Below are 44,713 nucleotides of genomic sequence, written 5' to 3' on the forward strand. Positions count from 1 at the left end.
TGCCGCACATGCCTTCCGGTGGCCGCATCGTGTTCGTCACCAGCCATCAGGCGCACTTCCACGGCCGCAAGCCGGTCCCGGACGCCTATCGGCCGATCGCGGCGAGCAAGCGCGCCGGCGAGGACGCGCTACGGGCGATGATTCCCGAATTCACCGCGCGCGGTATCGGTTTCACCGTGGTGTCGGGTGACATGATCGACGGCACCATCATCGTGCGGCTGCTGCAGCGCCGCGATCCGGCGGCCGTCGCCGCCCGCACCGAGCACGGCGAGTTGCCGACGGTGACGGAGTTCGCGACCGCGGTCGCCGATGCCGCCGACACCGCGGCCGAACCGGGCCACACCGTATACGTCGGCGGCGCGGACTATCTGTCACACCACTGACCAGGTTCAGTCCGGCCACACCGGGTCGCGCTTCTCCAGGAACGCGGCCATTCCCTCACGGGCGCCGGGCAATTGGGACGCGGCCGCCATGACTTCCAGGGCGATGGCGTAACCGTCGGCCTCGGGACGATCCAGCTGGGCGTAGAGGGTGCGCTTGCCTAGGGCCTTGCTCGCGCGGCTGCCGCGGGTGGCGCGGGCCATCAGCTCGGCGACCGCGGTGTCCAGGTCGGCGTCGGGGACCACGCGGTTGATCAATCCCCACTCCTCGGCCGTGTGCGCATCGATCGGGTCGCCGGTCAGGGCCAGCTCCATCAGCCGCTTGCGCCCGATCGCGCGGGCCACCGGCACGGCCGGCGTGTGACAGAACCAGCCGCCCTTGCCGCCGGGGAGCGCGAACCCGGCCGAGCGGCCCGCGACGGCCAGGTCGCAGGAGGCCACCAGCTGACATCCGGCGGCGGTCGCCAGCCCGTGCACGCGGGCGATCACCACCTGCGGCACCGATTCGATGGTGGACATCAATTCGGTGCACAGCGTGAGGAGTTCGCGCACCTCGAGCAGGTACCGCGCGGCCACGTCGGCGAAATCGTGCCCCGCGGAGAAGACCGGGCCGTTGGCGGCCAGCACGATACCGGTGGCGCTGCTGTCGCCCGCGGCGCGGAAGGCGGCCAGCAGCTCGGTGAGGTGTTCGGCGGACAGGGCATTGCGCCGCTCCGGCCGGTTCATGGTGATCCGGACGGTGCCGCCCTCCCGTGCGACGAGCAGGTGCTGATAGTCCTCTGCGGTCATGGCCTCCACCGTAATGCCGGGACCACCGATGCCCGATCGTCACCGGTAGCTGCGGCCAATCCGCGCCGACGCGGTCATGGCTCACGCTATGGTCCCGGATGTGGCGGATTGGGTGCGGATGCGGTTGCGGGTCGACGAGTTCGACGACACCGAGTTCGTACCGTACCTCGAACGCGCGGCCGCCGCCGGGATCTCCTTCACGACACTGGCCGAACTCGGCGAGACCGAGCGCAATCGCCACGCGGTGTTCGAACTCAACCGGACCTGCGCGGCCGATATCCCCCAGCGCGGCGAGTTCTTCACCTATCCGGAGTACGTCGCACAACGATTCGAGGCGCCGGGATACGACCCCCGCGGAGTGCTCCTGGCGATACGCGCGGGCGAGCCGGTCGGGCTGAGCATGGTGTCGCTGCACCCCGACCGCGGCGTCGCCTTCAGTGAGATGACCGGCGTGCTGAGACCCTTTCGCGGGCACGGACTTTCACTGGCCCTGAAACTGCTGGCGATCGGCTTCGCACGGTCCGCCGGTGCGCGCTGGATGACGACCTTCCACCACCCGGACAACGCCGCCGCCATCGCGATGAACCAGCGCCTCGGCTTTCACACGTATATCGAAGAGCAGCAGGCAGATTCGCCCTGATCGGCGCGGCAATACCCGCCGGGGAATTGTCCGGCGCACGCCCGCGGCGGATGCTCGGCAGCGTGAACGACATTCGATACGGACTGCTGTTGCCCGCCGGACAGGCTCAACTGTCCGCCGGGGGTTCGGCGCGGGGACTGCTGGATCTGGTGGTGCGGGCGGAACGCCTGGGCTTCGACTCGGCATGGGTGGGCGATTCGCTGTTGCGCGCCCGGGTCGAACCGCTGACCCTGCTCGCCGCCGCGGCCTCGGCGACCGAACACATCACCCTGGGGACGGCCGCGCTGATACCCGCGTATCGCCATCCCGTGCAGGCGGCATTGACCCTGGCGTCACTGGATCTGCTGTCGGAGGGACGGCTGATCCTCGGTGTCGGAGGCGGGTTCCCGGGTCTCAGCGAGCCGGAATTCGAACTGTCCGGGGTGCGGTTCAAGACGCGGTTCTCGCATCTGGACGACACGGTGCGGCTGTGGCGGCAGCTGTGGGCGGGTAACTCGGAACCGTTCCACGGCAAGGTGCTTCGATACGACTGGCTGCCCGAGGTGCCGCGCCCGCACCGGCCCGGCGGGCCGCCGATCTGGCTGGCCGGGATCACCCCGGCCGCGCTCGCCCGGACCGGGCGGCTCTACGACGGCTGGCTCCCCTACCCGCCCGACGTCGCCGACTACGCATCGGGCCGGGAGGCGATCGCCGCGGCGAGTGCGGCCGCGGCGCGGCCCGAGAACACGGTCACCCCAGCGCTTTTCGCCACCGTTCACATAGACGACGACGCGGAACGCGGCCGGGCCGCGCTGGAGGAGTATTGCCAGGCGACCTACCGCATGTCCCTCGACGCCGTCGGCGCCATTCAGGTGATGATCACCGGTTCGGCGGATCAGGTGGCCGCCGAACTGGATCGCTACGTCCGAGCCGGTGCGCGACACCTGCTGCTCCGCATCGCGGCCGTGTCGCACGAGTCCTTCGAGTCCCAGCTGGCTCGTGTGGTGGCCCTGCTGCCGCACGCCGCGCTCGCGTAGCCCGATCGTGTGGGAGTGGAGGTAGCTACCGGCTCGCGCCTATCGGCGGCGGTCCCACCGCCTCCGGCGCGACGACGTGGTGGATGGGGCCGTCGGTCGCGGCCAGGGCGCGGCCGGAGCCGCCGCGGCGCACCGCGACGATCTCGGCGGCCACCGCCACGGCGGTCTCCTCCGGCGTGTGCCCACCGAGATCCAAGCCGATGGGCGAATGCAGCTGTGCCAGTGCCGCTTCGGTGAGCCCCGCGGCGCGCAGCCGGGCCAGGCGGGCGCGGTGGGTGCGCCGCGAGCCCATGGCGCCCACATAGGCGGCGGGGCCGCGCAGCGCCACCTCCAGCACCGGCACATCGAATTTCGCGTCGTGGGTGAGCACGCAGATCACCGTGCGCGCGTCGGCCCCGGTGCGGGCCAGGTAGCGGTGCGGCCAGTCCACTACCACCTCGTCGGCCTCGGGAAACCGTGCACGGGTGGCGAATACGGGCCGCGCGTCGCAGACGGTCACGTGATAGCCGAGAAACTTCCCGATCCGCGCGACCGCTCCCGCGAAGTCGATGGCGCCGAACACGAGCATGCGGGGCGGCGGTACGAACGATTCCACGAAGACGGTGGTCGGGTTCGCCGAACCCCCTGAACCGCAACCGATCACGCGTATGCCCGTACCGCCCAGATCGAGCATCGCCCGGCCCTCGGCAATTACTCGAGGGTCGAATCGAGCGCCATATGCCCAGTCCGGGCCGAGCGCCAGCGCAGCGCCGTTCTCCATATCCCGGACCAGGGCCACCGGCCCCGCCCCGGACAGCGCCGTCTCGATTACCTCTTGTTCGCGTGCACCGACCGGATGCACGAACACCTCGAGCGCACCGCCGCAGGTCAATCCGACCGCGAACGCGTCGGAGTCGCTGTAGCCGAACGTTTCCCGTCGGGGCTGCCCGGTACGCAGCACCTCCCGGCACAGCTCGTAGACCGCACCTTCCACACACCCGCCGGAGAGGCTGCCGACCACCGTGCCCGCCTCGTCCACGGCCAGCGCCGCGCCCACCGGCCGCGGCGCGCTGCCGGTGACGCCGACGATGCTGGCCACGGCGTACCGGGTACCGGCCGCATGCCATTGCCGCAGTCGCTCGGTCAGTTCACGCACGATCATCACCCGCCCAGCAGGACTTCGATACCGGAGATGGCGAAGTAACCCGCGAACACGACGCTGACCACCCATACCAGCCAGTGGATTTCGCGGAACTTGCCGCGCGCCGCCTTGATCACCGTGTACGCGATCAGGCCCGCGCCGACACCGTTGGTGATCGAGTAGGTGAACGGCATCGCGACGATGGTCAGGAAGGCGGGCACCGCGACCTCCAGATCGCCCCAGTCGATCTTGCGGGCCTGCGTCATCATCAGCGCACCCACCAGCACCAGCGCCGGTGCGGCCGCCTGGATCGGCACCACGCCCGCGATCGGCGTGAAAAAGATTGCCAGGCAGAACAATCCGCCGGTCACCACGCTCGCCAAGCCGGTACGGGCGCCCTCACCGACACCCGTCGCCGACTCCACGTAGACCGTGCTGCCCGCGCCACCCGCGGCGCCGCCGATGACCTGCGCGACGCCGTCGGTGGTGAGCACCCGGCCCAGGCCCGGCATGGTGCCGCGCTCGTCCAGCAGTCCGGCCTCGTCACACACCCCGAAGATCGTGCCCATCGCGTCGAAGAAGCCGGTCAGTACCAGCGTGAACAGCACCACGCCCGCGGTCACGGCCCCGGCCCGGGCGAAGCCGCCGAGCGGATCGATATGCAGCGCGAGACCGAAATCCGGTGCGGCGAAGAGTTTGTCGGGCAATTCCGGGACGACCGTGCCCCACGCGCCCGCGTCGATGTCCGCCACCGCGTTGACGAGGATCGCCAGGGCCGTGGCGATCGCGATGCTGATCAGGATGGCGCCCGGCACCTTTCGGATGTAGAGCGCGAGCATCACCAGCAGGCCGACCCCGAACACCAGCACGGGCCAGCCCTGCAGGTGTCCGTCCGGGCCCAGCCCCACCGGCGGCCCGGTCGGCGAACCGTGCCCGACCACCCCCGCCGACACCAGCCCGATCATGGCGATGAACATGCCGATTCCGACCCCGATCGCGTTCTTCAACGCCAGCGGGATGGCGTTGATGATCATCGTCCGCAGGCCGGTCGCCGCCATGATCACGATGATGACGCCCATGAGCGCCACCAGGCCCATGGTCTGCGGCCAGGTCATGTGCGGCGCGGCCTGGAAGGCCACCACCGGCACCACGCCCAGTCCCGCCGCCAGCGCCAGCGGCACATTGCCGACCAGCCCCATCAATACGGTGGACAGTCCGGCCGAAAACGCAGTGGCGGTGGTGAGCTGGGCGATGTCGAGATGGCGGCCGTCGATGTCGGTGGCGCCGCCGAGAATCAGCGGAACCAGCAGGATCACGTAGGCCATCGCGACGAAAGTTGTGATGCCGCCGCGGATTTCACGAGAGACGGTGGTGCGCCGCTCGCGGAGACGGAACATCCGGTCGAATGCGGACCGGGCGGCCGCGGGACTGGTACGGATCTGTACTTGGGTCATTGGCGGGTGCCCTCCTAAGGGCAGACCTGCGGTCCGTGCCGTCTTACGAACCGGGCGGGCGGTGGATCAGCAGCTTCGGATGATGTCCTCCGGGCGGACCGGCACCCGGGTCAGATGGCCGGTGCCGCCGGCGACCCGGCAGGCCTGGCGAATCGCCGAGACGATGGCCGGGGTGGAGGAGAGCGTCGGGGGCTCGCCGGCGCCGCGCAGCCCGTACGGGGCGTGCGGGTCGGCGTTCTCGAGGATCTCCAGCCGCTGCGACGGAGTGTCGAGAATGGTCGGGATGAGATAGTCCGTGAACGAGGGGTTGCGCACCTTTCCGTCGGTTACCTGAATTTCCTCCATGACCGCCAGGCCGAGCCCCTGCACGGACCCGCCGTGGATCTGGCCCTCCAGCGACAGCCGGTTCATGATCTTGCCGACGTCCTGGACCGCGTCGAGGGCGACGACCTTGACCAGCCCCAGCTCCGTGTCGACGTCCACCACGGCGCGGTGCACGCAGACGGCGAGCTGGGTATGGCTGTCACCCTGGCCGGTGACCGGGTCCATGCCGGTGGTCGGCCGATGCTGGTACACGCGGGTCTCTTCGACGACCCCCTCATCGAGCACGTCGACGAGCGCCGCGAGCACCGCACCGTTGCGGGCGATCACCTTGCCGCCCACCAGATTCGCCGCGTCGGCGTGACCCTGCGCGACGGCCAGTTCCAGCACCCGGGCCCGGACCGCCTCGCAGGCGGTCTTGACCGCGCCACCGGTCATGTAGGTCTGCCGGGAGGCCGAGGAGGAACCGGCGTCCCCGACGCCGTTGTCGGCCGGATGGATCGTCACCCGGTCGACGCCGAGTTCGGTCCGGGCGATCTGCGCCTCGACCGTCACCAGCCCCTGACCGACCTCGGCCGCCGCGGTGTGTACCAGCGCGACCGGTTCGCCCGCAACGACTTCCAGCCGTACCCGGGCCGTGGAGTAGTCGTCGAAGCCCTCGGAGAAGCAGATGTTCTTGATGCCGACGCCGTACCCGATCCCGCGGACCACGCCCTCGCCGTGCGTGGTCTGCGAGGCCCCGCCGGGCAGGTTGCGAATATCATTGGTGTCCAACGGTTCCGGCAGCGGCATCGTCTCCAACTGCCCGAGCATCTCGCGCAGCGGGGTCGGCGCGTGCACCACCTGTCCCGTCGCCAGCTTGGAACCCTGTGCAACGACATTGATCTGGCGTATGTGCACGGGGTCGAGGCCGAGCGCGGCGGCCAGCTTGTCCATCATCGACTCGTGCGCGAAGCAGGCCTGCACCGCACCGAAGCCGCGCATCGCACCGCACGGCGGGTTGTTGGTGTAGACGCCGTAGGCGTCGACCTCGAGGTGCGGGAACTCGTAGGGGCCCAGGGCAAGTGACGACGCGTTGCCGGTGACGTTGAGCGTCGCCGAGGTGTAGGCGCCGCCGTCGAGGACGATCTTCACCTTCGCGAAGGTGAGCTTGCCGTCGCGGGTGGCACCGTACTCGTACCACATCTGCGCGGGATGCCGGTGCACGTGACCGAAGAAGGACTCCTCCCGGTTGTACATCATCTTGATCGGCCGGCCGGTGTACATCGCCAGCATGCCCGCGTGGATCTGCATCGACAGGTCCTCGCGGCCTCCGAAGGCGCCGCCGACGCCGGCCAGCGTCATGCGGATCTTCTCGTACGGCAGCCGCAGGCACGGACCGATCTGCGACAGATCGTTGTGCATCCACTGGGTGGCGACGAAGAATTCCAGACCGCCGTCCTCGGTCGGTACGACCAGCCCCGATTCCGGTCCGAGGAACGCCTGGTCCTGGATGCCGACCTCGAACTTCTCCGACACCACGACCTCGGCGAGCGCGCGGCCGACCTCGACGTCGCCGACCCGGACCGGCTGGTGGCGGGCGATCCCGCCGCGCTCCTGCACCCGATGGGTCACCGGATCGTCCACCACCGCAACGGGATCGGTGACGGGCTCCAGTACCTCCCACTCGATCTCGATGGCCTGCATGGCGCGCCGGGCGATCTCGGGATGGTCGGCGGCGACGAGCGCGATCGGCTCGCCCTGGTGGCGCACCTCGCCGATGGCCAGCACCGGCTGATCCCAGGTGTGGTCGAGACCGTAGTGCTTGCGGCCGGGCACGTCGTCGCAGGTGAGCACCGCGTGCACGCCGGGCAGCGCCAGCGCCGGAGCGATATCGATCGCGAGGATGCGAGCGCGCGGGTGCGGGCTGCGCAGCGTCGTCCCCCATAGCATGCCGTCCATCCAGAGATCGGAGGAATAGGCGAACTCGCCCTTCACCTTCAGCGTGCCGTCCGGCCGCAGCGGGCTGGCGCCGATCCCGCCCTTGCCGGGCGCGGCGACTCGCTCCGGGAATCGGGTCGAACGTGTCGATGTCATGACTATCGCTCCTCGCGCAGTAAGCGGTGACGAGCCGCGGCTCCCGCGCGGGCGACGGCATCCTGGGAGACGGTGCGCAGTTCGTCGTCCTCCACCACGGTGCGGCCGCCGACGAGCAGTCGCGCCAGGGGCGGGGTGGGACCGAAGACCAGTGCGCAGACCGGATCGCCGAGCGCCGCGCGGAAGCCGTCGACGCGCCAGACCGCGAGATCGGCGAGCTTGCCCGGCTCGAGACTGCCGATTTCCCGGTGCCGGCCCAGATTCCGGGCACCGCCCAGGGTGGCCATCCACAGCGCCTGGCGTGCGGTGAGCGCCTGCGGACCATGCATCGCCCGCTGGAACAGCAGGGCCTGGCGCATTTCCCCGGCCATCGAGGTCAGCTCGCTGGAGGCGGCGCCGTCCACCCCGAGCCCGACAGGGGCGCCCGCGGCCAGCAGGTCCGAGACCCGGGCGATCCCCGCGCCGAGACGGGCGTTGGAACTGGGGCAGTGCGCGGAGCCGCTGCCGGTGTCGGCGAAACGCTGAATGTCCTTGTCGTGCAGGTGCACCGCGTGGGCGAACCACACGTCGTCGCCGAGCCAGCCGATCTTCTCCATGTATTCCACCGGCGTGCAACCCATGTGCTCGCGGCAGTACTGTTCCTCGTCCAGGGTCTCGGCGAGGTGGGTGTGCAGGCGCACGCCCTTGTCCCGGGCCAGGGCGGCCGATTCGCGCAGCAGGGTCTCGCTCACCGAGAACGGCGAGCACGGCGCGACCGCGACGCGCAGCATCGAGTCGAACGACGGATCGTGGTACCGGTCGATGGTTTCCACTGTGGCGGTGAGGATTTCGTCGGTCTGCTCGACCACCTCGTCCGGCGGCAGGCCACCGTCGGATTGCCCGCGGTCCATCGATCCGCGGCACGGATGGAAGCGCAATCCCACCTCGGCGGCGGCGCGCACCTCGGCCTCGAACAGGTCGCCGCGCCCCTTCGGGAAGATGTAGTGATGATCCGAGGAGGTGGTGGCGCCGCTCAACGCCAGCCACGACAGGCCCGCCGCGGCGGCGCCGTAGGTGACCTCGGCGTCGATGCGCGACCAGGTGCGATACAGCCCGGTCAGCCATTCGAACAGGGTCGAATCCTGGTAGCAGCCCTGGGTAGCCCACTGGTACAGATGATGGTGGGTGTTGACCAGACCCGGGGTGACCAGGCAGCCGGTGCCGTCGAGACGTTCGGCGCCCTCGAGGCGCGGTGCCGGGCCCGCGCCGATCCCGGTGATCCGGCCGTTCTCCACGGTGAGGTACCCGCCGGGGATCTCCTCACCGACAACCGGTGCGAGATACGCGTTTTCGATGATCAGCGAATGCGTCATCCGGACACCGCCTTTCGTTCGGCCGCCGCGCGCACCGCGTCCAGGATCTTCTCGTAACCCGTACAGCGACAGAGGTTTCCGGCGAGCGCCTCGCGAATCTCGACGTCCGAGGGCCGCGGGTTGCGCTCGATCAGGTCGTGCGCCTGCACGATCAGGCCGGGGGTGCAGAAGCCGCACTGCACGGCTCCGGCCTCCAGGAACGCCTGCTGCACCGGATCCAACTCGTCGGCCGCCGCCAGGCCCTCCACCGTGCGCACCGAGCGACCGTGCGCCTGTCCGGCGGACACCAGGCACGAGCAGACCGGAGTGCCGTCCAAATACACTGTGCAGGAGCCACATTCGCCTTGCTCGCAGGCATTCTTGGAGCCCGGCAGGCCCATTCGCTCGCGCAGCAGGTAGAGCAGGCTCTCGCCCTCCCACACGTCGTCGACGTCCTCGGTCGAACCGTTGACCTCGCAGCTCACCCGCATCACGCCGCCCTCCGTCGCGCCGTCAGATCGTTCCAGGCCCAGGTCAGCGTGCGGCGCGCCAGCACCGACAGGGCATGCTTGCGGTAGTCGGCGGTGCCGCGCACGTCGTCGATCGGGCGGGCCGCGTCCGCGACCAATGCGCCGAAATCGCGCGCCACCGCGTCGGTCAACGGTGTCGGGTCGTCCCACGGCAGCGCCTCGGCCAGATACGTCTCGGCCGCGCGCGGACGCAGCGGTACGGGACCGGCCGAACCGATACCGGCGCCGACCGCCCGGCGATCCGGATGCAGCGCGACAGCGAACGAGCAGACGGCGATCACCATGGCATTCCGGGTGCCGACCTTGGCGAAATACTGCGGCCCGGTCGCCGGCTCCACCCAGATCGCCCGGATCAATTCGTCGGGCTCCAGCGCATTCTTCTTGACCCACACATAGAAATCGTCGATCGGGATCATGCGGGTGCCGCGCGCCGTCGATTCCACCTCGATCACGGCATCGGTCGCCAGCAATGCCGGATGGGTGTCTCCGGCGGGCGACGCGGCGCCGAGATTTCCGCCCACCGAGCCGCGGTTGCGGATCTGCGGCGACCCCACGGTCCGGGCCGCCTGTGCCAGCGCGGGCAGCTCGCGTCCCAGGTCACGAATGATGTCGACATAAGGCACCCCGGCGCCGATCCGCAGCCGCCCGCCGATCCGCTCGGTGCGCCGCAATTCGCGGCACGGATTCAGGTCCAGCAGCGCGTCGGGGCGGCCCTTGTCGAAATTCAGTTCGACCATGACGTCCGTGCCGCCCTGAATCGGGGTGGCTCGCGGGTGCTCGGCCTTCATTTCCAGCGCTTCCGCCCAATTTCCGGGTCGCAGGAATTCCATCGTCACTCCTTCCCGCCTGCCCCGGGCGGATACCCCGGCACCTGCTGCGCCATCTGGCCTCCATCGGATTCGATCGGTGTTCCCCGAGTACACCCGCGCGCGGGCCGGTGCGGCCACGACCGGACCGACGAACTGTGCGCCAGTTCACACGGCGGTATTTGTATGTATCTCCAACACTGATGACGGCAATGTTTCCGGTGGCTCGTTCCCGGCCTGCGGGCTGTTAGCGTCGAGATTCATGCGCCTTCGTTCGCTGCTCACCATGGACCTGGGGCTGGAACTCGTCACCGGGGAAGAGGAGCTGGATCGGTTCGTGCGCTGGGTCGTCACCCAGGACCTGCTCGACCCGGGCCGGTACCTGTCCGGCGGCGAACTGGTGCTCACCGGCATGCAGTGGCGCGGCGAACCGGCGGACAGCGAGACGTTCGTCGCGGCGCTCGCGCGGGCGAAGGTGGCGGCGCTGGCGACCGGCGACGCCCGCTACGGCGCCCCGCCCGACGATGTCGTGGCGGCCTGCCGACGCCACCGGATCCCGCTGTTCCGGGTGCACGAGACGGTGGCGTTCGCGACGGTCACCGAACGCATCACCCGCGACCTGTCGACGGGCCGGGCGGCGGACCTGTCGGCGATTCTGGACCGGCATCGGCAGCTGGTGTCCGGCGCCGGACTGGGTTCGGTGCTGGAGCTGATCGAACGCGATCTGGGCATGCGCTGCTGGGTCATGTCGTCGACGGGGCGTGTCGTGGCCGGACCGCGTCAGCGCCCGCCCGCACAGATCGTCACCGATTTCCTGAGCGCCCGTCGCCTTCCGTGCGTGACCACCGTCGGCGGCCGCCCGTACTCGCTGTTCGCCGTCGACGAGCACGGCACCTCCCGCGCCGCCGACTGGCTGCTGGTGTTCGACGGCGACTGGTCGGACTGGACCGAGGAGCGCCGCGCCCTGACCGGCGAGCTGGCCGCGGTCGTCTCGCTGGAACGCGCCCGCCAGGACGACCGGCAGAGCGCCGAGGGACGGCTCGCCGAGGAACTGGTCCAGTTGATTGTCTCCGATGCCAAACCGGCGGAGATCATTTCGCGGCTGGAGCTGACCGGGCTCGGGGCCGCCGACAGTTACGTCGCGGTGGCCGCGGCCGCCGAGGACGGCTTGCGCCCCAGGGAATTACGCGCGCTGCTGCGCGAAATCCTCTACGGCCGAACGCCGGCCGCCGGTGTCGTCGACGGCGAGGCGATCGCCCTGGTCCCGACCGACCAATCCGTCCTCGACCTCATCCACGCCGCACTGGACACCCTGGAGCCGGGACTGGGCGGCAGCCGATTGTCGATCGGGGTGAGCGGCATCGTCGACGGCGAATCGCTGCGCGGTGCGGTCGACGAGGCCCGGCACGCCCGGCGCGTGGCCGCCGACCGCCACCGCCCCGCCTGTGTCGTCGGCCACGATGAACTCGCCACCCACATGATGCTGCTGGCCAGCGTGCCCGACGAGGTGCGGCGCATGTTCCGCCTGCGCCTGCTGGACCCGCTGACCAGCTACGACCAGAACAACAGCGCCGATCTCGTGCACACGCTGGAGATCTTCCTGGAGACGTCCGGCTCCTGGGCGCGCAGCGCCGAATCGCTGCATGTGCACGTCAATACGCTGCGCTACCGGATCGCCCGCATCGAGGAACTGACCGGGCGCGACCTGTCCCGGCTGGCCGACCGCGTCGACTTCTTCCTGGCCCTGGCGTTGCGCTGAGCCGCGAACACCATGACACAGCAACAACTTTCACCGCAGTGCCATCCTCACACCGCGCGTGACAGCCAGGAGATGAGAGTGAACCGGTAGTGAACACCGAAAGGCGTGTCGGAGACGAAACACCAACGGGTTCCGGCATTTTCGGAGTTCTCTGTTCACCGTCCCGAGGGCGCTCGTTCATGCCGCCGCGTTAACGTTCGAGGGGTTGTTTCCGGGGACTGTCGAGCGGCCCCGAGGTTTGCCTGAACCCATGCTCTCCTTTGTGTGCCGAACTTCGGTCCGACGTGCGCAGAAACGAAACAGGTTGTGGCGGTCTATAACTGGAAATCCGATCGGTGGCAGTCGGCCGTATGGCAGCTGCCCGAGGTGATCCGGCGTTGCCGGGGGTGGATAGTCGCGACGCGGCGACGGCGCTGGACGGCGGGGATCCTGCTCACTATCTTCGTCCTGTTCGTCTGTCCCGGTCTGCTGGGTACGGCGGCCACGGCCGACACGGCCTCCGGCCGCAGCGCGGGATCGTCGGTGGGCAGCGCGCTCGCCTGGACCCACGTCGCCGACTCGTCGGGGGTGGAGGCGTCCAACTATCTGTTCGCCACCGACCACGGCGGTCTGCTGACCCCGGGCAACACCGCCCTGTCCATCGTTCTCGGGATGGAATTCGCGGGTTGGAAGATCATCGTCGTCACCGCGATCTGGCTCATCGGCTACGCCCTCAGCTTCGAGTGGCTGAACCTGCTCGCCAAGCCGCTGCTCGGGGTCGCCCACAGCCTGTCCGGACAGCTCGCGACGCCGATCATGCTGATCACGGCCGCGACGATCGGCGCCTTCTGCGTCGCGTGGTTCGTCGCCCGCGGCTTCTACTCCAAGGCGACCATGCAGGTCGTGACCATGCTGCTGATCGCGGTGCTCGGGCCGATGTTCCTCGCCGAACCGCTGGCCGATGTGCTGTCGCCGCACGGATGGCTCTCGCAGGGCCGGGATCTCGGCATCACGGTGGCGGCGGGCCTGCACGGGGACACCGCCGTCAACCCGGACCACATGGTCTCGACCATGCAGGCCACCCTGACGGACAACACCGCGCGGCGCCCGTTGCAGGTCTGGAATTACGGGCATGTGATCGACACCCGGCCGAGCTGCCGCGCCGCCTGGTCGGCCGCGATCTCCTCCGGCAACGAGGAACGCGTGAAGAAGGCGATCCAGTCCTGCGGCGACAGCGCCGCGAAGGAATCGATCGACAATCCGAACTTCGAACAGATCGCGACCGGTCTGCTGCTGCTCATCTCCGGGGCGATTCTGCTGTTGTTCGGTGCCGTGCTGGCGCTCAAGATAATCAAGTCCGCCCTGGACACCATCTACCACGGGATAATGTCGATATTCGGTTTCGCCGCAGGCGGTTTCGTCTACGGTCCCACCCAGACGTTCCTCATCCGCAATATCGTGGACAGCTTCGTGGCCGCTCTGCGCATGACCGTTTACACCGTCTTTCTCGGGGTGTACATGCTGATCCTGGGCGAGTTGTTCGCGCTGGCCGGGGAACAGGTCATGGTGGTCTTCATGATCGGGGCGATCGTGGAGATCGTCGCGATATTCCAGCTGCGGCGGCTCAGCAAGAGTCTGGAAAACGGCAACGAATGGATCGCCAACCGGTTCGCGCTGGCCGCCCAGGGCAATCGCGCGGCCGGCAGCGGCGGCGGTGGCGGTGGCGCCAAGGCGCTGGGCATGGGGACCGCGAGCGTGGGTCATTCGATGAGCGCGGGCCTGCTGCCCGCCCTCGCCGCGGTGAGTACGGTGAGCAATTCGCCGGTGACCGAATGGCTGTTCGGGGCGACCCGCTCACCGCTGCGGCCGAACGCTCGCATGGAGCGGGCCGCGCAGAAGGGGCAGTGGGGTTTCTGGGGTTCGCCGGGTGTCGGCGGTCCCGACGGGACGTACGCGCGGTCGTATATGAAATGGGAGCAATTCGAGGCGGGTGCGCGCAAGGCGGCCGCGCAGAACGGTGGAATCAACACTTTTCGCGGTGCGGCCGCGGCACTCCAGGGTCTGGAGGACCTCGGCGGGAGCGGCAGCGACGCATGGGCCCTCCTCAGGTCCATCGGTTTCAACGACCAGAACGTCATGCACCACTCCATCCGGTCGTGGCAGATCGTCGACTCGAACGCCGACGACGAAACGCTCGCCGACAAACATCTCGGGCACGTCGTCGCCGCGGCCAAACGAGCGCAGGAGTCCGCGAACAACCTCGTGCACGGTCGCGGCAGCGCCGAGGAGGCCGCCGCCGACATGGCGACCTTGCAGGCCGCCGCGTTCCGCTTCCATCGCGCGAATCCCCTGGGCGTGACGCTCGACGGCGGCGCCTACACCGGAGCACAACAGGATTTCATCAACGACTACATGGCCGACCCGACCCAGGCGAAGATCAAGCAGTTGCAGAAACTGGCCGACGGTGACACCGCGCAGGCCACAGGGATGCTCGCGAACGTCGGCGGCAAGGACGGCGCGGGCCGCATGCTGGCGGCCATCGGTAACCGCCACGCCACCCAGGTGCTGGAATCGGTCGACGACGTCATGCGCGATCCCGGCAACTACCAGTTGCTGCGGGACGCCAGGCGCCACATCGCCGCCGCGAGCACCACCGACCAGTGGGCCTCGGGCCGGTCGCGAACTCCGTGGAACTCGCTGGCGACACCGGGCGCCACGCCCGCGACGGCCGCGTGGCAGTCGGCGTGGCGGGGAGCCATGAGCGGGGAGCTCGCACGCATGCTTCGTTGAGGCGGATCCGGCGCGGGCGGTAGCGTGAACCGCCATGGCCGCGCCGCATCCACCCCTGTCGACTCCGGGGACCCGGACGCTGGCGGACGCCTGCCAGGCCGATATTCCGCGACTGACCAGCCGGTTGATCTCGGCGATCTTCACCGACAACCCGGAATGGACCGACTACACCTCGGTGCCGCGGGCGGAACTGCGCGACGGCTGCCGCCGCTACCTGACGCGCATCCTGCAGTTGCTGGGCGGCGAGCCCGGTGATCCCGAGCGCGACGGCGTGGCGGCGTCGATCGGGCGGCACCGCGCCGAACAGGGCGTCCCGCTGGAGGCGATGCTGCGCACGTTCCGGCTCGGCGGCGGCATCGTGTGGGAGGCGCTGCTGGACAAGGCCGAGAACGCGGGGCCGCAGGAGATCCGGGAGGCCGGGACGGCGATGTGGACGGTCATCGATGGGCTGTCCTCCGCGCTGGTCACCTCCTACCGCAACACCGAACTCGAGCAGGTGCGCCGCGACGAGCGCCGCCGCCACGCACTGATCGAGGATCTGCTCGCGGGACGGGCGCACGACGCCGGGTTCGCCGCCCGAGCCGCGCGCGAGTTGAACCTGCCGAGCCACGGGGCATACCTGGTGGTGGCCGCCCGCGGAGACGACCGTCCACTGCGCGCGGGCGCCGAAACCACGCTGTCCGCCTTGGGTATTCGCTCGGTGTGGCACGACCACATGGACACCACCATCGGCCTGGTGGCGCTGGAGCACCGCGACAGCGACGACGTGCTGCGGCATCTGCGGCCCCTGGTGCGCGGGCGCGCGGGCGCCTCCCCCGCCGTTCCCGGTCTCGCGCAAGTGGATTCGGCGCACGCGTCGGCGCTCACCGCGCTGGAGACGCTGCCCACCGACGCCACGGGATTGGTGGCACTGGACGAGCGCTACCCGGAGGCGCTGCTGACGCGCTCCCCCGACTTGGCCGACCAGTTGGTGGCGCACGTCCTGGGACCGGTGCTGGAGCTACCCGCGAAGGAGCGCGACATTCTGTTGCAGACCCTCGCGACCTGGCTGGCGGAGAACTGCTCGGCCGCCAATGCCGCCCCGCGCCTGCACTGCCACCGCAACACGGTGATCAATCGGCTGCAACGGATTTCGACGTTGCTCGGACGGCCGTTGGAGGGCCAGCGCTCCTACGTGGAGCTGTCGCTGGCCCTCGCCGCACTGCAGTTGCCCTGAGAACGCCGCCCCCTCACGCGCCCAGCGCGGCGGCCAGGTGCGGCCAGGAGTCGTGCAGATCGGCCTCGAATTGACCCCAGGTGTGTGAGCCCTCCGGCCGGTTCACATGGATCGCGGGGATGCCGAGCTGAGCGAGCCGTCCCGCGAAGGCCCCGGTGCAGGCGCTGGCGATCGCCTCGACCGGAGGGAACGGGAGACCGCCCTGATCGATGGCGCCCGGCGTGCCGGTGGCCGCCGAGAGGTAGACGGTCTTACCCGCCAGCGCGCCGGCGCGAGCGAACGCGTCGTGCGCGGGCCAAGCCCCCGTGCCCGGCAAGCCCCACATGTTCCCAGGGTTGGCGCCGCCCCGGACGACTTGCGCCGAGACCAAGCCGATTCCGGCGGGGTCCGAGGACCACGGGCAACCGCTGTAGGCGGCGACCGCGTTGTAGCGTTCCGGCGCCTGAATCGCCAGGTCGATGGCCGAGGCGGCGCTCATCGACACTCCGGCGACGGCATTGCGGCCGGTGCTGCCCAGATGCGAATCGAGCGCCGCGGGCAGCTCCTGGGTCAGGAAGGTCTGCCAGCGGCCGCGGCCGACCACGGGATCGTCGGTGACCCAGTCGGTGTACATGCTGTACGCGCCGCCGATCGGCATCACCACGTTGACGTGCTTGTCGGCGAAGAAATCCCGCACATCCGTATCGTCCCACCAGGAGATGCCGTCCAAGCCGCCGCCGATGCCCGTCAGCAGGTAGAGCGTGGGCGCGGAGCCCCCTGCGGCACGGATCACCCGGTTGCTCACCACGCGGTCCATCGCCGGGGAGTAGACGTCCACCTGCGAGACGGAGCCGCCCAAGGGGTGCTCGCCGACCACCCGCGCCTCCCCGGCGGCCGACGCCGTACCACTGGACACGAACCCTATAGCGACGGCGCCCATCAGCACACTCATGAGCGCGGCCGACCACCTCAAAGCCCTCACCATTCCGTTGTACGCGGAAGATCACCCGGGCGCAGCAATCCCGAGAAGATCAGCGCGTCGCGGCCCGCATGTCATCGATCGGCTTGTGGGACAGGCGGATCGCAGCAACCAGCCGCGGCGGCCCGCACCCGGCGTCGAAACACAGGTCCGGCCGTGCGCCGCGCTGGACGCGGCCCGCCTGGCAATCTTCCGGCACCGAACCACGAAGGATCGGCCGTTCGGTGTGTCTCGCAGTGTCGTGTCACGAGTGAACCATTCGGTCGATTGGGCTCGGAGCCCATTTTCGAAGCGCGATTCCTGGGCTTTCGAGTCATTGTTTGTGCACTGCGTGGCGACGAGACTCGTGGGCGATGACCCGTGCCACAACCTGGGCAGGGTCGGAATCGTCGAGACTAGGAGCACCACGAGTGCCGGAATTCGATCTTTTGGTCGTGGGCGGGGGCCCCGGCGGGTACGTGGCCGCCATCCGCGCGGCGCAGCGTGGTCTGTCGGTCGGCCTGGTGGAGAAGGAGCGGCCCGGCGGCGTCTGCCTGAACTGGGGCTGCATCCCGACCAAGGCCATGCTGCGCTCCGCCGAGGTCTTCCAAACTGTCAGCGCCGCAGCCGATTTCGGTGTGCTATCCGACAACGTCCGGTTCGATTTCGGCGCCGTGCGCCAGCGCAAGGACGGCGTCGTCAAGGAACTCACCGACGGCGTCGCGGGCCTGCTGCGGGCCAACGGCGTGACCGTGCTCGAGGGCCACGCCCGGTTCACCGGGCCCACCACCGTCGAGGTGCACGAGGTGGGCCCGTCGCCGATCTTCCCCGGCGGCCCGCGCTACGCCGCCGCCCCGACCACCCCGATCCGCCGCGTCGACGCCCGGGACGTGATCATCGCGACCGGCTCGGTCCCCGCGCGGCTGCCGATCCCGGGGGCCGAACTGCCCGGCGTGGTCACCTCCGACGGCGCGTTCGGACTGACCGAGGTGCCCCGGCGACTGGTGGTGGTCGGCGGCAGCGCGGTCGGCGCCGAATGGGCCAGTCTGTTCGCCACCTTCGGCGCCGAGGTCACGATCGTCGAACTCCAGGATCGCCTGGTTCCCTTGGAGGACAAGGACATCGGGACCACACTGGGCCGCTCGTTCACCCAGCGCGGCATCACCGTGCTGACGGGCTCGACGGTCGAATCGATCACGGCGGCCGCACCGTTGCGCGTGACCGTCGGCGGGCCGCACGCCCGTGAACTCGACGCCGATGTGGTGCTCGTGGGCGTGGGCCGCCGCCCCAACACCGCGGACCTGGGCCTGGCAGACGCCGGAATCGGCACGGACGCACGAGGTTTCATCGAGGTCGACGACCAATTGCGGACCGGCGTCGAACACGTCTACGCCATCGGCGACGTCACCGGCCGGGCGCTGCTCGCGCACGTCGCCTCGCACCAGGGGCTCACCGCCGCCGACGTGATCGCCGGACACCCCGCGCACATCGACTACACCGTGATCCCCGCGGCGACCTTCACCCACCCCGAGATCGCCTCCGTGGGCCTGACCGAGGAGCAGGCGCGGGCGGCCGGTCACCAGGTGCTGACCGCGAAGTTCCCGTTCGCGGCGCTGGGCCGGCCGCGGACCTTCGGCGACACCGAGGGCTTCATGAAGATCGTTGCCGGGCAACAGCATCAGGAAGTGCTCGGCGTGCATATCATCGGCCCGTCGGCCAGCGACCTGATCACCGAGGGCGCCCTCGCCATCACGCTGGAGGCGACCCTCGACGAACTCGCCGACACCATCCACGCCCACCCCACCCTCGGCGAGATCGGCATGGAGGCGGCCCTGACCGGGCTCGGCCTGCCGGTACACATCGCGCCGCGCAAGCGTTGAGGAGTCCCACCCGTGACCACGACCACCGCCCCGCGCAAGAGCGCACGCAAGGCCGCCCCCAAGCCGGAAGCCAAGGCGGACAACAGGTTCGCCGACGAGGACCCGAAGACACTGCGCGGGCTCTACCGCGACATGCTGTTCGTGCGCCGGTTCGAGGAGCGCACCGCGCAGAGCTACCAGCAGGCCAAGATCGGCGGCTACTGCCACCTCAATCTCGGTGAGGAGGCCACCGTCGTCGGCCTGGCGGCGGCCATGCGGCCCACCGACTATCTGTTCACGAACTACCGCGAACACGGCTACGCCCTGGCCAAGGGCATCGAGCCCGGCCGCGTGATGGCCGAGCTGTACGGCCGCACCACCGGCACCTCCAAGGGCTGGGGCGGGTCGATGCACATGTACGACACCGCGACCCGGCTGCTGGGCGGCTACGCCATCGTGGGCGGTCAGGTCCCGCTGGCCGTCGGCGCAGCGCTGGCCATCGACTACCGCGGCGGCGACGATGTCGTGGTGTGCCAGATGGGCGACGGCACCACGAATATCGGCGCCTTCCACGAGTCGCTGAACATCGCGGCGCTGTGGCGGCTGCCGGTGCTGTTCCTGGTGATCAACAACCGGACCGGCATGGGCACCACGGTCGAGCGGTCGTCGGCCGAACCCGACCTGTACAAGCGGGCCGAATCCTACCGGATGCGCGGCGAGCGGGTGGACGGCACCGACGTGCTGGCGGTCCGCGATGTCGCCGCCGAACTGCTGGAAGGCGCTCGGCGCGAAGGCAAACCGGCGCTGCTGGAGGCGGTCAGTCACCGCCTCAAGGGGCATTCGGTGGTCGACCCGGCGAAATACCGTTCCGCCGAGGACGTCTCGGCCGCCCGCGAGCACGATCCGATCGTCCGGTTCGCGGCCGAACTGGTCGCGGCCGGGGTGCTGTCGGAACAGGACACCGCCGACCTCGAGGCCGAGGTGCGCGAGGGTGTCGAGGCGGCGGTGGCATTCGCCGACGCCAGCCCGCACCCGGAGCCGGACAGCCTGTTCGACTACAACTACGCCACCCCGGTGCCCGGCGATTCCCGCCGCCTGCCCGCCGACCCGCTCTTCACAGCCTGAGGACTGCCACCGTGCCTGTCATGACCTATCGCGAGGCCCTGCGCGACACCCTGCGCCAGGAGATGCGCCGCGACGACGACATCCTGCTCATCGGCGAGGAGATCGGCGTCTTCGAGGGTTCCTACAAGATCACCGCCGGTCTGCTCGCCGAGTTCGGCGAGAAGCGGGTGCGCGACACACCGATCGCCGAGGAGGGTTTCGTCGGCGCCGCCATCGGCGCGGCCATGCTCGGGCTGCGCCCCGTCGTGGAGATCATGACGATCAACTTCTCGCTGCTCGCGCTGGACCAGATCGTCAACCACGCCGCCAAGATCTACGGCATGTTCGGCGGCCAGACCAGTGTGCCGATGGTGATCCGCACTCCCGGCGGCGGCGGTCAGCAACTCGGCGCGACGCATTCGCAGAACATCGAGCTGTACTACGCCTTCGTGCCCGGCCTGAAGGTGGTCGCGCCGAGTACGCCCGCCGATGCCCGCGCGCTGCTGCAGGCGGCGATCACCGACGACGATCCGGTGCTGTTCCTGGAGAATCTGTCGCTCTACAACACCAAAGGCGAAGTGCCCGACAACCTTCCGCCGGTACAGATCGGCAAGGCCGCGGTCACGCGGCCGGGCACGGACATCACGCTGATCGGCTACTCGCGGATGGCCACGGTCGCCACGCAGGTGGCCGAACGGCTGGCCGCGGAGGGGATCTCGGCCGAGGTGATCGATCTGCGCAGCCTGCGGCCGCTGGACCGGGACACCCTGGTGGCATCGGTGCGCAAGACGGGCTGCGCGGTGATCGGCGAGGACGACTGGCTCACCTACGGTATCGGCGCCGAGGTCGCCGCCTCGATCTCCGACGGCGCCTTCGACTATCTGGACGCGCCCGTGCGCCGGGTGGCGATGGCCGAGGTGCCGCTACCCTACGCCAAGCCGCTGGAGCGGCTCGCGCTCCCCTCCGCCGATTCGCTGTACACCGCCGCGGTGGAAACCCTTGCGGCCGTGGGCCGCCGCCGGTGAGCGCCGCCCGCACGCCCACTCCGAAGGACACCCACATTGCCTGAAATCACCATGCCCCGCCTGTCCGACACCATGGAGGACGGGGTCATCGCGTCCTGGCTCAAGCAGGTCGGCGACCAGGTCACCCGCGGCGAGGTGCTCGCCGAGATCGAAACCGACAAGGCCCTCATGGAATTGGAGGCCTACGACGACGGCGTACTCGAGCAGATCCTCGCCGACGCGGGCGCCCGGGTCCCGATCGGCGAGCCGATCGCCATTGTCGGGGACGGGACCGCGCCCTCGCCTTCCGCAGGCGCACAAGGCGCTTCGGCCGCTTCGAGTCCGGCGACCGGCGGCACCCCGGGCGAGGTCCCTGGTGCGCGTGGTTCTGTTCATGACGGAGTAGCTGCGGACACCGGCGCACAGTCGGTCCGGGCTGCCGATTCGCAGGGCGGTCCGGCGGGCGGTGCGGCAGGCGGTGCGACGAGCGGCGAGCGGCGGCCCAAATCGTCTCCGCTGGCTCGCAAGATCGCTCGCGAGCTGGGCGTAGATCTGGCGGCGGTCACGGGCACCGGCCCCGGCGGCCGGATCACGCGCCAGGATGTCGAATCCGCCCGTGCCGCAGACGATTCCGCACAACGACCCGGCACCGAAGCCGCGGGCAACTCCCGCCCGGACGGCCGATCCGCGAGCCCGGCGCACAACGAACCAGCCGAGGGCGCCATCGGCGGATCCGGGAGTTCCGCACCGGCATCCGGCGCGTACGACGACGTGCCGCTGACCACGATCCAGCAGGTGTCGGCCAAGCGGCTGGCCGACAGCATGCAGCAGGCGCCCCACATTTATCTGACCAGCGCGATCGACGTCACCGAGTTGCTGGCGTTCCGCGGCGAGATCAACGCCACGCTGGAGGCGGCGGGCAAGGGCAAGGTCAGCGTGAACGACCTGCTGGTGAAAGCCGTGGCCGCGACGCTGCGCGCGGAACCGGCCGTGAACGTCTCCTTCGCCGGTGACAAACTGTTGCGCCACCACGGGATTCACCTCGGCGTCGCGGTGGCAACACCGGCCGGGTTGCTGGTGCCGGTGATCCGCGATGCCGACCGCAAGAGCGTCTCCGAGATCGCGGCCGAGACCCGGGATCTGGCCGGGCGGGCACGCGACCGCAAGCTACGCGCGAACGAGATGTCCGGCGGCACGTTCACCATCTCGAACCTGGGCATGTTCGGCATCGAGCAGTTCACCGCCGTGATCAACCCGCCGGAGTCGGCGATCCTCGCCGTGGGCGCCGCCCAGGAGGAACTGCGCCTCGCGGACGGCGAGGTGGTCGCCCGCAAGATCCTGCGGGTGACCCTGTCCGCCGACCACCGCGCGATCGACGGCGCCGTCGGGGCCCAGTTCCTGCGGCACCTGCAGGAACTGCTGGAACACCCGCTGCGCATCGTCACCTAGCCCGGCGCGCACAGCTTCCCGACCACCGGCATACCCGCCGACCCCGGCGCCAGTGCCCGCTTCCCGACAGCGGACGCCGGGGTTCCCGCCGGAGCGCCACAAGTGCACGAGGGACCCGATCCCCACCCCGGGCGGCGGGAGTACCGCCGGGGTGACGGGCCAGGCCACCAGCCACCCGTCACCCCGGCCTGAGCATCCACTCGCGGCGGACTCGCGGCAGAATCTGCCGCGTCGCTCGGAATAGTGACCGCACAGGCCGGGTTCGATGTGAGGTGGACGCGGGTTTCCAGCTCTTCGGCGAGCACATCCTCTGGACCGACCTGATCGGGAACATCCTGTCGCTGACCGTGGTCTGGCTGGCCATGCGCAAGACGATGTGGACCTGGCCGGTGCAGTTGGCGGGCGCGTTGCTGCTGCTCGCCGCCTCGCTGGACGCGCACGTGCCCGGAAACGCGCTCAAGCAGATCCTGTTCTGCGCGTTGGCCGGATACGGCTGGATCTCCTGGACCCGCGGCCGGCGCGACCACGGCGGCCTGCTGGTCCGCCCGGCGACCGCGCGCGAACGCGCCGTCCTGCTCACCGTGCTCGCCCTGGGCACCGTGCTGGTGGCCGAGCTGTTCATTCACCTGACCTGGCTGCATATCGCGTGGTCCCCGTGGGCGAACGCGTACATCTTCGTCGGCAGCGCGATCGCGACCTTCGCGCAGAGCCGCGCCCTGGTCGACTTCTGGATCATCTGGATGCTCGTCGACCTGGTCGGTGTGCCGCTGGCCTTCAACTCCGGCCTGTACGTCTCCGGCGCGGTCTACGGCCTGTTCTTCGTCATGGTCATGATCGGCTTCGCCCGCTGGCGTCGCGAATACCGGGCCCGGCAGCGCCTGCTCGGGCGGCCGGACCCGATAACCACGTGAACGGCCTAGCGGGCAGCACCCCCGCACGGCCCGTTCACAGCAGCCCGCGCAGGCGCAGATCGTCCGCGTACTTCCCGATCAGCGCCGCAGTCAGGTGCGGGACGTCCGCGGCCGCGCCGATCCGTTCCTGCTGCACGGCCGCCTGAAACTTCTTGGCGGGCAATACCACTCCCGGCATCGGCACGTCCGGCTCGCGGTAGGCATGTAGCAGCGGGAGCACCGAGTGGCGGCGTTGTGTCTCCGGCAGCGCCCGCAACGCCGTCTCGAACCGGGACAGCCACCGCCCGTAGTCGTCGATGCGCTCGATCGGATGACCGGCGGCGACGAGCCAGTCCACGAACACGTCCAGCGACAGGCCGTCGTCGTGCGGGTTGAGCACGTCGAAGCTCTCGAAGCCGGTGTCGACCCGGGCCCCGAGGGTGGTGATCGCCGCCGCGGTGAAATCGGCGGGCAGGCCGTCGTAGTGCGCGCGCTGCCGATGGCCGCCGGAATCGGTCCGGTAGAACGACTTCGGCGCCACCCCGGTCGCCAGCACACTCAACAGCAGCCGCGTGAACATGTCGGGGAGGTTGAACTGACCGGCGTACCGGCTGTGCGCCAGGATCATATCCGAGCGGAACACCGCCACCGGTAGCCCGCACAGGTCGTGCGCCTCCCGCAGCAGCACCTCACCGGCCCATTTGCTGTTGCCGTAACCGTTGGCGTAACTGTCGTCGAGCGAGCGGCGCGCGCTGATCTCGCGGATGTCGCCGTCCTCGGTGAACCGCTGCGGATCCACCTGCGCGGCCACGCCGACCGTCGACAGGTAGGTCACCGGCTTCAACTGCCCGGTCAATGCCAGCCGGATCACCTCCGCGGTACCGACGACGTTGGGTCCGAACAGCTGGTCGTAGGGCAGCACGTGATTCACCAGCGCCGCCGGATGCACGATCAGGTCGACCGTATCGGCCAGCCGCCGCCAGTCCGCCTCGCCCACACCGAGATTCGGCTCACCGATATCGCCCGCGAGCACCTCCAGCGTGCCGTCGGCCAGCTCGCGGTAGCGCCGCAGCAGCTCCGGATCGCCACTGTCGAAGACGTCGTCCAGCCGTGCCCGCGCCGCCGCGGCGTCCCGGCCGCGGACCACGCAGATCAGCGTGCCGCCCGAATCGTGCAGCCGCTCCAGCCATTCCAGGCACAGGAACCGGCCCAGATAGCCGTTGGCGCCCGTCAGCAGCACCGTTCGCGGCGGACGTGGAGCACGGGGCAGGCGCGGCGCGTCCGCGAGTGTCGCCGCGTCGACGAACTTGTCCAGCGTCAGGTCCGCGGCCCGGATCTCGGCGCCGCTGCCGTGCACCGACTCCGCCGAGGGACGGGTGCCGCCCGTGCGGCGCTCGGTCTCGATGTACGCCGCCAGCGCCCGCAGATCCGTTGCCGGACCGACGATTACGCTCACCGGCACCTCGACGCCGAAGATCTCGCGCAGCAGATTCGACAGCGACAGCGCCGACAGCGAGTCCCCGCCGAGGTCGGCGAAATGCGCGTCGGGCGTCAGATCGGTTCCGGCACAGCCCAGCAGCGCCTTGGCGGCGCGCCCGACCGTATCCAGCACGGACAGCTCGGCGGCGGCCGAGCGCAGCGCGGACAGCTCGTCCTCCTGTGCGCGCGCCAGTTCCTCGTACCGCTGTTCCAGCCGCGGCCCGTAGCGTTCCTTCAGCTTGGGCCGCAACAGCTTCGCGATGCCCGACAGCAGCCCGTTGGCCATGCTGAACGGCTCGGTCTCCAGCAGGAAGTCGCGCGGAATCTCGTAGGACTCGAGTCCGGCGTCCTTGGCCACCCGCTGCAGTGACTCCCCGATCGCCGCCTTCAGGTCGGCGACCTCCGGATACGCGGACACCGCCGCGGCGGTCGGCACGATCACGGCCAGCAGGAAGGCGCGCTCACTGGAGCCGTACACGAAGATCTGCCGGACCAGCGGACTACCGGCGTAGACGGCCTCCAGCTTCGACACCGCCACGAACTCGCCCTGGGACAGCTTCAGCACGTTGTTGCGCCGATCGACATACACCAGCTGGTCGGGTCCGATCTCGGCCATGACGTCGCCGGTGCGGTAGAAGCCGTCGGCATCGAAGATCTCGGCGTTCAGTTCCGGCCGCTTGTAGTAGCCCGATACCAGCGTCTCGGCCTTGATCAGCAACTCGCCCCGCGGATACGGCTTGTCGGTGCCGAAATACCCCAGTTCCGGGACGTCCACCAGCTTGTAGTCCTGCACCGGCGGACGCTGCAACCGATTGTTGAGCAGCACTCCGCCGCCGGTCTCGGTGGCGCCGTAGCCGTCGAACATCCCGATCTCGAGCACCGACTCCATGAACGCCCGCATGTCCCGCGACACCGGCGCGCTGCCGATCAGCGCCAGCAGCAGCCGCCCACCCAGGAAGTGCTCGCGCAGTTCGGTTTTCACTTCCCGCTCGACGCCCGCCGGATCGCCGCCGGCCGCCACCTTGCGGTCGACCTCGCTGCGGAAACGCTGAAACACCATGTCGCACACGCGCGGCACGAAGAACACCAGCGTCGGCCGGGCCAGCGAGAGGTCCTCGAACAGCGTCGACATATCACTGCGGGCCGCGAAGTACACGGTGCCGCCGACCGCCAGGCAGCCGATCAGCGACGCCCGGCCGGCGACATGGCTCATCGGCATGTAACTGAAACCGACAGTTGGCAGCGGATGGTCGCCGCCGCTGCGCCACATCCGGGCCAGCATCCGCTCGGAATACATTGCGCCCTTGGGTGTTCCGGTGCTGCCGGAGGTGTAGATCAGCAGCGCGAGATCGTCCTCGTCCGCGCCGGTGCGCAGCGGCGCGGGTGGCAGCGCGCGGCCACGGTCCAGCGCCTCGTCGAGCGTCTCGACGCGCACCGGGCCACCCGACAGCCGGGCGCGAGCGGCCGCGAGCGCGGCGCGGTGGTCGTCGTCGCGGGCGTGGTAGTCGAAGACGACCAGCGAGCGCACGGACGCGGCATCGAGCGCCAGATCGACTGCGGCGCCGAGCTGTTCGACGTCGGTGGCGAGCACGCGCGGCTCGGTTTCCGCGACGATCGGCGTCAGCTGCGCGAGCGATCCGCCCGCCTGCAGCGGCACCCCGACCGTCCCGAGGTAGGTGCAGGCGAGGTCGACGATGGTGTAGTCGACACTGGTGAATCCGAGAACGGCGACGAAATCACCTGCCCGCGTGGGCCGTTCGGGATCATGATGCCAGGCGGCGGCCAGCGCCCGCACCCGCTCCCACAACTGTCCGTAGGTGAGGGTGTCGAAGCGGGGCAGTAGCCGCGCGCGGTGGTGTCCGCTGTCGTCGGCGACATACTCGACGGCGCGCTCACCGACCGCCACCCGATCGGCATACCCCTCCATGAGAGCGGCCACCACCTGCGCCGATCCCAGTCCGGGCGCCTGCACGGCCTTGCTCACGGCGTCGTCCGGGAGCGCGGCGCGAATCTGCTCGTCGCGCCCGATCAGCTCCGTCGCCCGCCGTACCAGTCGTTCCTGCTCCTGCGTGATATCCATCCCCAAGACGTCCATCCCGACCTCTCCGAGTTGTCCGGCAACCTGTTCGACAGTCGATGCGCGCGGGGCAAGCACATCCCGCGGCAATTAATTTACCCACGCTAACTATCTCTACGGTCGCGCCGCCTGCGACACACTGTCAAGAGGATCGCCGGGCGCCGCGGCATCGCCCGAGCTAGGCGCGATTGAGGCGTGCGTCACGCTGGACGTTTTGTACTTTTCGAGGCATTTCCCGAGGGCGTGGCCGCGTCATCTCGGCCATCGAAACAGCCGGACGCCGCTACGATCCGAGGAGGTGGTGCGCCGCGGCGGGCGGTGTCAGTGAGGAGAGGTCCATGTCCCAGAAGGTTCGCGGCGTCGTTGCCCGCGGCGCCGGAGCACCGGTCGAGATCGTCGACATCGTCGTCCCGGATCCGGGGCCGCGCGACGTGGTGGTGCGGGTGCTGGCGTGCGGTGTGTGCCACACCGACCTCACCTATCGCGAGGGCGGCATCAACGACGAGTTCCCGTTCCTGCTCGGTCACGAGGCCGCGGGCGTCGTGGAGACCGTGGGCGATTCCGTCACCCATGTGCGGCCCGGCGACCGGGTGCTGCTGAACTGGCGTGCGGTATGCGGCGCCTGCCGGGCGTGCAAGCGCGGCAAGCCCTGGTACTGCTTCGACACGCACAACGCGAGCCGCCCGATGACGCTGTCCGACGGCACCGCCCTCACTCCCGCGCTGGGCATCGGCGCGTTCGCCGACAAGACCCTGGTGCACGAGGGCCAGTGCACCGTCATCGACGCGGACACCGATCCGGCGGTGGCCGGGCTGCTCGGCTGCGGTGTGATGGCCGGGCTCGGCGCGGCCATCAATACCGGCAACGTGCGCTACGGCGACTCGGTGGCGGTGATCGGCTGCGGTGGCGTCGGCGACGCCGCCGTCGCCGGGGCCCGGCTGGCCGGCGCGACCACGATCATCGCCATCGACCGCGATCCCCGGAAACTGGAGTGGGCCACCGAACTCGGGGCCACGCACACCCTGCGGGCCGGTGACGATGTGGTCGAGCGGGTGCAGGAGCTGACCGGCGGATTCGGCGCGGACGTCGTGATCGACGCCGTGGGCCGCCCGGAGACCTGGAAGCAGGCGTTCTACGCCCGCGACCTGGCAGGCACCGTGGTGCTGGTCGGCGTACCCACACCGGACATGCGCCTGGACATGCCGTTGATCGACTTCTTCTCCCGTGGTGGCGCGTTGAAGTCCTCCTGGTACGGCGACTGCCTGCCCGAACGCGATTTCCCGATGCTGCTGGACCTGTACCGCCAGGGCCGCCTACCGCTGGAACGCTTTGTCACCGAACGCATCCCGATCGACGGGGTGGAACAGGCGTTCACCACCATGCACCACGGTGAGGTGCTGCGCTCGGTGGTGGTGCTGTGAACATCGAACGCGTGGTCACCTCCGGCACCTTCGAATTGGACGGCGGCTGCTGGGATGTCGACAACAACGTCTGGGTGGTCGGCACCGACACGGAGGCGGTGATCATCGACGCCGCCCACGACCCGGCGCCCGTGCTCGCCGCGGTAGGCGACCGCCGGGTCACGGCGGTGCTCTGCACCCACGCCCACAACGACCACATCAACGTCGCACCGCAACTGGCCGCGGCGACCGGAGCGCCGATCCTGCTGCACCCCGCCGACGACATGCTCTGGCGCGCTGTGCATCCCGAGGTCGACTACCAGCCGCTGGCACACGGTCAGCGAATTCCGGTCGGCGACACGGCGATTCAGGTACTGCACACGCCGGGCCACTCGCCCGGAGGCTGCAGCCTGTACCTGGCCGAGCAGCAGGCCGTGTTCACCGGCGACACGCTGTTCTCGGGCGGCCCAGGCGCGACCGGACGGTCGTATTCCCATTTCCCCACCATCATCGAGTCCATCCGGACCCGGTTGCTGGCACTGCCGGGGGACACGATCGTGCACACCGGGCACGGCGACTCCACCACCATCGGCGCCGAGGCGCCACACCTCAGCGAGTGGATCCACCGGGGTCACTGACCGATACGCCGGTCCTGTTGAATTTCGCACATCAACTGCCAAGCAATCGCTTGGGTTGGTAATCTCGGCAGCACAGGAGGACGGTGACCGGCATCGGTCGTGCAGACGATGCGCAAGCACCGTGCCGGTCCGCGTACGCGCGACCATCAGGGAATATCAATGGGGATGTGACCAGGGGCAATTCGGTTCCGTCCGGCACCACTCGGTGCCGGACCGGTTGTGGCGTGCCGCCGTCCGTCGGCGACTCGACAGACAGGAACGCTACCCATGACCACCCGGAAGATTCCGGATCCGAACCACCCGCTGCTCCCCCTGGCGCGGGCCTACACCAACTACTTCACGCCGACGGTCACCGGCGCGCAGCACGTGCCGGAATCCGGTCCGGCACTGATCATCGGCAACCACTCGTCGATCTACTGGGCGCCCGAAGTGTGGATCACGCTGCTGACGATGATGGACCGCCGGCCGATCGAACCCAGTTTCGGTCTGGCGCACGAAATCCTGTTGCGCACACCGGTTCTCGGTGACAGCCTGCGCGATCTGGGCGCGTTGCCCGCCTCGCGGGAGGCCGCGACGACGGGATTGAAGGACGGCGGCGCCGTGCTGGTGTACCCCGGCGGCGACTGGGAGGCCTGCCGCCCGTGGACCGACCGTGGCCGCATCGACTTCGCCGACCGGAAGGGATTCATCCGTCTCGCACTGGAACTCGGCGTCCCGGTGATCCCCGCCGTCGCCACCGGCGGTCACGACTCCATCTTCATCGTCAGCCGCGGCGAGCGCACTGCGCGGCTACTGCGCCTCGATAAACTGCTGCGCGCCAAGGTATTTCCCTACACCGTCGGCGTGCCGTTCGGTTTCGCGCCGATCGTGCCGCAGGTTCCGCTGCCCGCCACCGTGCAACTGAGCTTCCTGCCGCCGCTGGACTGGTCCACCGAACCCGGCGATCCCGAGAACGCGGCGGAGGTGGACGCCTGCTACCGCGAGACCGTGGACACCATGCAGCGCGAACTCGATCGGTTGCGCGCCGAGATCCCCAATCCCGTTGCGACAGGCATCAAACGGCACCTCGCCGACCTGCCGGGGCCGCTGTCGGGACTCGCCGGAATCGTGTGAGGGCGGTCAGGACGACATCACCGCCTCGATCGAGGCCACCAGCCGGGACGCGTGCTCGCCGAGATAGAAGTGGCCGCCGTCGTAGGTGGTGAGTTCGAAACCGCCGGTGGTGTGGTCGCGCCAGGCGCGCACCTCCGCGAGGGTCACCTTCGGGTCGTGCAGGCCGATGTGGGCGTGGATCGGCGCGGAGACGGTGGCGCCGTCCGTGCCGCGGTAGGTCTCGGCGGCCTTGTAGTCGGCTCGGAGGGCGGGCAGGATCGCGCGCAGCATCTCGTCGTCGTCGAGGACCCGGGCGTCGGAGCCGTCGAGCCGCCGCATCTCCGCCAGCACACCGGCGTCGTCGAGGCGGTGCACGGTCTCGACGCGTACCTGCGACGGCGCCCGGCGGCCGGAGACGAACAGGGCGGCCGGACCGGTACCGCGCGCCTCCAGCAGCCGCGCCACCTCGAACGCCACCGAGGCGCCCATGCTGTGCCCGAACAGGTACAGCGGCCTATCGAGCCACGGAACCAGCTCCGCCGCAACGATTTCCGCCAACTCCGGCACGCTCTCGACGCAGGGCTCGTGGCGGCGGTCCTGCCGTCCGGGGTACTGGACGGCCAGCACCTCGTGCGCGGGCGCGACCATCCGGGAGACCGGGTGGAAGTATGTCGCCGAGCCCCCGGCGTGCGCCAGGCAGACCAGCCGCGCGGCCGGATCGTCGCGCGGGTGGAACCGCCGCACCCAAGCCCCGGCTGTCCGTTGTCCGTCGGTCATCGAAACCCCCTCGTGCGGTGTGTCATCCGACATTGTCGCGAGGTTCGGTCTCTCCGGCCACCGGACGTCCCGGCCGTACGGCGCGAAACCCTTGCGGCCAGGCAGGGATTCCCGTCGAGTTCGGGCGCACCGGTGCCCGGTTACGGCGTGGAGTAGCCGATCAGCGCGCCGATACCGGCCCCGATCGGCACCGTCACCAGCGCGCCGACGCCACCGAGGAAGAACCCGATGACCGCGCCGATGCCGGCGCCGATGAGCGCGCCGACCACCGCGTTGTGCTGTTTGCGCGCCTCGGTCTCGGCCTCGTCGATGTTCTGCGCCGCGGCGGAATTCGCGGTCAACGTCAGGGTGCGGCCGGCGGGGTCGATGCGCGGTGTCAGGCCGACGGTTCCGCCCGCGCCCTGCACGGCCAGCGGTACCGTAACGACCTCGCGGCCCGCGACGTCGGTGAGCGTGACCGCCCGGCCGTCCGGGGCGAGCGCGAAACTGCCGGTGGCGACGGTGGTCGTCACTCCGGTGTGGTCCGCGGTGGGCGCGGATACGTAGGCGATGCCGTGGTCGACACCGCTGATACCCGGCTCGGCCGCCGGTGCGGGCGCCGCCCCGACGACTCCCGCGGTGACGCCGGTGGCCCCGATCGCGAGCAGGGCGGTAGCAGCGATTCGCTTGGCTCTCATTGCCTTCCCCTAATTCCATCGGCCCGGTAACAGCCGATATTCCCCAGGCCGGATCTCGGCCGCATTCATTCTCCCGCGAAAAACCCTGCGCAGCGGTCGGTTTCCGAAATCTCGTGGTTACCTCACGACAATGCCCGGGTATCGTTCCCCTCGGATCGAAGGCAGTCAGTGGATACCCATCGCTCGGCCGAACGCTAGGAGCCACCACATGGTCACGATCATCGGCGGCGGTATCGCCGGCACCGTCCTCGCCGGAGCGCTGGCTCGGCACGGTCGCCCGGCCACCGTGTACGAGCGGCAGGCGCTCCCGCGCAATGGGCAGTTCCTCGTCCTCGACGGGCGCGCGCACGCGGCGCTGCACAGCCTCGGCGTGCCGGTCGACCCGCTGCACAAGGTCTCGCACCCACTCACCGCGATCCGCATCGCCTACACGGAGAACGAGCGCACACGGCCCAGCGACGGTCACCGCCTGTACTTCCGCGACGACCTCATGCGCGTCCTGGACGAGTTCGCCGCGTCCGCGGGCGCGCGGCGGCACGACGGGATCGCGATCACCGACCTCGACCCCGCCACCGGCACCCTGGTCAGCGGCGCCACGTCCGTCGCCACCGACGATCTGATCATCGGAGCGGACGGCACCGACTCGCTCGCCCGCGCCCGGCTCGAGCCCGCCCGGTCGGCCGAATATGCCGGGCAAACAGTCGTCTACGGCACCACCCGCGTCCCCGTGCGGCCGGACAGCGCGCCCTCGGTCCTGCACTTTCAAGGCCGGGTGGGCACGGGGACCCTCCCCGCGAGCACCTTCGGCCACTTCTGGAACGACGATGTGGCCGTGTGGTTCTGCCGCATCACCCAGCCCGAGCTGCCGCCCGAGGAGATCGGGACGCACCCGGTGCGGGACTGGGCCGAGGCCGTGCGGCTGTCCGCCCCGGCCATCGCGCCCATTGTCGACGCCATGGTGAACGAGACCGACACGGTACGAGTCATCAACGCCCGCAATGTGCCGCTCGCCGACGCGGCGACGCCGCGTGCCCCCGTCCTCCTCTGTGGTGACGCCGACCATGCCCTCACCCCCGCCGCCGGTGTGGGCGCCCGCGATGCCATCGAGGACGCGGCCGCCCTCGTTGCCGCGCTGAGCACCGGTGCGGATCCCGCCGCGGCGATGGCGGAACGTCGTCGGCAGTTGGTCGAGGAGCGGGACCGCATCGCCCGGTTGTACGAGCGGCCGCGGAAGTAGTCGCGGCCTATCTCGGACCGATTCGGTTGCGCCACACCGGCCTAACGCCGGGCAAACGGGTCCGCTGGTGGACTGGGCGCCGGAGCTACCGGTTCCGGTGGCCGGACAGCCGAGTGAAAGGACCGAGATGTCGGCGAGGAGATTCATGCGGGGCGCGCTGCTGATGACGGCCGCGTGCGCCGGAGTGGTGGCAGTGGCGGGGACGGCGTCGGCACAGCCGGGCGAGCGGCATCCGCTGGCGGACACGACGTGTTCGGCGGCGCAGGTCGAGGCGGCCATGCGCGACCACGCCCCGCAGTTCGCGACCTATCTCGACGAGCACCCCGATCACCGCGCGAAGTTCGAGCGCATGTTCTCCGTGCCGCCGGAGCAGCGCAAGATGATCATCCGTGAGCGCGGCGACGGCGGCCCGCCGCCCGAGGAGGGCCGTGGCCGGATCATCCTGCGCGACGATCCGCGATTCGCCGGACTGCCGCAGCAGATGCGGGTGGTGGCCGACACCTGCCACGGGTACTGACCGGTTGTGCCCGAGCGCATCGGGGGTGCGCTCGGGCCTGAGTCAAAGCTGCTGTGCCCCGGTATCTTCCGGCATCCCGGCGGTACCGGGCACGGGCGTGGCGGCCGGCGGGAGGTCGACGGTGATTCGCAGTCCTCCTCCGGCACGGGCGACGGCGGTCACCGTGCCGCCGTGTGCGTGGGCGACCGATCGCACGATCGACAATCCCAGTCCCGCACCGCGAGAGGTGGCGGCGTCGGATCGACGGGTGGTGGAGGTCAGTCGGCGGAAGGGCTCGAACAGGCCGTCGAGGTCGTATTCCGGGACCTCCGGGCCGGTGTTCTCGACGACGAGCCGACAGCCGCGGTCGTGTATTCCGGTGCGCGCGGCGACCCACCCGCCCTCCCGGTTGTATCGGATGGCGTTGTCGAACAGGTTGTGCGCCAAGCGTTCCAGCAACAGCGGGTCACCGATGACCGGAGCCGATTCCGGCTCGGTACGCAACTCCACACCGGCCGCGCTCGCCTGTTCCGCGGCGATGGCGGCGACGTGGCGAACGACATCGGCGAGGTCGGCCGCGCGGTGCTCGGTCAGCCGCTGCTCGCTCCCGGCCAGCACCAGCAGTCCGTCGATGAGTCGTTCGTGGCGCCGGTTCACCTCCAGCAGCGTGATTCCCAACTGCCGCAACGGTTCCGGGGCGTCGGGCCGGTCCAGCGCGACCTCGAGCAGGGTGCGGTTGATGGTCAGCGGTGTACGCAGTTCGTGCGAGGCGTTGGCGACGAAGCGGCGCTGGCTGTCGAACGAACGGTCCAGCCGCTCCAGCATGGCGTCGAAAGTGTCTGCGAGATCGGTGATTTCGTCGCGCGGGCCGTCGAGTGCGATGCGCTCGTGCAGGCTGTGGTCGGCCACTCGGCGGGCGGTGGCGCTGATCTGCTGCAGCGGCGCCAGCACCCGCCCGGCCAGCAGCCACCCGAGCCCGGTCGCCGCGACCCCGACCGCTCCCAGCGCCGCCAGCGACCAACCCAGCATGGCGTGCATGGTGGCGCGCCGCTCCGCCTCGGCCTGGGCGGCGACCGCGGAGGCCAACTCGTCCACCGCGCCCATCCGGACCCGGAACTGCGGCGCGCCCAGATACTCGCGCACGATCAGCTGCGCACCGCCGTTCGGCCGCCGCCCCAGCCACTGCTCGAGCGAGAAGTACATGACCGCGATCAGCACGGCGCCGGCCAGGAAGAACGCTCCCGCGTACAGCAGGGTCAGCCGGAACCGGATGGTCGGGCGCAGCCGCCGCGTCACCGGACGCGGTAGCCCACGCCGGGCTCGGTCGCGATCGGATCGGGATCGCCCAGCTTCCGCCGCAGCATCATGATCGTGTACCGCACCACTCCGGTGAACGGATCGATGTTCTCGTCCCATGCCTTCTCCAGCAGTTGCTCGGCCGACACCACTCCCCCATCCGCCCGCAGCAGCTCGGCCAGGACGGCGAACTCCTTGCGCGACAACGCGACCGGCGTCCCGTCGCGGGTAACGGAGCACCGGTGCAGATCCAGCCGCACCCCGGAACGCTCCAGCACGGGCGGCGTCGCCGGGCGCGACCGGCGCCCGAGCGCCTGCACCCGCGCCACCAGTTCAGCGAACGCGAACGGCTTGGTCAGGTAGTCGTCGGCGCCCAGCCCCAGCCCCGCCACCCGGTCCGGCACCGCCGTGGCCGCCGTCAACATCAGGACCCGCGCCACACCCCCCGTCTCGACCACCCGCTCGCAGACCTCGTCCCCGCACACCACCGGCAGATCCCGGTCCAGCACCACCACGTCGTAATCGTTCACCCCCACCCGCTCCAACGCCGCACCCCCGTCGTACACCACATCCACCGCCATCGCATACCGCCGCAACCCCACCCCGATCGCATCGGCCAGCAACCGCTCGTCCTCCACCACAAGAACCCGCACCCGCCAATCCTCCCCCGCCCCCCTGTCAGGTCCCTGTGAGGACTCCGCCCCACCCCGAAGAACCCCCAGCTAGAGCCCCGATTTGGGCCCCCGACAACCCATACGCTAAAGTTTCTCCTCGGCCCGCCCAACACAACGAGCCACCACAGTCCCCTATAGCTCAATTGGCAGAGCAGCCGACTGTTAATCGGCAGGTTTCTGGTTCGAGTCCAGATGGGGGAGCATAAAACGCCAGGTCAAGCGCTGACAGCCGAAAGCCCAGTCCGGTCGGACTGGGCTTTCACCAAGAATACGCCAAGAATTCAGCGCCGGGGTTTCGTCAGCTGATCATTCCCAGCCCCAACCCGAGTTCGACCACCGCCGGCGAATTCGGGCCTGCTCGGGCGACACGATGTAGTGCCGCTCGGTGGCGCTCTCGCGTGAATGCCCCCTTCTACGACATGCTGCCCGGCACCGACTCTCACCCCGACAGCAACGTCGCGCTGTGGTCGCTGCGGCCCGCGCCCCCGCCGGCGGAGCCTCTGCCACCGTATCGATAGAATTCCGCCAGCGCGGCATCGACCATATTTTCGATGAATCTGTCCGGCTCGGATTTAGTCAGCGGACGGCACGCACGACTCCGGAGGAATTCGCCATGATCATGGATTTGGTGGCCGACTTCGGCTAGGCGAGTTCCACTGAGCTGTTATGTCGGGTAGCCCTTCTCGGGCGGCGGAGCGCCGGGGTCGGTGGCGTATATACCATCGTCGGACGGCGGAGCGCCGGGTCTCGTGGCCACTATGCCATCGTCGGACCGCGGGAATCGCGGCGGAACCCCGTCCGGGTCGACCTGCCGATCCGGGTTGGCGTCGTTCCACTCTTCCACAGCTGTCAGGTATTCCTCGTAGACATCCCAGGCGAGGTCTTCCACCTCCATCATGGTGTTACCGACGCGGCGGAGAACATCGTAAAAGGACACCGATGCCGACAACCATCGCAGGTCCACAGAACGCAGGTAGGTGTCGAGGTCACCGACCTGCCGCCGGATCGACGCCTCGAGCCGGGTCTGCGTATCCTCGACACTGACCTGGGTCATGAAAGTCAGCAATCCTCTCTGCTGATTCTCCAGGTACTCCTGGAATTCTGCTACCTCACCGCGCTTGGCCAAGTACGATTCCACCGCCTCGCCTTTACCCTCAGGCGTATCCGGCTGGTCGATTATTCCGAGATCGCGCAATTCTTTTTCGAGCCGGGGAATGGTGTCGAATCGTCCTATTCCTACCGCGTCGAGGATGAGCCGAATCGAGGATTCTGCCATTGCGATGTAGGGCCACAACTCCTCGAGCCCGAGCGGACGATGTAGATTTACATCGCTGCTGTGATATGGCTTCGCCTCGCTGTCCTGGGTCTCGAAGACACCCATACCGACACCCTTCTGGAACGTCCGCGTCCGGACCCGCCCTTGCCAGGTGAACCGGACGCGCCGCGCACCCCTGCACCGCCGCCCGGGTCTCGGGCGAGGCTTCGGCCCACCACTCGCATTCTGAGCTGCCCGAGACGCCCGGTGTAACACGTGAATCGCCGGTCTACGGGGCCTCACCGGACGAGACACGCGGCGCGGAACAGGTTGTCGGAGGGCGTCGCCGATCCGGTCGGCTGATATTTCACGGCTCGTGGCACTGGCGATTTCCCGGATACGGGCCGGTGGCACCCGGATTACCGTGCTTCTATGCTGCGCTTGCCCCCTCGTGTTTCCGGCTGGAGCCTCTTGGCTCTCGGTGCCCTGGGACTGCTTATAGCCGCATGTGGATGCGCCGTGTCGGAGCCCGGCTTCGCCGTGCCGTCTACGTCCTCCGTGGCGGCGCTGAAGACCAGCACGCCGCCGGATATCGCCGACAAGGGCGACTGCGTGAAAGAAGGCGCGAGCAGGCTCATCGAGGTGCCGTGTGGCAGTCCGACCGCCACGCACATCGTCCTCGAACGACTGCCCGGAGCAGATGCGGACTGCCGACCCGTGCCAGGGGTGTACGACACCTATCTGTCCTACACCGGAAGTAGCACGAGCAAGGTCTGTCTGGGCGTCGCCGGTCGTGATCCTGCGAACGGTATCAACATGGCGCGGCCCGGCGACTGTGTGCGCGTGGGCGAGGGGATCAAAGGAGAGCGGGTGCCGTGCACGTCACCCGGCGCCTTGCGGGTACTTGCTCGGTTCGATACCGCGCCGCTCACTCAGCAGACCTGCGCCGGTACACCCGGCACCACCAAGATCTCCGGATGGCGACTGAAGCTACTCGGGGCGAATGCCAATCCGCCGGGCCAGGGCATATACGACGCCGTGTACTGTCTGACGCCACCCTGATAGCCCCGGGCGTGTTGTAGTGCCCGCGGTTCCCGGCCACCGGCCCGCGGAAATCCCACGCGGTCAACCCGTCTGGCAACCGCTGCGCGGCCGTCGACGTCCGTATCCATCTCATCGATCGTGTGCACCTTGACCCCACGGCCGCCGGGCAACGGCTCGAACCGCGTATCCGGACCGTGTTGTTCCGCCGCGTGGTCTCGGATGTCTTCGATCTGATCCAGCGGCAGCCGATCGCCTTTCGCCCCGGGGAACAGGCTTTCCCGAAGCACCTTGATCGTCTCGTCGGATGCCCCTGCCTCGTGCAGGCGGTCGAGAAAGCGGGATCCACCCTCCAGGCCCCGGTCCAGTAGGGGGCTCGCCTCTACCGACCGCAGGTCGGAATGCCCTACCTCACAGGCCTTCCCACCAGACACGCTGTCGAGTTGGAACTCCCCGAAACAAAGGAACCTAATGCGTAAGCTCGCCCTTCTGTTCGGCCCGACCGCCGCCCTCATGCTCGCTGCCACCGCTCACGCCGAACCCGCCACCTCCATTCCCGGAGACGGGACCTACGTGGTGGGGGTGGATATCCAGCCGGGCACCTACCGCACCGCAGGACCGGCGGACGGCCGGTACGGGTGCTACTGGGAGCGGGCGAAGAACCTGGACGGCACCGTGGATTCGATCATCGCCAATGATTACGGGAAGGGCGCGACCACGGTCCGGATCTCATCGTCGGATGTGGCATTCAAGACGAGCGGGTGTTCGTCGTGGACGCTCGCCGCTCCGGCGCCCGCGCCTGCTGCTCCTGCGCCTGCCCCGGCCCGACCGCCGTCGGGCAGCTTCGGAAGCTGACGTTCCAAATTCAGGCAGCCGCCCGGTCTTCTCTGCCGGGCGGCGTGTCGGTCACGTTGTCGGGCAGCTAATTTCGATAAGTGACCAATCCGCGGCAACCCAACGGACATTGAAACACCCGACGTATCTCAGGTCCGCCCGGTACCACGCTAAAGTTTGCGGTCGAGAGGTCGGCTCCTCGGAGCCGTAGGCCTTATCGGTTGAGTTTCCCAGAGGACATCATGATCAAGCTCTTCTCCGCTGTTCTGTTGACTGCGACGGCGGCCGCCGTTTTGCAGGTTGTGCCCGCGGCTCCCGCGCGGGCGATGTCGCCCAGTTGTGCCAAGGCTATCGAGCTGATCAATGCCGCGGTCGACACCAGTGGGGGGACCATGGACGATGCCACGACGCGGGCCTTGTCCGAGCGGTTGACGGGTGTGGCGGCGGTGGCCGTGGGCGAGGAAAGGGACGTGATCACCGGTTATGCCGATGCCTTGATCGATGAGAATGTCACCGATCTGACTCCTGCCACGGATGAGCTGAATCGGGTGTGCGCCTGAGCCTTCGGCGCACAGAAACCCTCGGATAGTCCGGACTTCAGCCCCGGACCAGCGGAAATTCTCCGCCGGTCCGGGGCTGTAGTTGTAGTAGGTTCTGGCCGTGTGGAGGACGGGCAACGGGAGGACCGCATGTCGGACGAGCGCGGGGTGATCGTCGTGGATGCCGCGAATGTGGTGGGGTCCCGGCCCGATGGGTGGTGGCGGGATCGTGCGGGCGCGGCGCGGCGGTTGCTCGCGGCGCTCGAGGCGAGTACGGAGTTGCCGGAGGTGGTCGTCGTGCTCGAAGGGGCGGCGAAAGCCGCTGCGGGCGAGGAGTTTCCGCGGTTGCGAATCGTGTCGGCGGAGGGGTCGGGCGATGACGCGATCGTCGGCGTGGTGGCGGAGGCGGTCGACAGCGGCGGTGGTCCGATCACCGTGGTGACGGCCGACCGCGGACTCCGAGGACGGGTGGAGGCCCTCGGAGCCGGCACGGTCGGACCCCGGTGGTTGCTCGAGCGGGTCGAGCCGACGAGGTGATGGCTCGAGCGCGGCTCAGCCACCGACGTAGGCGGCCAGATGTTTGCCGGTCAGGGTGGTGTGGTCGGCGACCAAATCGGCGGGGGTGCCTTCGAACACCACGCGCCCGCCGTCGTGACCGGCGCCGGGGCCGAGGTCGATGATCCAGTCGGCGTGCGCCATGACGGCCTGGTGATGTTCGATCACGATGACCGACTTGCCGGACTCCACCAGGCGGTCGAGCAGGCCGAGCAGCTGCTCGACGTCGGCCAGGTGCAGGCCCGTGGTGGGCTCGTCGAGAACGTAGATGCCGCCCTTGTCGCCCATATGGGTGGCCAGCTTGAGCCGCTGCCGCTCGCCGCCGGACAGCGTGGTGAGCGGCTGGCCGATGGTGAGATAGCCGAGGCCGACATCGGCGAGCCGCTCCAGGATCTTGTGCGCGGCCGGTGTGCGCGCCTCGCCGTCGGCGAAGTACCGCTCGGCCTCGTCGACAGACATGGCGAGCACCTCGGCGATATTGCGGCCGCCCAGGTGGTAATCGAGCACCGCGGCCTGGAACCGTTTGCCCTCGCAGACCTCGCAGGTGGTGGCGATCCCCGCCATCATCGCCAGGTCGGTGTAGACCACACCGGCACCGTTGCAGTTGGGGCAGGCGCCCTCGGAGTTCGCGCTGAACAGGGCCGGCTTCACGCCGTTGGCCTTGGCGAACGCCTTGCGGACCGGGTCGAGCAGGCCCGTGTACGTCGCCGGGTTGCTGCGCCGCGAGCCGCGGATCGGAGTCTGGTCGACCGACACCACTCCCGCCGCGGCCGGGACGGAACCGTGGATCAGCGAACTCTTGCCCGAACCCGCGACCCCGGTCACGACGCAGAGCACGCCGAGCGGCACGTCGACATTCACGTCCTGCAGGTTGTTCGCGTTCGCGCCGCGAATCTCCAAGGCGCCGGTCGACTTTCGCACCGACTTCTTCAGACCCGCGCGGTCGTCGAAATGGCGGCCGGTGATGGTGCCGCTGGTGCGCAGCTTCTCGACGGTGCCCTCGAAGCAGACGGTGCCGCCGCCCGCGCCCGCGCCGGGACCGAGGTCCACGACGTGGTCGGCGATCACGATGGTCTCCGGCTTGTGCTCGACGACCAGCACCGTATTGCCCTTGTCGCGCAACCGCAGGAGCAGGTCGTTCATCCGCTGGATGTCGTGCGGATGCAGACCCGCGGTCGGCTCGTCGAAGACGTAGGTGACATCGGTGAGCGAGGAGCCGAGGTGCCGGATCATCTTCACCCGCTGCGCCTCACCGCCGGACAGGGTGCCCGCCGGCCGCTCGAGCGAGAGGTAGCCCAGGCCGATCTCGACGAACGAGTCGAGAGTGTGCCGCAGCGAGTCCAGTAGCGGCGCCACCGACGGCTCGTCCAGCCCGGCAACCCATTCGGCGAGGTCGGTGATCTGCATCGAGCAGGCGTCGGCGATGCTGACCCCGGCGATCTTCGAGGACCGCGCCGCCTCGCTGAGCCGGGTGCCGCCGCACTCGGGGCAGACCTGGAAGGTGACCGCGCGCTCCACGAAGGCGCGGATGTGCGGCTGCAGCGCGTCGACATCCTTGGACAGCATCGACTTGCGGATCCGCGGGATCAGGCCCTCGTAGGTGAGGTTGATGCCATCGACCTTGATCTTGGTCGGCTCCTTGTGGAGCAGGTCGTTGAGCTGTTTCTTGGTGTACTTCTTGATCGGCTTGTCCGGATCGAAGAAGCCGCAGCCGGTGAAGATGCGGCCGTACCAACCGTCCATGCTGTAGCCGGGGATGGTGAGCGCACCCTCGTTGAGCGACTTGTTCTCGTCGTAGAGCTGGGTCAGGTCGATGTCGTTGACCGAGCCGCGGCCCTCACAGCGCGGGCACATGCCGCCGGTGATGCTGAACTCGCGCCGCTCCTTCACCTGGGCCCCGTTGCGCTCCACGGTCACCGCCCCGGCGCCACTGATGGAGGCCACGTTGAAGGAGAACGCCTGCGGCGACCCGATGTGCGGCTGCCCCAGCCGGCTGAACAGGATGCGCAGCATGGCATTGGCATCGGTGGCGGTGCCGACCGTGGAGCGCGGGTCCGAACCCATCCGCTCCTGATCGACGATGATCGCCGTGGTCAGCCCCTCGAGCACATCGACATCGGGACGCGCCAGCGTCGGCATGAAACCCTGCACGAACGCGCTGTAGGTCTCGTTGATCAGCCGCTGCGACTCCGCGGCGATCGTGCTGAACACCAGCGAACTCTTGCCCGAACCGGATACGCCGGTGAACACCGTGAGCCGACGCTTGGGGATCTCGACGCTGATATCCCGCAGATTGTTCACTCGCGCGCCGTGCACGCGAATCAACTCGTGGCTGTCGGCGGCGCTCGGCGCAGACGGTCTCGCCTCCGTCGTGGTGGCCTTGGTCATGGTGCCTCTTTCTTGCTGGGGCCGGTCCGACTGCTCAGGGCAGTTCCTGGACACGGACCATATTGCCCGCGGGGTCCCGAACGGCGAAGTCGCGAATCCCGTACGGCTGCTCGGTCGGCTCCTGGATCACTTCGGCGTCACCGGTCTGCAGGCGCTCGAACGCGCCGTCGAGATCCTTGGTGCCCAGGTTGATGCTGGCGTAGGTGCCCTTGGCCATCATCTCGGCGATCGTGCGGCGTTCGTCGTCGGTCTGGCCCGGAGTGGCGCCCGGCGGATACAGGACGATGGACACGTCGGGCTGGTTCGGCGGGCCGACGGTGAGCCAGCGCAGCCCGTTGTAGCCGACGTCGTTGCGGAGTTCGAAGCCGAGCACGTCACGGTAGAAGGCCAGCGCGGCTTCGGGGTCGTCTTGCGGCAGGTAGCTGTGATTGATGGTGATGTCCATGGCAATCACGCTAGCTGCGACGTGCTGACCGGAGCTTCTCGATTCCTGATCGGTCTGGTGACCTGTTTGGCCACGCAGGGCGGCATGCCCACGGTCGCCTCCGCCGCCTCACGGCGGTAGGTGCTGGGCGGCATGCCCACCAATTCGGTGAAGCGGGTGCTGAACGTGCCGAGCGAGGAGCAGCCGACCTCGAAACAGACCTCCGTGACGCTGAGATCGCCGCGGCGCAGCAACGCCATGGCGCGCTCGATGCGCCGGGTCATGAGGTAGGAGTACGGCGATTCGCCGTAGGCGAGCCGGAACTGGCGGCTCAGATGCCCGGCCGACATATTCACCCCGCGGGCCAGCGCCTCCACATCCAACGGTTGCGCGTAGTCCCGGTCGATCCGGTCGCGAACCCGGCGCAGCAGCGCGAGATCGCGGAGGTGCTGCCGAGGAGATGGTTTGCTGGTCACCTAGCAAATCGTGCCATACGCCACCGACAAGTAAACCGCGAACGTCGCACATGCGCCGGTGCGCGCCGGAACCCGGCTACCTCGGGAAACGGCCTCACCGGCCCGCGCGAAGTCCGCGATCGTAACTGGGCCACCGATACCGACGGCCGCGATTCGAGGGGCCGCGCATGGGCGGCAGCGTGGTGCTCGGCCGGCCGAGCACCCATCGCGCGGTCGCCTGCGCCTCGGAACAGCAGGCGATGAGCCGGAGGCGGTCGGCCGGGCCGTAGTCGGCGTCGTCGATCTCGGCACGCAGATCCACCGCGCGACGCTCCATCAGCCGCGCGTCGGCCTCGTCCAGTCCGCGCCGAGCGTGCTGGACAGTGGTTAGAATCCTGCGTTGCAGATCATCCATCCGGACCTACTCTCCCCGCCACATCGGATTGATGACGATGCCGGATCTCACTGCTACGGAAGCCGACCTCGCCGCCTAAATCGGTGGGTACCCGTGCACGACAGCGACAAACAGATCCGATCGGTCGATACGATCTGTGCGACGTAAGTTGTACCGCCACAAACCTTTCGATGGACGCAACTCGTCGATGGAGGCAAACGCCTTGTGGCAGAACATAATTCTGCACTCCGCGCGAACAGCCGACGGTCCGGTACCGAAGATAACGTTTCGATAACCGCTCTCCCGGGTACACCCTCTCTATGACAGCCATGAAGCATTCACTCGCGCGATTGGCGGGGGTGAACAGCGGATCAGCGATTCTGGCTGCGATGATCTGTTTGATTGCACTGCTCGGAATCGGCGTAATGACACGCTCCGCACCCACCACCGCGATCGCTACGGCCGCGGTCACCGTGGGAGTGGTCGCGACATTGCGGATCCTGCCGCACGACCGTTAGGTTCGCAGCCCCATACGGCGAGTGCGGCGTGGTGAGTAATACTCGCCCTCAACAGCGTGTCGACGCAAGGCATAAACCTCTCTGCCGCAACACTTTTCGACTAAGTTCGCACCGAATTGCGCCAGGAAGTTTTGCAACGCAAGGCATTTCGCCCACCTCAGCGCAGAGCCCGCCACATCCGGCAACCACCGTCGCCCTGCGCTACAGCAGGCCACCAACGGACCGCTCCGTGACGTACCACGATCCGGTGGCGCAAACCGCTAGCGCGTCTACCCTTCTTTCCCGCCTCCCCCGCATAGCCCACAAAAACCCCTTCCTTCTCACCTCGACTCTATGTACCATCAAATGGCGGCACATTAGTCAGGTGCAACACGGCGCCCGGCCGGAGCCTCGCCGCACTCATGAAGGACACAGCGATGAGCACAGCACATCGGATAATCGCCGGAACCCTGATCGTGGGCGCCCTGACGGTGGTCCCGGCTACCGTCGCACCGGCGGCTTTCGCGGCGCCCGGCGGCTCGACCTCGGGCAACAGCGAGAACCACTCGGGCACCCGCAACGGCGGCACCCGGGAGAACTACGGCAGCAACGCCAACGGCACCGGCTTCGGCGATGCCGGCGGCACCGACTCGCAGACCCGGCGCCGGTCGCCCTACCTGGACCGATACGGCTACCCGGGCGGCCCCTACCGCCCGCACAACCCGTACGGCAGCCGCTAGGCTCCACTCCGGAGTCGGCCGGACATGAAACCCGTTCAGCTCGAATACATTCCGATGACCGGTCGCCGCGAGGGCTGCAAGGCGCCGAGCAGGGACCGCATCACCTCCGCGGGGGGGGGGGGGGCCCCCCCCCCCGGCGCCCCCCCCCCCCCCCCCGCGCCGCCGCCGCCCGCGCGCCCCACCCCCCCCCCCCCGCCGGGGGGGGGGGGGGGGGGGGGGCCCGGGGTTTCCCCGCGCCGGGGGGGGGGGGGGGCGCGCCCCGGGGGGCGCCCCCCCCCCCCCCGCGGAGGTGATGCGG

Annotated in this window: 41 protein-coding genes and 1 tRNA gene (1 of these 42 only partly in view); 24 read left to right on the plus strand and 18 right to left on the minus strand. The window is 69.1% G+C overall.

Features of this window, described 5'->3' with window-relative positions:
- Positions 1 to 383: the 3' portion of an SDR family oxidoreductase gene (locus tag QH470_RS09535; protein WP_425302643.1), read on the plus strand. Its footprint begins 355 nt before the window's first position; the window shows 383 of its 738 coding nt (coding positions 356-738); the start codon falls outside the window, past its left edge; it ends in the stop codon at positions 381 to 383.
- Positions 384 to 389: 6 nt separating this feature from the next.
- Here the strand turns inward: QH470_RS09535 and QH470_RS09540 are convergent, their stop codons facing one another.
- Entirely contained in the window at positions 390 to 1,169 is a 780-nt protein-coding gene (locus QH470_RS09540; RefSeq protein WP_280271921.1) for an enoyl-CoA hydratase-related protein, read from the minus strand.
- A 100-nt stretch (positions 1,170 to 1,269) separates the two neighbouring features.
- On the opposite strand from QH470_RS09540, the gene QH470_RS09545 reads away from it, so the two are divergent.
- Entirely contained in the window at positions 1,270 to 1,809 is a 540-nt protein-coding gene (locus tag QH470_RS09545) for a GNAT family N-acetyltransferase (protein WP_280271922.1), read from the plus strand.
- Positions 1,810 to 1,871: 62 nt separating this feature from the next.
- Positions 1,872 to 2,825, plus strand: a complete 954-nt coding sequence (locus QH470_RS09550) for an LLM class flavin-dependent oxidoreductase (RefSeq protein WP_280271923.1) — start codon at positions 1,872 to 1,874, stop codon at positions 2,823 to 2,825.
- A 25-nt stretch (positions 2,826 to 2,850) separates the two neighbouring features.
- On the opposite strand, the gene QH470_RS09555 is transcribed toward QH470_RS09550, so the two are convergent.
- The 6 genes from QH470_RS09555 to QH470_RS09580 form a co-directional block, all read right to left on the minus strand.
- Positions 2,851 to 3,960, minus strand: coding sequence for an XdhC family protein (locus tag QH470_RS09555; protein ID WP_280271924.1), 1,110 nt, complete (start codon positions 3,958 to 3,960; stop codon positions 2,851 to 2,853).
- 5 nt (positions 3,961 to 3,965) lie between these two features.
- Positions 3,966 to 5,399, minus strand: coding sequence for an NCS2 family permease (locus QH470_RS09560; protein WP_280271925.1), 1,434 nt, complete (start codon positions 5,397 to 5,399; stop codon positions 3,966 to 3,968).
- Positions 5,400 to 5,465: 66 nt separating this feature from the next.
- Positions 5,466 to 7,796, minus strand: coding sequence for a xanthine dehydrogenase family protein molybdopterin-binding subunit (locus QH470_RS09565; RefSeq protein WP_280271926.1), 2,331 nt, complete (start codon positions 7,794 to 7,796; stop codon positions 5,466 to 5,468).
- A 2-nt stretch (positions 7,797 to 7,798) separates the two neighbouring features.
- Positions 7,799 to 9,148 carry an 8-oxoguanine deaminase gene (locus QH470_RS09570; protein WP_280271927.1) on the minus strand — a complete coding sequence of 450 codons (1,350 nt, stop codon included), beginning with the start codon at positions 9,146 to 9,148 and terminating at the stop codon, positions 7,799 to 7,801.
- A complete protein-coding gene (locus QH470_RS09575) occupies positions 9,145 to 9,618 on the minus strand; it encodes a (2Fe-2S)-binding protein (RefSeq protein ID WP_280271967.1) in 474 nt (157 codons plus the stop codon). The genes QH470_RS09570 and QH470_RS09575 overlap by 4 nt, the downstream gene beginning before the upstream one ends.
- Positions 9,618 to 10,487: an FAD binding domain-containing protein gene (locus QH470_RS09580; protein WP_280271928.1), complete on the minus strand. Its 870-nt coding sequence runs from the start codon at positions 10,485 to 10,487 to the stop codon at positions 9,618 to 9,620. The genes QH470_RS09575 and QH470_RS09580 overlap by 1 nt, the downstream gene beginning before the upstream one ends.
- 238 nt (positions 10,488 to 10,725) lie before the next feature.
- On the opposite strand from QH470_RS09580, the gene QH470_RS09585 reads away from it, so the two are divergent.
- From QH470_RS09585 to QH470_RS09595, 3 genes are all read left to right on the plus strand, one after another.
- Positions 10,726 to 12,222 carry a PucR family transcriptional regulator gene (locus tag QH470_RS09585; protein WP_280271929.1) on the plus strand — a complete coding sequence of 499 codons (1,497 nt, stop codon included), beginning with the start codon at positions 10,726 to 10,728 and terminating at the stop codon, positions 12,220 to 12,222.
- Between the two features lie 306 nt (positions 12,223 to 12,528).
- Positions 12,529 to 14,991, plus strand: a complete 2,463-nt coding sequence (locus QH470_RS09590; RefSeq protein ID WP_280271930.1) for a hypothetical protein — start codon at positions 12,529 to 12,531, stop codon at positions 14,989 to 14,991.
- Between the two features lie 34 nt (positions 14,992 to 15,025).
- Complete coding sequence (locus tag QH470_RS09595) at positions 15,026 to 16,207, plus strand: PucR family transcriptional regulator (protein ID WP_280271931.1); 1,182 nt, start codon at positions 15,026 to 15,028, stop codon at positions 16,205 to 16,207.
- 13 nt (positions 16,208 to 16,220) lie between these two features.
- Here QH470_RS09595 and QH470_RS09600 read toward each other — a convergent pair whose 3' ends face one another.
- The gene (locus tag QH470_RS09600; protein WP_280271932.1) at positions 16,221 to 17,138 is read right to left on the minus strand and encodes an alpha/beta hydrolase; all 918 of its coding nucleotides are present in this window, start codon (positions 17,136 to 17,138) and stop codon (positions 16,221 to 16,223) included.
- A gap of 437 nt (positions 17,139 to 17,575) precedes the next feature.
- Here QH470_RS09600 and lpdA point away from each other — a divergent pair, with 437 nt between their 5' ends.
- The 5 genes from lpdA to QH470_RS09625 all read left to right on the plus strand — a co-directional run bounded on the left by lpdA (position 17,576) and on the right by QH470_RS09625 (position 23,471).
- Entirely contained in the window at positions 17,576 to 19,024 is a 1,449-nt protein-coding gene (gene lpdA / locus QH470_RS09605; protein WP_280271933.1) for a dihydrolipoyl dehydrogenase, read from the plus strand.
- 12 nt (positions 19,025 to 19,036) lie between these two features.
- Complete coding sequence (gene pdhA / locus QH470_RS09610; RefSeq protein ID WP_280271934.1) at positions 19,037 to 20,128, plus strand: pyruvate dehydrogenase (acetyl-transferring) E1 component subunit alpha; 1,092 nt, start codon at positions 19,037 to 19,039, stop codon at positions 20,126 to 20,128.
- A 20-nt stretch (positions 20,129 to 20,148) separates the two neighbouring features.
- Positions 20,149 to 21,132 (plus strand): alpha-ketoacid dehydrogenase subunit beta, encoded by a 984-nt coding sequence (locus QH470_RS09615; protein ID WP_280271935.1) that lies wholly within the window; start codon positions 20,149 to 20,151, stop codon positions 21,130 to 21,132.
- Between the two features lie 36 nt (positions 21,133 to 21,168).
- The gene (locus tag QH470_RS09620) at positions 21,169 to 22,560 is read left to right on the plus strand and encodes a dihydrolipoamide acetyltransferase family protein (protein WP_280271936.1); all 1,392 of its coding nucleotides are present in this window, start codon (positions 21,169 to 21,171) and stop codon (positions 22,558 to 22,560) included.
- A gap of 272 nt (positions 22,561 to 22,832) precedes the next feature.
- A complete protein-coding gene (locus QH470_RS09625) occupies positions 22,833 to 23,471 on the plus strand; it encodes a nicotinamide mononucleotide transporter family protein (RefSeq protein ID WP_280271937.1) in 639 nt (212 codons plus the stop codon).
- Positions 23,472 to 23,505: 34 nt separating this feature from the next.
- Here the strand turns inward: QH470_RS09625 and car are convergent, their stop codons facing one another.
- Positions 23,506 to 27,009 carry a carboxylic acid reductase gene (gene car, locus QH470_RS09630; RefSeq protein ID WP_280271938.1) on the minus strand — a complete coding sequence of 1,168 codons (3,504 nt, stop codon included), beginning with the start codon at positions 27,007 to 27,009 and terminating at the stop codon, positions 23,506 to 23,508.
- A gap of 335 nt (positions 27,010 to 27,344) precedes the next feature.
- On the opposite strand from car, the gene QH470_RS09635 reads away from it, so the two are divergent.
- The 3 genes from QH470_RS09635 (at position 27,345) to QH470_RS09645 (ending at position 30,157) form a co-directional block, all read left to right on the plus strand.
- Positions 27,345 to 28,427, plus strand: a complete 1,083-nt coding sequence (locus tag QH470_RS09635) for an S-(hydroxymethyl)mycothiol dehydrogenase (protein ID WP_280271939.1) — start codon at positions 27,345 to 27,347, stop codon at positions 28,425 to 28,427.
- Positions 28,424 to 29,044 (plus strand): MBL fold metallo-hydrolase, encoded by a 621-nt coding sequence (locus QH470_RS09640; RefSeq protein WP_280271940.1) that lies wholly within the window; start codon positions 28,424 to 28,426, stop codon positions 29,042 to 29,044. Before QH470_RS09635 ends, QH470_RS09640 begins: the two co-directional genes overlap by 4 nt.
- 267 nt (positions 29,045 to 29,311) lie before the next feature.
- On the plus strand, positions 29,312 to 30,157 hold the full coding sequence (locus QH470_RS09645) for a 1-acyl-sn-glycerol-3-phosphate acyltransferase (protein WP_280271941.1): 846 nt from the start codon (positions 29,312 to 29,314) through the stop codon (positions 30,155 to 30,157).
- Positions 30,158 to 30,163: 6 nt separating this feature from the next.
- Here QH470_RS09645 and QH470_RS09650 read toward each other — a convergent pair whose 3' ends face one another.
- A complete protein-coding gene (locus QH470_RS09650; protein ID WP_280271942.1) occupies positions 30,164 to 30,913 on the minus strand; it encodes a thioesterase II family protein in 750 nt (249 codons plus the stop codon).
- Positions 30,914 to 31,053: 140 nt separating this feature from the next.
- A complete protein-coding gene (locus tag QH470_RS09655; protein ID WP_280271943.1) occupies positions 31,054 to 31,590 on the minus strand; it encodes a DUF8020 domain-containing protein in 537 nt (178 codons plus the stop codon).
- A gap of 208 nt (positions 31,591 to 31,798) precedes the next feature.
- On the opposite strand from QH470_RS09655, the gene QH470_RS09660 reads away from it, so the two are divergent.
- Both QH470_RS09660 and QH470_RS09665 read left to right on the plus strand, forming a co-directional pair.
- Positions 31,799 to 32,827 carry an FAD-dependent oxidoreductase gene (locus tag QH470_RS09660; RefSeq protein WP_280271944.1) on the plus strand — a complete coding sequence of 343 codons (1,029 nt, stop codon included), beginning with the start codon at positions 31,799 to 31,801 and terminating at the stop codon, positions 32,825 to 32,827.
- Positions 32,828 to 32,954: 127 nt separating this feature from the next.
- Positions 32,955 to 33,344 carry a hemophore-related protein gene (locus tag QH470_RS09665; protein ID WP_280271945.1) on the plus strand — a complete coding sequence of 130 codons (390 nt, stop codon included), beginning with the start codon at positions 32,955 to 32,957 and terminating at the stop codon, positions 33,342 to 33,344.
- Between the two features lie 42 nt (positions 33,345 to 33,386).
- Here QH470_RS09665 and QH470_RS09670 read toward each other — a convergent pair whose 3' ends face one another.
- Positions 33,387 to 34,619 (minus strand): sensor histidine kinase, encoded by a 1,233-nt coding sequence (locus tag QH470_RS09670; protein ID WP_280271946.1) that lies wholly within the window; start codon positions 34,617 to 34,619, stop codon positions 33,387 to 33,389.
- Complete coding sequence (locus tag QH470_RS09675; RefSeq protein WP_280271947.1) at positions 34,616 to 35,272, minus strand: response regulator transcription factor; 657 nt, start codon at positions 35,270 to 35,272, stop codon at positions 34,616 to 34,618. Before QH470_RS09675 ends, QH470_RS09670 begins: the two co-directional genes overlap by 4 nt.
- 149 nt (positions 35,273 to 35,421) lie before the next feature.
- Here QH470_RS09675 and QH470_RS09680 point away from each other — a divergent pair.
- Positions 35,422 to 35,494: transfer RNA gene (locus QH470_RS09680), tRNA-Asn, on the plus strand.
- A 262-nt stretch (positions 35,495 to 35,756) separates the two neighbouring features.
- Complete coding sequence (locus QH470_RS09685) at positions 35,757 to 35,939, plus strand: hypothetical protein (protein WP_280271948.1); 183 nt, start codon at positions 35,757 to 35,759, stop codon at positions 35,937 to 35,939.
- An 18-nt stretch (positions 35,940 to 35,957) separates the two neighbouring features.
- Here the strand turns inward: QH470_RS09685 and QH470_RS09690 are convergent, their stop codons facing one another.
- Positions 35,958 to 36,674, minus strand: coding sequence for a hypothetical protein (locus tag QH470_RS09690; RefSeq protein WP_280271949.1), 717 nt, complete (start codon positions 36,672 to 36,674; stop codon positions 35,958 to 35,960).
- A gap of 393 nt (positions 36,675 to 37,067) precedes the next feature.
- On the opposite strand from QH470_RS09690, the gene QH470_RS09695 reads away from it, so the two are divergent.
- The 4 genes from QH470_RS09695 (at position 37,068) to QH470_RS09710 (ending at position 39,499) form a co-directional block, all read left to right on the plus strand.
- Positions 37,068 to 37,610 (plus strand): LppU/SCO3897 family protein, encoded by a 543-nt coding sequence (locus QH470_RS09695; RefSeq protein WP_280271950.1) that lies wholly within the window; start codon positions 37,068 to 37,070, stop codon positions 37,608 to 37,610.
- Positions 37,611 to 38,060: 450 nt separating this feature from the next.
- Complete coding sequence (locus tag QH470_RS09700) at positions 38,061 to 38,444, plus strand: Rv1352/Rv1906c domain-containing protein (RefSeq protein WP_280271951.1); 384 nt, start codon at positions 38,061 to 38,063, stop codon at positions 38,442 to 38,444.
- A 221-nt stretch (positions 38,445 to 38,665) separates the two neighbouring features.
- Positions 38,666 to 38,983 (plus strand): hypothetical protein, encoded by a 318-nt coding sequence (locus tag QH470_RS09705; protein WP_280271952.1) that lies wholly within the window; start codon positions 38,666 to 38,668, stop codon positions 38,981 to 38,983.
- Between the two features lie 129 nt (positions 38,984 to 39,112).
- A complete protein-coding gene (locus QH470_RS09710) occupies positions 39,113 to 39,499 on the plus strand; it encodes a hypothetical protein (RefSeq protein WP_280271953.1) in 387 nt (128 codons plus the stop codon).
- Positions 39,500 to 39,514: 15 nt separating this feature from the next.
- On the opposite strand, the gene QH470_RS09715 is transcribed toward QH470_RS09710, so the two are convergent.
- From QH470_RS09715 to QH470_RS09730, 4 genes are all read right to left on the minus strand, one after another.
- Entirely contained in the window at positions 39,515 to 41,905 is a 2,391-nt protein-coding gene (locus tag QH470_RS09715; RefSeq protein WP_280271954.1) for an excinuclease ABC subunit UvrA, read from the minus strand.
- A gap of 34 nt (positions 41,906 to 41,939) precedes the next feature.
- On the minus strand, positions 41,940 to 42,350 hold the full coding sequence (locus tag QH470_RS09720; protein ID WP_280271955.1) for a VOC family protein: 411 nt from the start codon (positions 42,348 to 42,350) through the stop codon (positions 41,940 to 41,942).
- 5 nt (positions 42,351 to 42,355) lie between these two features.
- Positions 42,356 to 42,805, minus strand: a complete 450-nt coding sequence (locus tag QH470_RS09725; protein ID WP_280271956.1) for a helix-turn-helix transcriptional regulator — start codon at positions 42,803 to 42,805, stop codon at positions 42,356 to 42,358.
- 94 nt (positions 42,806 to 42,899) lie between these two features.
- Positions 42,900 to 43,199 carry a hypothetical protein gene (locus tag QH470_RS09730; RefSeq protein ID WP_280271957.1) on the minus strand — a complete coding sequence of 100 codons (300 nt, stop codon included), beginning with the start codon at positions 43,197 to 43,199 and terminating at the stop codon, positions 42,900 to 42,902.
- Positions 43,200 to 43,498: 299 nt separating this feature from the next.
- Between QH470_RS09730 and QH470_RS09735 the strand changes: the two genes are divergently transcribed.
- Together QH470_RS09735 and QH470_RS09740 are read left to right on the plus strand one after the other, a co-directional pair.
- Entirely contained in the window at positions 43,499 to 43,696 is a 198-nt protein-coding gene (locus tag QH470_RS09735; RefSeq protein ID WP_280271958.1) for a hypothetical protein, read from the plus strand.
- Between the two features lie 416 nt (positions 43,697 to 44,112).
- Positions 44,113 to 44,415 (plus strand): hypothetical protein, encoded by a 303-nt coding sequence (locus tag QH470_RS09740; RefSeq protein ID WP_280271959.1) that lies wholly within the window; start codon positions 44,113 to 44,115, stop codon positions 44,413 to 44,415.
- Positions 44,416 to 44,713: the final 298 nt, after the last annotated feature.

It is taken from the genome of Nocardia wallacei (assembly GCF_029868745.1).
Classification (GTDB): domain Bacteria; phylum Actinomycetota; class Actinomycetes; order Mycobacteriales; family Mycobacteriaceae; genus Nocardia; species Nocardia wallacei_B.

Bases quoted from the DNA above. Each gene is read 5' to 3' on its own strand.
- QH470_RS09720 (WP_280271955.1), bottom strand. From the start codon at position 42,350: ATGGACATCACCATCAATCACAGCTACCTGCCGCAAGACGACCCCGAA.
- QH470_RS09650 (WP_280271942.1), bottom strand. From the start codon at position 30,913: ATGACCGACGGACAACGGACAGCCGGGGCTTGGGTGCGGCGGTTCCAC.
- QH470_RS09710 (WP_280271953.1), top strand. From the start codon at position 39,113: ATGTCGGACGAGCGCGGGGTGATCGTCGTGGATGCCGCGAATGTGGTG.
- QH470_RS09705 (WP_280271952.1), top strand. From the start codon at position 38,666: ATGATCAAGCTCTTCTCCGCTGTTCTGTTGACTGCGACGGCGGCCGCC.
- QH470_RS09615 (WP_280271935.1), top strand. From the start codon at position 20,149: ATGACCTATCGCGAGGCCCTGCGCGACACCCTGCGCCAGGAGATGCGC.
- QH470_RS09690 (WP_280271949.1), bottom strand. From the start codon at position 36,674: ATGGGTGTCTTCGAGACCCAGGACAGCGAGGCGAAGCCATATCACAGC.
- QH470_RS09645 (WP_280271941.1), top strand. From the start codon at position 29,312: ATGACCACCCGGAAGATTCCGGATCCGAACCACCCGCTGCTCCCCCTG.
- QH470_RS09595 (WP_280271931.1), top strand. From the start codon at position 15,026: ATGGCCGCGCCGCATCCACCCCTGTCGACTCCGGGGACCCGGACGCTG.
- QH470_RS09715 (WP_280271954.1), bottom strand. From the start codon at position 41,905: ATGACCAAGGCCACCACGACGGAGGCGAGACCGTCTGCGCCGAGCGCC.
- car (WP_280271938.1), bottom strand. From the start codon at position 27,009: ATGGATATCACGCAGGAGCAGGAACGACTGGTACGGCGGGCGACGGAG.
- QH470_RS09575 (WP_280271967.1), bottom strand. From the start codon at position 9,618: ATGCGGGTGAGCTGCGAGGTCAACGGTTCGACCGAGGACGTCGACGAC.
- QH470_RS09655 (WP_280271943.1), bottom strand. From the start codon at position 31,590: ATGAGAGCCAAGCGAATCGCTGCTACCGCCCTGCTCGCGATCGGGGCC.
- QH470_RS09570 (WP_280271927.1), bottom strand. From the start codon at position 9,148: ATGACGCATTCGCTGATCATCGAAAACGCGTATCTCGCACCGGTTGTC.
- QH470_RS09540 (WP_280271921.1), bottom strand. From the start codon at position 1,169: ATGACCGCAGAGGACTATCAGCACCTGCTCGTCGCACGGGAGGGCGGC.
- QH470_RS09740 (WP_280271959.1), top strand. From the start codon at position 44,113: ATGAGCACAGCACATCGGATAATCGCCGGAACCCTGATCGTGGGCGCC.
- QH470_RS09660 (WP_280271944.1), top strand. From the start codon at position 31,799: ATGGTCACGATCATCGGCGGCGGTATCGCCGGCACCGTCCTCGCCGGA.
- QH470_RS09665 (WP_280271945.1), top strand. From the start codon at position 32,955: ATGTCGGCGAGGAGATTCATGCGGGGCGCGCTGCTGATGACGGCCGCG.
- QH470_RS09600 (WP_280271932.1), bottom strand. From the start codon at position 17,138: ATGAGTGTGCTGATGGGCGCCGTCGCTATAGGGTTCGTGTCCAGTGGT.
- QH470_RS09565 (WP_280271926.1), bottom strand. From the start codon at position 7,796: ATGACATCGACACGTTCGACCCGATTCCCGGAGCGAGTCGCCGCGCCC.
- QH470_RS09585 (WP_280271929.1), top strand. From the start codon at position 10,726: ATGCGCCTTCGTTCGCTGCTCACCATGGACCTGGGGCTGGAACTCGTC.
- QH470_RS09730 (WP_280271957.1), bottom strand. From the start codon at position 43,199: ATGGATGATCTGCAACGCAGGATTCTAACCACTGTCCAGCACGCTCGG.
- QH470_RS09635 (WP_280271939.1), top strand. From the start codon at position 27,345: ATGTCCCAGAAGGTTCGCGGCGTCGTTGCCCGCGGCGCCGGAGCACCG.
- QH470_RS09735 (WP_280271958.1), top strand. From the start codon at position 43,499: ATGACAGCCATGAAGCATTCACTCGCGCGATTGGCGGGGGTGAACAGC.
- QH470_RS09580 (WP_280271928.1), bottom strand. From the start codon at position 10,487: ATGGAATTCCTGCGACCCGGAAATTGGGCGGAAGCGCTGGAAATGAAG.
- QH470_RS09700 (WP_280271951.1), top strand. From the start codon at position 38,061: ATGCGTAAGCTCGCCCTTCTGTTCGGCCCGACCGCCGCCCTCATGCTC.
- QH470_RS09560 (WP_280271925.1), bottom strand. From the start codon at position 5,399: ATGACCCAAGTACAGATCCGTACCAGTCCCGCGGCCGCCCGGTCCGCA.